The organism is Nocardia sp. NPDC002869, from assembly GCF_046764065.1.
GTDB lineage: Bacteria > Actinomycetota > Actinomycetes > Mycobacteriales > Mycobacteriaceae > Nocardia > Nocardia rhamnosiphila.
In genome coordinates, this window is record NZ_JBKOOL010000032.1 from 1 (window position 1) to 41983 (window position 41983).

The window sequence follows — 41983 nt, forward strand, 5'->3', positions numbered from 1 at the left end:
CGTTTCGGCCTCGAGACTCGCGCCTGCGGCGCATGCGCTTCGAGGCCGAAACGGCGAGACGGGCCTCAACCCTTTGCGGTGTCTCGTAAAACTCGACGCATGGGGTTGCGTCGGCATTCGACGGCCGGGTAGGCATGTGGACTCACTGTGGGGTCGGTCGCGGCCGGGCGGGAGCGCGCCCACAGAGGACACTTCCTCCGAAAGGGTCTGGTCGAGGGGGTCGGTCGACGACAATGCGCAGATGGGACGCGATGGCGCGGGGGCTCGCGAGCGCAAACGTCATGGTCGGCATTACACGCCCGCGACGCTTGCGGGGTTCCTGGCCGGCCGGGTGGCCGCGCGGATCGACTCGGCCGGGCCGGTGCGGGTGCTGGATCCGGCCTGTGGATCCGGGGAGCTGTTGTTCGCGATCAGGGACGCGTTGGCCGGACGGCTGCCGGGGGCGCCGGTGGAACTGGTGGGGTACGACCTGGATCCGGCGGGGTTGGCCTTGGCGCGGCGGCGGGCGGCGGGGTCGGGGATGGCGGCCGAATGGCGGCAATCCGATTTCCTGGCCGACTGCGCGGGACTGCCGGCCGAATCGTTCGACGCGGTGATCGCCAATCCGCCGTATGTCCGGACGCAGCAGTTGGGTGGAGCGGCGGCGCAGGCACTACGGGGGCAGTTCGGATTGCGGGGGCGCATCGATCTGACGCATCCGTTCGTCGCGGCGCTGCCCCGGCTGATGGCTCCGGGCGGGGTGCTGGGTCTGCTGTGCGCGAACCGGTTCCTGACCACCAAGGCGGGGGCGAATCTGCGGGCCCTGCTACTGGCGGATCTGACGCCGGTGGAGCTGTACGACCTGGGCGATACCAAGCTGTTCGAGGCGGCGGTACTGCCGGCTGTGACGATCGCCGTGCGTGGCGCGGTACGGGGGGAGTGCCGGTACGTCTCGGTCTACGAGGAGGAGGCCGGGAATGCGCCGGACCCGGAATCCGCGGATTCGGAACCAGCGGACCCGGCAACTTTGGGCCCGGCAACTTTGGGGTCGCTCGAGCGCGGTCCTGCCCGTCCGGCTCCGCAGCGACGGGGAGCGGTGCTGAGCCCGTCCGGTCGCGCGGTGGGTGCTCGGGACGTAAGGGATGGCCGCGGCTCGAACTCCGGTGCGAGGACCGCGAACGAAGAGCGGGAACTGTTCGCGGCCCTGAGCGGAACCACCGACACGATGGTGTGGCGGCAAGGCCGCCGGTTCGCGGTGACGGTGGGGGAGCTGGCCACCGAGTCCGGCGCGGCGGCGGCATCGGTGGGGTGGCGGATGTCGCGGGTGGGGCACGACGACTGGTTGCGCGGGGTCGCCGACCGGATGTGGCGCACCTTCGGAGACCTCGGGCGTATCCGGGTGGGGATCAAGACCAATGCGGACAAGGTTTTCATCGCGGCGCACTGGGGTGATCCGGCGGCCGAACCGGAGCTGCTGCGCGACCTCATCACCCATCACGATCTGCGACCGTGGCGGATCGATCGAGTCCGCCGGACCCGGGTGCTGTATCCGTACGACCTCACGCGGACACGCCGGGTGCCGGTGGACCTGGCGCGGTATCCGCGGACCGCGGCCTACCTGGAGCAGCATCGGGAGGCGCTGGCGGCGCGAGGTTATCTCACCGGGGCGGGCCGTGAATGGTTCGAGCACTGGGTGCCGCAGCGGCCGCATCTGTGGCGGACTCCCAAGGTGGTGTTCCCGGATATCAGCGACCGGGCCCGTTTCGCGCTGGACCGATCCGGTGCGGTGGTCAACGGTGACTGCTACTGGATTTCGCTGGCGGACCTGGGCGGGGACGCCGGCGCCGAGAATATGGCCTGCCTGATGATGGGTGTCGCGAACTCGTCGCTGGGACTGCGCTATTACGACGCGGTCTGCGGTAACCGGCTCTATGCGGGACGACGGCGCTGGATCACCCAGTACGTGTCCCGGTTGCCGCTCCCGGATCCGGGGACCCCGGCCGCGCTCGCGATCGTGCGCCGGGTGCGGGAACTGGCCGCGGAACCGGAGCCCGGCGTGGCGGGGCAGGCGGAATTGGACGAGCTGGTGAACCGGGCGTTCGCCTGGTGACCCGGGTCAGTTCGGGCTGTGCCAGGCGACCATGGGCAGCAGAGTGCGGCGGGCGAATTCGCGGCCGGCGGCCTCGTCCTGGATGGGGATCAGGCCGTCGGGGGTGAGTGCCAGCGACAGCGCCAGCCGAGCCATGATCTCGGCGACCAGGTCCGGGTCGAAATCGTTGCCGCTGTCGTGCAGTTCCCGCAGTTTCGCGGCCAGGTAGGTGCGGCCGACGGCCAGGATCGGGCCGGCTTCGGTGGTGAGCCGGGGCAGTACGAGATCGGGTTCGGTGCGCAGCAGCCGGATCAGCAGCGGGTTGCCGGCGATAGCGGAAATGAAGGCGACGAAGATCTCCACGAGCTGATCCTCGGACCCGGCCACCGTGCGCACCCGGTTGTCGATCTTGGTGACGAAACGCTGCGCCTCCCTGACGGTGACCGCTTCGACCAGGTCGTTCTTGGATTCGAAGCGGCGGTAGAGGGTCGCGGGACTGATACCGGCGCGGCGGGCGATCTCGCCCATGCTGGTGCGTTTGATCCCGAAATCCAGGAACGCCGAGAGCGCGCTGTCGAGCACTTTCCCGCTGTCGGCGGGTGGCTCGGCCAGGATGCGTTGCAGAATCGGCGGTACGGGCGACATGGTCCTCACACCTTATCCGACACCGGATGCACCGGGTGACCTGCACGTTGTTTTCGTGCCGGGTATCACTCCCGCGGCAGATCGAGTTCGGCCATCTCGTGTTCGATCGCGTTGGCCGCGAAATCGACTCCGCTGGAACGCAGTTCGTGGACTCTGCGCCGCAGCGCCTCGATACCTCCTGGTTGCGCGGCGATATCCGCCACGCTCACCCGCCCGGCCGACCGGCGCGTCTCGGACTGCTCGCACGCCACCCGTCATACCTCCTGCCGGGCACGTCGTCGTGCCCACCTGGACGGGTCGCCCGAAACGCCGACGCCTTGCAGGACAGCGGGTTTCGGGTCAACCCGTCTCCCCGGATACGTTGTTCCATGGTATCAGTCACCTACTGGACGCTTGTCCAATAACGTGTCCGGGGGCCGCGATCAGATCTCTTTCGCAGACCGGTGCTCGGACATATGGTGCAGGTACACCATGGCATTGAGCTCCACCCCGCGCTGCTGCTCCGCGGTGAGCTCGCGGCGGACCTTGCCCGGCACACCGGCCACCAGCGAACCCGGCGGAATCTGCGCGCCCTCGGGGATCAGCGCATTGGCCGCGATCAGGCTGCCCCGGCCGATCACCGCGCCGTTCAACACGGTCGCGCCCATCCCGATCAGGCAGTCGTCCTCGACCGTGCATCCGTGCAGGATCGCGTTGTGCCCGACCGAGACCCCGGCGCCCACGGTCGCCGGGAAGCCCGGGTCGGCGTGCAGTACGCAGCCGTCCTGGATATTGCTGCGTTCCCCGACGGTGATCAGTTCGGTGTCACCGCGGAGGACGGCGTTGTACCAAATGCTGACCTGGGCCCCGAGCTTCACCCGGCCGATCACGTTCGCAGTGGGGGCGATCCACGCGGTCTCGTCTATCTCGGGCCGGTGGCCACTGACTTCGATCCTCATATACGCAACCTAACCCGCCCGTTCCGGCGACCGGCGAGGCGGTGGAGACCGTGCGGCGCCGGCGGGGCGACCTCAGCTCTCGCCGGAGTCACGCAGAATCCATTCGGGCCCGGCACCGGCGGGCAGGTCACGCAACTTGTCCGGATTGCGGACGACATGGATGGCGGTGATCCGGCCATCGTCGACGGTGAAGGAGAACACCCCGTGGTGCTGACCGTCGAACACCAGCAGTCCGGGCATACCGTTGACCTCGACGGACCGGCCCCAGCCGCCCGCCGCGGCCGGGACGTTGTACCAGCCGAGCAGCATCTTGGCGATGATCTCGGCACCCGCGACCGGTTTACGAATGGCAGGTACCTTGCCGCCACCGTCGGCGGTGAGGGTCACCCGGTCGTCGAGCACGCCGAGCAGCGCGCTCATATCGCCGGAGCGCCAGGCCACCGCGAAGGCCGAGACCACCTTCTCCTGTTCGTCCGGGGATGCCGGGAAGCGCGGGGTCCCGTCCTCGACCCGTTTGCGGGCGCGCGAGGCGAGCTGCCGGACCGCCGCGGGGGTGCGGCCCACCACCTCGGCGACCTCCGGGCCCGACATCCCGAACACATCCTGCAGGACGAACGCGGTGCGTTCGGCCGGGGAAAGCGATTCCAGGACCACCAGCAGCGCCATGGTGACCCGCTCGTCCTGAGAGATCCGGTCGGCGGGATCCTCCCAGTCGGTCACGGTGGGTTCGGGTAGCCACTCACCCACGTACTGTTCGCGCCGCATCCGCGCCGAGCCGAGCTGATCGAGGGCCAGGCGGCCGGTGACCGTGGTCAGCCACGCCTGCAAATTATCGATCGGCGCCCCGCCGGACTCCTGCTGCCGCTGCAGCCGCAGCCACGCCTCCTGCACCACATCGTCGGCGTCGCTGAGACTGCCGAGGGTGCTGTAGGCGAGGCGACGCAGGTACGGGCGCAGTTCTTCGAAACGCCGGGCCAGCTCGGCGGGTTCTTCTCGGCGGTCGGTCACTGCGGTTCCCCGTTCGGTCGATGCCCGGCGGGCGGGCAATGGTCTCGCCGAGTCGACGACGGGCGCGCCCGATCTGTGACATCGGTGCGGCCCGGTCGCCGGCGGTGGTGTGCTGACGACCGTATCCGGCCGCACCGGCTGCTCTGCCGGTGCGCATACCGTTCGTGGGAATCGTGCGTGGGAATTCCGGTCCCGGTCGTCCCCGGCACGGGCGGCCGGCCGGTGCTGGATACGCTCACCCGGTGCGCAGAGGTGTTTCGACCGCGGCGGGTCTGCTGATCGGGTTCGCCATCGATCGGGCGGTCGGGGACCCGCGGCGCGGGCATCCGGTGGCGGGGTTCGGAATGGTGGCCGCGTCGGTGGAGACGGTCACCTATGCCGACCATCGCCGGGCGGGGGTGGTGCACGAACTGCTGCTGGTGGGGTCGGTGGTGGGCCTGGGCGCGGCGTTGCGCCGGGGCGGCGCCGTACCGGTGGCGGCGGCGACCTGGACGGTGCTCGGGGGTCGCAGCCTGGCCCGGACCGGACAGCTGATGGCCGACCGGCTCGACGCCGGGGATCTCGCCGCCGCCCGCGAACTGCTGCCCGCCCTGTGCGGCCGCGATCCGGCGGCGCTGGACGCGGACGGGCTGGCCCGGGCGGCCCTGGAATCGATCGCCGAGAACACCTCCGACGCCGCGGTCGCGCCGCTGCTGTGGGGCGCGGTGGCCGGTGTTCCCGGACTACTGGGGTATCGGGCGGTGAACACCCTCGACGCCATGATCGGCTATCGCAACCAGCGCTACCGGCGGTTCGGGTGGGCGGCCGCCCGCGTGGACGATCTGGCGAACCTGCTGCCCGCCCGGGCGACCGGGCTGCTCACCGCGCTGGTGGCGCCGCTGGTCGGCGGCCGGCCCGGCACGGTACTGCGGGCCTGGCGACGGGATGCCGGAAAGCATCCGAGCCCGAATGCCGGGGTGGTGGAAGCGGCGGCGGCCGGGGCGCTCGGGGTGCGCCTCGGTGGGCGGACCGAATACCCGCACGGGGTCGAGCAGCGGCCGGAGCTGGGTGCCGGTCCGGCGCCCACGGTCGGCGATCTGCGGCGCGCGGTGCGGTTGTCCGAACTGGTGCAGTACGCGGCGGTGGTGTCGGCGGCGGCGGTCGCGGTGTCGAGCGCGGGGCTGCGGGAGCGGATGCGCGCTCGTCGCACCCGGGCTGTGGCCGGGTAGTCCGCAACTGCGACCAGCGAGCGCGAGTTGCCGCGCGCCGGGCCGGGCGCGGCGTACGCCGCGACCGATACGTGCAGGTAGCCGTCCCGCCGCGACGGTCAGGGGCGGGGGCGGCCGTACCGGTCGGCCAGTCGGGCCTCGGTGGTGACGGGTTCGGGGTCCTTGCTCCGCGGCTCGTCGGGATCGGATGCGGTCTTCGCCGTGGGCCGCTGCTTACGGCGTTCGCGGATCTCGGCCCAGGCGAAATAGCCCAGACCCAGCGGCGCCATGAGGCCGAACGCCAGCCACTGCAACCCGTAGGAGAGGTAGGGCCCGGCGTCGAGCTGGGGCAGCGGTACCGGGGTGAACGCGCCCGGCTGGTCCTGCGACAGCTGTAGGTAGGAGCCACGCTCACCGACCGGGAGCGGGGTCAGCGGGAGCCCGAGGACCGTGGTCTCCTGCGGGACGTCGATGGAATAGACGTGCGGGATACCGTTCTGGACCGCGGGTACGCGTTGCGGGTCGATGTTCTCCGAGACGCGGATCCGGCCCTCGACACGCTGCATGCCGGATGGCGGCGGGTCGATCGGCGGTGGCTGCGAGCCGTCGACCGCCGCCACCAGACCGCGGTCCACGAGCAGGGTGCGGCCGTCGGTGAGGGTGAACGCGGACAGCACACCGAAACCGGGTGCGCCGTCGAGATGCCGCAGGCGGACCAGCACGGTCGAATCGGGTACGTAGGTGCCCTCGGCGAAGACCTTCCGCCATTCCGTGGCCGCGTCCGCCGCCGTGCCGTCGAGAATCTCGGTGGCCGCCACCGGATCGGCGTGCACCGAATCGGCGATCAGCTGGTTGCGCTGGGAGGTGGACTCGTTCTTGCCGAGCTGCCAGGGGGCCAGCACGGTGAAACACAGGTACGCGAACGCGACCACCACCGCGGCCAGGATCAGCCAGCCGGGACGCAGCAGGAAGGCCAGGCGGCGCATCATGCCGCACCGCCGGTCACCGGTGCTCCGGCGGCGAGCGCGGCGCGGACCCAGGCGAGCAGGCCCGGGACCGCGGCCTCGATCTGCTCGCGGACGAGCTCGAATCCGGCGGTGTCGCCGTAGTACGGATCCGGTACGTCGGCGCCGTCGGCGTGCGGATCGAAACTGCGCAGCAGCCGGCGGCGTTCGAGTGGGATCCCCCGGACGGCCAGGTTGCGGTCGTGCTCGGTGGTCATGGCGACGACGAGGTCGGCGTCGGCGTGGTCGGCACCGAACCCGGCGGCCCGGTGCCCGGTGGGGTAGCCGTGGCGGTGCAGGGTCGCGGTGGTGCGCGGGTCGGCGTCGGACCCGGTGTGCCAGTCGTGGGTGCCCGCACTGCTGACCCGTACCCGGTCGCCGAGCCCGGCCCGGGACAGATGCGCCAGCAGAATCTTCTCCGCCATCGGCGATCGGCAGATATTGCCGGTACAGACGAACGATATGTGCAGCTCACCCACGACAGCCATTCTGGCGGGTCGACTCGCCCGCGTGCCACGTAGGGTGCGTCTCATGCTCACCGAACATGTCGATTTCGCCGGGCTGCGTCATCACGGTGATGTGGAAGCCCAGCCGGGTCTGCTCGATTTCGCGGTGAACGTCCAGGGCACCGCGCCCCCGCGCTGGCTACGCGACCGGCTGGTCGCCGCCCTGGACTCGCTCGGCCGGTACCCGGCCGCCGCCGACGAGCGGCACGCCCGGGAAGTCGTGGCGGCCCGGCACGGGCTCGCGGCCGATCAGGTGCTGCCCCTGGCCGGTGGGGCGGAGGGGTTCGCGCTGCTGCCGCGGCTGTCACCCCTGCTGGCGGCGGTGGTGCACCCCTCGTTCACCGAGCCCGAACTCGCCCTGCGCGAGGCGGGTGTCCCGGTGCACCGGGTGCTGCTGGAACCGCCGTACGCCCTGGACCCCACCCTGGTCCCGGAAGAAGCGGACCTGGTCGTGCTCGGCAACCCCACCAACCCGACCTCCGTCCTGCACCCGGCCGCCGTAGTGCGCGCGCTGCTGCGCCCGGGGCGGGTCGTGGTGGTGGACGAGGCCTTCATGGACGCGGTGCCCGGGGAAACGGAGTCGCTGGCGGGGGAGGCGGGAGAGGGGCTGCTGGTCCTGCGCAGCCTCACCAAGACCTGGGCGCTGGCCGGGTTGCGGTGCGGCTACCTGCTCGGGGCACCCGAGCTGTTGCGGCAATTGGTCCGGGGCCGGGCGCACTGGCCGGTGGGCACGCTGCAGCTCGCCGCGATCGCCGCCACCGCCGCGCCGCGTGCCCTCGCGGAGAGCGCGGCGCGGGCGCTGGAGATCGGCGGGGATCGCGCGGCGATGATCGAGCGGCTGCTCGGCGCCGGGGTGGCTGTACAGACCCCGGCGGACGCGCCGTTCCTGCTGCTCGAAGTGGAACACGGGGAGATCCTGCGCGAATACCTGCGCCGGCACGGGATCGCGGTGCGGCGCGGCGATACCTTCCCGGGCCTGGGGCCGGAGCATATGCGGGTGGCCGTCCGGCCGCCGGCCGATGTCGAACGGCTGGTGGCGGCGCTGGGAAACGCGGGAGGTCTGGTCTAGCGTCCGGTGCCGGTGGGCGGGCCCACCGCGCCGGATCCGCGTGCGCGCGACATGATTGTCGCCGACTCACCCGAGAGCTCCCGAGAGAAAGGTGTGCCGTGGCCACCCTTGCCGAACTCGTTGCGACGCTGGAGACGGCCTATCCGCCGCGGTTGGCCGAACCGTGGGATTCGGTGGGTCTGGTCTGCGGGGATCCCGCGGAGGTCGTGCGGCGGGTGCTGTTCGCCGTCGATGTCACCGCCGCCGTGGTGGACGAGGCGGTGCAGTGGGGGGCCCAGGCGGTGGTGGCCCACCATCCGCTGCTGCTGCGAGGTGTCGACAGTGTCTCGGCCGACCGGCCCAAGGGTGCGCTGGTGCATCGGCTGATCCGTGCGGGCTGTGCCCTCTTCACCGCGCATACGAACGCCGATTCCGCCGACCCCGGTGTCTCCGATGCCTTGGCCGCGGCCCTCGGTCTGACGGTGACGGGCCCGCTGGACCCGAAACCGGTGGCGGCGGTGGACAAATGGACCGTCCAGGTGCCGCCGGAACAGGCCGACGCGGTGCTGGCGGCGCTGTTCGCCGCGGGGGCGGGCGGCTCCGGTGACTATCGGGAGGCCGCCTGGCGGGTCACGGGGACCGGTCAGTTCCGGCCGCTGGACGGCGCGAACCCGGCGGTCGGCGCGGTCGGCGAACTAGCCCGGGTGGCCGAGGACCGGCTCGAGGTGGTCGCCCCCGTCGGCGCCCGGGCCGCGGTGCTCGCGGCGTTGCGGTCGGCGCATCCCTACGAGGAGCCCGCCTACCACGTGACCGAACGGGCCGCGCTCACCGGACACCAGGGCCTGGGCCGGATCGGTACGCTCGCCGAACCGCTGACGCTGCGCGAGTTCACCGCCCGCGCCGCCGCCGCCCTGCCGGCGACGACCTGGGGGGTGCGGGCCGCCGGCGACCCCGACCGGATACTGCGCACCGTGGCCGTCTGCGGTGGGGCCGGTGACTCCCTGCTCGATACCGCCACCCGCCGCGGGGTGGACGCGTACCTCACCGCCGACCTGCGCCACCACCCCGCCGACGAGCATCTGCGCCGGTCGGGTCCCGCGCTGATCGACGCGGCCCACTGGGCGACCGAGTTCCCCTGGTGCGCGCAGGCCGCCGCGGTGGTGCGGGACGGCCTCCCGGGCCTGGAGACGCGGGTTTCCACCGTGCGCACCGATCCGTGGACGGTCGGTTGCGGCGGCTGACCGCGGCGCCCGGGAACGCGGCGGCGGGTTCTCGGACCCGTCCGCGACACCGCCGCCGCGCGGAGTACGGTGGACGTTCTTATCCGTCCACAGCGTGCAGGGAGTTCGTTCGCGTTGAATGTCGAACCATCGATCCAGGCCAAACTGCTGCGTCTCGCCGAGGTCGACACCGAACTGACCCGGATCGCGCACCGGCGCAGCGTCCTCCCCGAACAACAGGAGGTCGACCGGTTCGAGGCCGAACGCAACACGCACAAGGACGCGGCCGTGGCCGTGGAGATCGTGCTGGACGATCTCGACCGCGATATCCGCAAGCTCGAGGGTGAGATCGAGGCCGTCCGCAAACGCGAGGACCGCGACCGGGGCGTCCTGGAGGCGGGTTCGGTCGGGGCGAAACAGCTGTCCGAATTGCAGCACGAGCTGGCGAGCCTGGAACGGCGCCGATCGGTACTCGAGGACGATCTGCTCGAGGTGATGGAACGCCGCGAGGCCTCCGCCGCCGATCACGAGCACGCCGGCGCCCGGCTGGACCGCACCGAGACCGAACTCGCCACCGCCCGCGGCCGCCGCGACGAGGCAGTCGCCGATCTCGACGTGGCCCAGCGGCGTTGCGAAACCGATCGCGCGAAACTGCTCGGCGTGTTCCCGGAGGAGCTGCTGGCGATCTACGACCGGCAGCGTGCCGCGCACGGTACCGGCGCGGCATTGTTGCAGGCCCGGCGCTGCGGAGCCTGCCGGATCGAACTGGACCGCGGCGAGATCGCCCGGATCACCAAAACCGCACCCGATCAGGTGGTGCGCTGTCCGGAATGCGGCGCGGTGCTGGTGCGGACCAAAGAATCCGGATTGTGAGACCGCACCGGACAGCGGAGTCCGAGTAGCGGGAGCGGGAGGCCGAAATGAGCGTGCGCGAGGTCATCGTCGAGGCCGACGGGGGATCCCGGGGTAACCCGGGGCCGGCCGGTTACGGGGCGGTGGTGTTCGACGCGGACCGCGTGGGGGTGCTCGCCGAACGCCGGGAGGCCCTGGGCGTCACGACCAACAATGTCGCGGAGTACCGCGGTCTGATCGCCGGACTGGAAGCGGCCGCCGAACTCGGTGCCCGGGTGGTCGCGGTGCGGATGGACTCCAAACTGGTGGTCGAGCAGATGTCGGGTCGCTGGAAGGTCAAGCACGCGGCGCTGATTCCGCTCGCCGATCGCGCGCGCCGGCTGGCCGCGGACTTCGATCAGGTGAGCTACCGCTGGATCCCGCGCGCGGAGAACTCCCATGCCGACCGGCTGGCCAACGAGGCCATGGACGACGGCAAGCTGGTCGAGGAGGTACACGCGGCCGACCCGTCCTCTACCGCACGGCCCGCGCCACCCGCCGAGGTCGCCGATCCGGCCGCGGATTCGCAGAGCGCGTCGGCCCGCCTGGCCGGGCCCGGCCCGGGCTGGACCGGTGCGGCCGGTCGCCCGACCAGGCTGCTGCTCCTCCGGCACGGCCAGACCGAATTGTCGGTTCAGCGGCGCTATTCCGGTCGCGGCAATCCGCCGCTGACCGCCGTGGGCCGGGAACAGGCGGCCCGGGCGGCGAAAATGCTGGCCGCCAAGGGTGATGTCGCCGCGATCGTGACCTCCCCGCTGGGCCGGGCCCGGGAAACCGCCGAGGCGGCCGGCGCGGCGCTGGGTATCGAGGTACGGGTCGTCGACGGTCTCACCGAAACCGACTTCGGTGAGTGGGAAGGGCTGACCTTCCGGGAAGCCGCCGAACGCGATCCGGAGTTGCATGCCCGCTGGCTGGGCGATCCGTCGCTACCGGCCCCCGGCGGCGAAAGCTTCGACGCGGTCCGGGAACGGGTGGAGGCGGTGCGCCGCGATCTCGTCGCGCGGTATCCCGGGGCGAATGTCGTCGTGGTCAGCCATGTGACGCCGATCAAAACGCTGTTGCAGCTGGCGCTGGGAGTCGGCCCGTCGCTGCTCTACCGACTGCACCTGGACCTGGCATCACTGTCGCTCGCGGAGTTCTATCCGGATGGCGGTTCGTCGGTGCGGCTGGTCAACGAGACGAGCTATCTCTGAATCGCTCGGCGGATCGGCCCGGGTATCGGCCGATAATGTAGCGGCTCGTGCGCGCTTTGGTGCCTGGCTCAATCGGCCGGAGAGTCACAAGGTGGCCCCGCCCGCGAGGGTCAGTGGGCCGGTCTCCTTTCTTGCTCGTATTTGTTGCTGTAGTGGTAGCGCGCTTGCATCACGACCGCCGTGGTCTCGTCATCGTCGGTGACGATGGCATAGACAAGCCGATGTTCCGCGTCGATACGGCGGGACCAGACATTGGCGGCGAAGTACTTCAACCGTTCGGGTTTGCCGATTCCCCCATAAGGATCGCGCTTGATGTCGGTGATCAGATTCCCGATGCGTTTGAGCTGCTTGCGTTCTTTGAGCGCCCAGTACATGAAGTCTTCCCAGCCTTCATCGGTAAAGGCGATCCTCATTGCGGTATTTCTCCTTACAGGTCCAAGTCGAACTCGCTCAGATCCCGTGCGGAGTACTCGCCACGCTGCACGGCCTCGAGACTGCGCAAGAGGCGAATAGCGTTGGCGGGCGAAGCCATGAGGTACTGGGTTTCGACCATCGCGTCGTAATCGTCTTTCGACAGAATGACGACATTCCCGCCCTTGCTCACTACCTCGACGGCATCGTGATCGGCAGCAACCCGGCCGACGATATTGAACAGGTTCTTCCGCGCTTCCGTAGTGGTGATTGCTTCCATGGCGTAACTCCGTGGTAGGGGTACTGGATAGCGTACCACTTATGTACCGTTTTCTGTCAGAAGGCCCGTAGGTGGTGCTCAGAGCGGGGGTGGGTCCTTCTGTCCGGTGCCCGCACCTGGTTCTCACGCTCTCGCCGGCGGGAGACTCCGGCAGGTCGGGCCGGCGTCGCCGCGATGTGGTCGCCCTCCTCAACCGAGGGCACCCGCGGTGAGTGCGCCGGCCCGGTCCCGGAGGAACTGTGCGGTGAACTCGTCGAGCGGATAGAAGAACTCGACCGCCAGCTCCGAGAGCGTCACGTCCGCGGGGGCGCCGAAGGTGGCCATGGTGCCGAACAACGAGAGCTCACCGTGCGGCGTGCGCACCCGGATCGGGACCTGGAACGGGCCGGAATCGGTACCGTCCGTCGCCTCGAGATCGGAGTAGACCGGCGGATAGGCGCTGACCTCGTCGTAGAGGTCGCGTAACCGGGGATCTCCGGTGCTGCCGGCCTGCCGGGCCAGCCGTTCCAGCAACTGTTCGCGCACCTGGCGGGGGTTGGCGAGCCGGCCGGCGAGGCCTTCGGGATGCAGGACCAGCCGATAGACGTTCGGCCGGTCGGCCAGCAGGCGCAAGGGCACGCCGTCGGTGAGCACCGCCAGTGCCGAATTTGCGGTGACCACGTCCCACCAGCGGTCGACCGCTACCGCCGGATAGGGCTCGTGGGCGGCGAGCATATGTTCCAGGGCCGCCCGCGCCGAGGCGAGATGGGCGTCGTCGAGACTGCTCTCCTGGTAGGCGGGTGCGAATCCGGCGGCGACCAGCAGCGTATTGCGTTCCCGCAGCGGCACGTCCAGCGTCTGCGACAGCCGCAGCACCATCTCCCGGCTCGGCGCCGAGCGTCCGGTCTCCACACACGACAGATGCCGGGCCGAGGTACCCGCCGCCAGCGCCAGATCCAGCTGGCTCAGCCGCCGCCGCTGCCGCCATTCCCGCACCAGGGCGCCGACCCGCGACGGGCTCCCATCCGCATGTACCTCCATATCGTGAGCGTATCGGGGGCCGGGACGCGGTGGCCATGACCTCGGAGGTCATTGAACCGCTGACCGTCCGGCGGCACAGTCGGAGAGGCAAACGTCAGTGCTGATCCGAGAGGCAGACGATCATGACCACCGCGACCCTGTCCGCGCCCGCGACTTCCGACGACCTGCTGCGCCGCACCCTGCGCCTCGACGGCTGGGGCACCGGGGCCTTCGGTGTCCTGATGCTCGCCGGCGCCGTACCGCTGCGAGACCCCTTGGGCTTCCCGACCTCGTGGTCGGTCCCGTTCGGTGTCGCCATGCTCGGTGGCGCGCTGGTTCTGCTGCTCATCGCCGGTTATCCGGTTATCTCGCCGCGGCATGCGACGGGGGTGGTCGCGTTCAACTCGCTCTGTGTGCTGGGGCTGCTCGCCCTGCCGTTCTCCGGCCTGCTCGAGCTCACCGGCGCCGGCGTGGCGTTCGTACTGATCGGCGCGCTCATCGTCGCGGGGTTCGCGGCGCTGGAGTACGCCGGTCTGCGGCGGATCACCGGCTGACCGCGGATCAGGCCGGATAACAGTGGATTTCGGTGGCCTTCAGTGCCGCCCACAGCTCCGATCCCGGCCGGATACGCAGGTCCGCCACGGTGGCGGGGGTGATATCGGCCAGCGCCGGAATCGCCCCGTCGAGCCGGACCCGCACCGTGTGGGCGTGCTGTTCGAGACCGGCCACCGTCACCGGCCAGGTGTTGCGCGGACTGCCGGCGGGCCGCTGCGGGTGCAGGCCGACCGCGGACGGCGCGAAGGTGAGATGCACCGGGCCGGTGGCCGGTTCGGCGACGGTGAGCTCACCGCCGCCGGCGAGCCGGACCAGGGTCCCCGCCGCGGTTCCCCGGAACAGATTGAGTCCCACCAGGTCCGCGACATAGTCGGAGCGGGGCCGCCGGGCCACGTCGCCGGGCGGCCCCTGCTGGACCACCACCCCGCCCTCCACGATGACGAGCCGGTCCGCGAGCACCATGGCGTCGAGTGGGTCGTGGGTGACCAGCAGGGTATGGCCGGGAAAGTCGCCGAGATGGTGGGCCAGTTCGGAACGCACCCGCACCCGGGTCGCCGCGTCCAGTGCCGCCAGTGGCTCGTCCAGCAGCAGCAGCTCCGGTTCGACGGCCAGGGCACGGGCCAGCGCGACCCGCTGGGCCTGACCACCGGACAGGGCCCGGGGCCGGGCGCGCGTGTGCTCGGCCAGACCCACCCGGTGCAGCCAATGCGCGGCCCGTTCCCGGGCGACGGCCCGGCGCAGCCCGCGAGCGCGCAGTCCGAAGGCCACATTCTCCAGCGCGTCGAGGTGGGCGAAGAGCAGATAATCCTGGAACACCACCCCCACCGAACGGTGCTCGGGCGGTACGAACGCTCCCGGCGGCGCATCCCATATCCGGTCGCCGAGCCGGATCGACCCCGCCGTGAGCGGCGTGAGTCCCGCCAGGGCACGCAGGGCGGTGGTTTTCCCGGCGCCGTTGGGGCCGAGCAGAGCGACGACCTCGCCGGGATCGAGCCGCAGGTCGAGGTCCAGTGCGAAATCACCGCGGGTCACCCGCAGTTCGGCCGTCAGCGTCACAGCACGCCCCGCAGCCAGCGTTCCCGGAGCGCGGCGAGCACCACCACCGAGACCAGCAGCAGCACCAGACTGAGTACGATCGCCGCGGCCGGGTCGGTTTCCAGCGCCAGGTACACCGCCAGCGGCATGGTGGTGGTCTTGCCCGGGAAATTACCGGCGAACGTGATGGTGGCGCCGAATTCGCCCAGCGCCCGCGCCCAGCAGAGCACCGTCCCGGCCACGGCACCGGGCAGGATCGAGGGCAGCGTCACGCGGCGGAAGGTCAGCCAGCGGGAGGCGCCGAGCGTCGCCGCGGCCTCCTCGTAGCGTGGATCGGCCCCGCGCAGCGCGCCCTCCACCGAGATCACCAGGAACGGCATCGCCACGAACGCCTCCGCCACCACCACCGCCGCGGTGGTGAAGGGCAGCGCCACCCCGAACCAGTCGTAGAGGTACCGGCCGACGAGCCCGCGGCGGCCGAGTACCAGCAGCAGCGCCACCCCGCCGACCACCGGTGGCAGTACCAGGGGGACGGTGACCAGCGCTCGCACCAGTCCGCGGCCGGGCAGATCACCGCGGGCCAGCAGCCAGGCCAGCGGGATACCCACCACCAGGCACAGCACGGTGGCCAGGCTCGCGCACACCAGCGAGAGACGCAGCGCCTGTCCCACTTCCGCGGAGACCAACCGCTCGGGCAGATCCCGCCACGGTGCCCGGACCAGCAGCCCGGCCAGCGGAACGATCAGGAACACCAGCCCCAGCAGCGCGGGCGCGACCAGGACGATCGGCCGCCGGCCCCGGACCGCCCGGCGCCGGCGCAGTGCCGTCGCCCGGCGCCGCACCGGGCCGGCGCTCACGGGGTATCGAAACCGGCGGTGGTGAAGACCGTCCGCGCCTGCGGTGACAGGACGAATTCGACGAACGCCGCGGCGGCGGCCGGGTTGGGCGCCTGCGCCACCGGCGCGATCGGATAGTCGTTGATCGCCTTCTCCGACTCCGGGAACTCGATCCCGGTGACCTCGTCGCACGCGGCCCGGATATCGGTCCGGTACACCAGCGCGGCGTCGACCTCACCCAGCGTCACCTTGGTCAGGACGGCTTTCACATCGGGTTCGCGGGTATCGGGTCGCGGGGTGACACCGGCCGCGGCGAAAACCTTGTCGGCGGCCGCACCGCAGGGCACCTGTTCGGCACACAGCGCGATCCGCGGTTCGGGACGGCCGAAATCGGCGAGCCCGCTGATACTGCCCGGATTGCCGGGGGGCACCGCTATCTCGAGCCGGTTGCTGACGAAGGTGACCGGCCCGGCGGTGATATCGCCCGATTCGATCACCTGCTCCATATTGCGCGGCGCGGCGGAGGCGAACACATCGGCCGGTGCGCCCTGCCCGATCTGCTCGGCCAGCGCCGAACTGCCGCCGAAGCCGAACACCACATCGACCCCGGGATGGGCCTGTTCGAACTGTTCGCCCAGGGTGGTGAAGGTTTCGGTGAGCGAGGCCGCCGCGAAAACGGTGACGGTTCCGGTGATCCCGTCACTCGAACCGCCGGAGCCGTCCCCGGAGTCCTGGCCGGCGCAGCCCGCCAGCACGGTCATCAGTGCGGCCACCGGGGCCAGCCGGCGCACCACGCGCCCTACTGTCGTCGTCATCGTCAACTCTCCGGGATCTCGACCACCACATGCGTCGACTTGACCGACGCGACCGTCACACTGCCCACCTCGATACCGAGTTCGTCCACCGACTCCCGGCTCAGCAGGGAGACCAGCCGGAACGGCCCGGCCTGCATCTCCACCTGCGCCATCACGGTATCGGTGACCACCCGGGTCACGATGCCGCGCATCCGGTTGCGGGCCGAGGCCGCCACGGTCACCCCGGGTTCGGGCGCCTCGGCGTGCTGCCGCGCGAATTCGGCCAGATCCCGGCCCCGCACACCCTGGCGGCCGTTCTCCAGCCGGATCGAGGGGAGCCGCCCCTGATCTATCCAGCGCCGCACGGTGTCATCGCTGACCCCGAGCAGCCCGGCGGCTTCCTTGATCCGCAGATACGTCACGACCCGCAGTATATAGCCGGAGATGCGGGACAAAAGCGGGAAAAGCGGCGCACCTTTCAACTCTCCGGCAGCGGCAGGATCATCTCGTTCTCCAGGCGGGGGTCGTCCTCGGCGCACGGTCTGCTCGCCCCTGTGGGAGTGAACCCGGTGCGCAGATACAGCTGTTCGGCCGGCCGGTTCGCGTCCAGCACCCACAATCGCAGGCTCGGGTGACCGCCTTGTGCCGCCCATTCGACCACGGCGCGGACCAGCCGGTCCGATACTCCGGTCCGGCGTGCCCGCGGCGCGGTCCACATCGACACCAGTTCGGGACCGTCGGGGGCGACGATCACCCCCGCCGAACCCGCCGGTTGCGCGTCGGATCCGGCCACGAAGAACGGATCCCGCCGGGCGGTCCACTCCCGCCAGCGCGGTTCGTCCCAGGTGAGCGCCTCCGCATGGCTGGTGGAAAAGGTTCCGGGTGCCGATCCGGCCAGTGCGTCCAATCGGACCAGGCGTGCAACGCGCCAGTCCTCCGGTCCGATCCGTCGTCTCCGCATTCCTCGATGGTGCGGGGAACAGCGCTGTGCGGCAACGGATATACTGGGAACTTGCGTGTATGGTAGCGCCGCCGTGCGGCGATATACCGGTTTTCGGTGTGCCTGCCGGGTATCCGGAAATAGAGTGATCGCATTACCGGGAGCGAAGCTCGAGGGGGCGTATCCGATGCAGTCCACGGGCGTGATGATCGTGGCCCGGGACCGTCTCGAGGCGGCGGCCCGGTCCATCGGTCTGATCGGCTTCCGGCAGACACGCGGTGCGAGTGGTGGGGTGTACAACGCGAGCGACACCTTCCGTAACGTCGAGCGCGGCGTCATCACGATGCGGATCAACGGTCGGACCCGGTTGGTGTTCACCCGGCCGGTCGGGCATCGGAGACCCGATCCGGCGAAGTCCACCGGGCGGACCCGCCCCGGCAGCCGGGAGGAGGCCGCGTTCATGAGCATGACTCAGGAGAATGCGGAATACGGCACCGAACTGACCAGTGTCACGCTCCGGGATTCGCGATGGCCGGCCACCGAGGGATGGGTGAAGATGAGCATGAAGGACGCGGAGCGGGGCTTCGAGATCCACTACGTGTACAACCGCATTACCCGCAAGTCCGCGGATTTCAAGTTCAAGGATCGAACGGAGCCGAACAGATGAGCAGGGAAGACAACCGGCCCGGCGACACCCTCGCGGCGGGCACCCGCGTCAAGGTGATCAAGGACCCCGGGTGGGACGGCCCCTGGCGCGACGAATTCTACGGAACTGTCGACTACGCGCCGGCGCCCCCGGAACCGGTGACACTGTCGAGTGCCCGTCCCGGCGAACTGGTCTACTGGGTGAGCTTCGACGAATCCCAGTACGACGCCGACGGTGCCGGCCCCTATCGGAAGGCGCAGATCTGGGACCGCTACCTGGTGGTGGAGGGCCGGGCGTAGCCGCTGGTCCGGGGCACGGCCGGACGTGATCCGGGGCCGTCTCGTGTCGCGGAGGTCGCGACCGCAGGGATCGTAGGAGGATCAGCGGATGCGTAACGCCGACGAGCTACTGGATGCCGCCGCGGGAAAACTCCCCGCCATGCTGGACCGGTTCCGTCTGCTGGTGGACTGCGAATCCCCGTCGAACGATCCGCGGGGCCTGGAGCGCTGTGCCGCGTTGATCGGGCCGTGGCTGTCGGAGGCACTCGAACGCCCCGTGCGATCGGAACGCGTCGGTGAGAACGTGCACGTCCTGGCGGAAGCACCCGACCCCGGAGCGCTGATACTGGGACATTTCGACACCGTGTGGCCGGTGGGTACCACCGCCGACCGGCCGTTCGAGATCACCGACGGGATCGCCACCGGTCCCGGCACCTTCGATATGAAGGGCGGAATCGTGCAGGCGCTGGCCGCGATCGAGCTCCTCGCGGACGCGTCGCATGTGAGCGTCCTGCTGACCAGTGACGAGGAGGTCGGTTCGGTGTCCTCGCGGCAGTTGATCGAGGAGCAGGCACGGAAGGCCGGGGCGGTCCTGGTGTGTGAGCCCGGCGCGGACGGTGGTGCGGTGAAGATCGGGCGCAAGGGCCTGGCCGCCTATCGCGTCGCGGTCACCGGCCGGGCGGCCCACGCCGGACTGGAGCCGGAGCTGGGGGTGAACGCGGGCATCGAACTGGCACATCAGATCCTCGCGATCGCCGGCCTGGCTTCCGAGGACACCTCGGTGGTGCCGGCGGTCCTCTCCGGGGGCACCACGGTGAACACCGTCCCGGACTCCGCGGAGTGCTCGGTGGACGCGCGATCGTGGTCGGTGGCGGATCTGGAACAGGTGGACCGGGCGATGTTCGCGCTCGCCCCGCGGCTGCCGGGAGCGACGGTGACGGTCACCGGCGGTATCGCCAGGCTGCCGTTCGAGGAGTCCAGTGCCCGCGGGCTGTACCGCGAAGCCGAGGCGGCGGCACGGGAGCTCGGTATGGCCCCGTTGCGTGCTGTGCGGTCCGGCGGCGCCTCGGACGGCAACTTCACGGCCGCGATCGGTGTCCCCACGCTGGACGGGCTCGGCGCGATAGGTGGTCATCCGCACGCCCGCGACGAATATGTCGATGTGAATGCCATGCCGGAACGTGTCGCCCTGCTCGCCGCACTCCTGGAGCGGTTGCGGCACCGGTCGCCGTCCGCGTGACAGGTTCGGCAGCGCCCCGTCGGGCCGTATGGTGCCGGTCCGCGCGGCCGGATCGGAGGTATCACGGCGGAGGTGCCGGGGCCGACCGACCGGGCCGCTGTGCATCGGTACGGAAGAGGCCGGCGAGCGCGTCCGGATAGCAGACGTACGGCCCAGCGGGTGCGGGCCGGCGGGGCGAACTTCGCTGTCCTGTCCGTTTATTCACCTAGGTGTCGGTTTTCTGCACTCCCCAAATGGGTAGTGGGCCATCTATTCTCGTAACGCCCCACTCACCAGGCAGTTTGGAATGTGATGACCACTCCTCAGTCCCCGTACGATCCGACGACGGGCAAACCCTATCCCGCGCAGCCCCCGGCCGGCGCCCAACCGGCCTACGGCCCCGGTCAGCAGCCCTACGGGGCACCGAACCAGGCGCCGGTCTCGCCGGCCGATGCCAAGCTCTGGGCCGCACTGGCCCATTTCGGCGGTATCGTGCTGGGCTTCGTCGCCCCGCTCATCGTCTGGGTGATGTACAAGGACCGCGACGAGTTCGTGCGCCGGCACGCCGTGGACGCGTTGAACTTCCAGATCGTCTTGGCGATCGCCTACGTGGTGTCCGCGGTGCTGATGATCGTGCTGATCGGGTTGCTGTTGTTCCCGATCGTCTGGATCGCGGGCATCGTGTTCTCGGTGCTGGCCGGGATCGCGGCCAACAACGGCCGTGAGTACAAGTACCCGTTCAATCTCTCACTGGTGAAGTAGCAGGTGTGCCCGGGCCGGCGGTCGTAGCGCCGGCCCGGGCACATTCGCGCGGGACCGGATGGGCGCAGTTCTATCCCGTACCGGCGGTCAGGGACGCAGCACCGAGATCAAGAACTCGGTCTGGTCGTAGACGGTCTGTTCGAAGAGTTCGTCGAAGTACAGATCGAAATGACCTGCGGGATACCGCTTCACCACCGCGTGCTTGGTCTTCTCGGCGGCCCGCAGCGCGGGTTTCACGGGGGTGATCGAATCGTTGTCGCACAGTGCGTACAGCACCGGCATCTTCAATTCCTTCACATGCCGGGCGGGACGGTCGAACAGGATCGAGAAGGCCACGCGGGCCGCGATCTTGGGCCGGTAGTTCGCGCTCTCCTCGGCCAACCGGCCGAATCCGGCGGGTACATCCGAACCGGTCATCATCGCGGTGGCGCGTTTACGTCCGGCCAGCCGGATCTGTACCGGTTTGCGCAAGATCGTGCCGAACACCATGTCCGACGCCGCCAGAAAACCCACCTTCACGAAACTCAGCAGCCCCTTCGCCAGTGCCGAGGAGAATCCGCTGACGAACGGGACCTGCGCCACCACCGCCGCGATATAGGCGTCGTCCGGGGCGACGGCCAGGGCGTGCCCGCCGCCCAGCGAGGTGCCCCACAGCGCGATGCGGGTGGCATCGAAACCGCGCAGCGTCCGGGCGTAGGCCACCGCGGCGATCCAATCCTCGCGCTGCCGGGCGAGATTCACCACCTGACGGGGGTCGCCGTCGCTGCCCCCGAAATGCCGGTAGTCGAAGACCAGCACCCCCATTCCCGCCGCGGCGAACCGCCGCGCGAACCGATCCAGTCCCATTTCCCGGTTGGCCCCCAACCCGTGCCCCATCACGACGATGGGGCGTGGTTTGGGTGGGCCGGCCGGTAGGTACAACCAGCCGGCACATTTCTGACCTCCCGACGGGAAGCCGACCTCGACACGCTCCATGATCATCGACCGTACCGAGTCATCGGTCCGGATGAGTCATCCAGCCTTGGCAGGAGCGCGCGGCGACCGGGGGTGGGCGGATGGGTGCCACCGAGTATCCTGATGCGGCGGATGAGTCGGCCGGGCGGTCGCGGCGCCGGGAACGGACACCCCAGTGGTGTCACGCTCGGCGCCGAGGAAAGTCCGGACTCCACAGAGCAGGGCGGTTGCTAACGGCAACCCGGGGTGACCCGCGGGACAGTGCCACAGAAAACAGACCGCCCACGGCTCGCGAGGGCCGTGCGGTAAGGGTGAAACGGTGCGGTAAGAGCGCACCAGCGCCCCGGGTGACCGGGGCGGCTCGGTAAACCCCGCCCGGAGCAAGGTCGAAGATCGCACCTCGCGGTGCGGTTGCGCAGGTGTTCGAGGGCTGCTCGCCCGAGCCTGCGGGTGGACCGCTCGAGGTACCCGGCGACGGTGTGCCCAGATGGATGGCCGCCCCCCGGTGCGAACCGGGGACAGGATCCGGCTTACTGGCCGGCTCATCCGCACTCCGTCCACCTCGTCCCGGCAGCGCGTGCCGGATTCTCGCGGACGTTCCCGACGGTGGCAGCGGGGAACTGGACGAAGGGGGAACCGGGCGTACGATCTTTGTTTCACAGCGGGGGCCACCGAGTGCCCCGTGCCGTCACCAGGGAATCACGATGAGAGCCAGACAATTCGCCGCCGTCGCAGTCGGGGCCGCCGTGTGCGCACTGTCGGCCTGCGCCGCCGATGACGCACCGACCGGCCAGGCCCAGCCCATGACGGTTGTCGCCAGCGAGGAGACCTCGGCGGCGAGCGTGCCCCCCGCAACGAAAACACGTGGGCTGTACGACCCGGCCGAAACCGCGGTCGGTCAGTCCGGTTTGGCGGCGTTCATCGTGTCGGTGGAGGAGGTGAACTCGCAGCAGGGGCCGGTGACCGTGATCACCCTGCAGATCGAGAACATCACCGATGATGTGTGGAACGGCAAGAACTGGACGACGCCGACCGTGGTGTACGGCGCCGCGGGCACCCCGGCTCCCCACGTCAAGTCACCGTCGGAAGGGTTCGGTGACGGCGTGCAGGGCTTGATCCCGCCCGGCAGCCGCCAGACGGTGAAACATGCGTACAAAGTGACCAAGGCGCAGCTGAATCCGGCGGTGGTGACCGCGGGCAGCGTGCTGTGGCAGGGCGATTTCTCGAAGTTCCACCGCTGAGCTCGCCTCGGCGACCGCCGGGGCGGTGACTGCCGCAGGCACAGGGAGGAGATGAGTATGGCGATTCTGGTCACCGGTGCCACCGGGAACATCGGCCGCAAGGTCGTCGATCAGCTGCTGGTCCGGGGTGCGACCGATATCCGCGCGCTCACCGTCGACCCGGCGAAGGCCGCGCTGCCGGCCGGCGTCGAAGCGGTTCGCGGATACCTGCGCCGACCCGAAACGCTGCCCGCCGCGTTCGATGGGGTGGATCGCATGTATCTGGCGTCGATCCCGGACGGCGTGGACGAGGTGGTCGAAGTCGCCCGCGCGGCCGGGGTACGCCATATCGTCGATCTATCCGGCGAACCGGACAGCTGGTGGGGTGCGATCGCGACGGCGGTCGAAGCGAGCGGGATCGCCTGGACCCATCTGTGGCCCGGGGATTTCATGGAGAACACGGGGATGTGGGCGCAGCAGATCCAGGAGACCGGCGCGGTGCGCGAACCCGATCCCGGGGCCGGCAGTACGCCGATCGCGATGGACGATATCGCGGCGGTCGCGGCGGTCGCCCTGACCGCGGACGGCCATCGGGGCCGGGCGTACGCGCTGACCGGTCCGGAGAAACTGAGCCGGGCCGAACTGGTGCGGGAGATCGCCGCCGCGCTGGGCCGGACGATCGATTTCCTGCGCGTCACCCCCGCGGAGACCGTGCGGGCGCTGCGCCCGGCAATGGGCGACACCGCGCAATGGTATGTCGAGAATGTCCTCATCGGGCTGGACGGGCACACATTGCCGCCGAACCGGGTGGTCGAAGAAATAATCGGTCGCCCGGCGACGACCTTCACACAATGGGCCGCGCGATATGCGACCGAATTCTTCGGTGCGGACGCCGCCCGCGGGCGTTGATCGGAAAAACCACCGTTTCGCCCGGGCCGCCCGGATTCGTGCCACTCATCCTTTTCCCGTGAATTCCACGATGCGGCACGACTACGAATTCACCGGTCCGCGGATCGGCGTGCGGCTACCCGTTCGAGCACATGACGGCGACCATCTCGTAGACGGCCCGGGTTTCGGCGTCGGTCGCGTCGGTGCCGCCGGCCGCGAGCCGGTCGGACACCGCGGAGACCACCTCGTCCTCCGGTTCGCCGGCCCGGATCTCGGCGCAGGTTTCGGTGTAGATCCCGGTGATCGCCGCATCGTCGCTGCCTTCGGCCAGGCCGGGGAAGGCGCCGCGGAAGCCGATCACGAAGGAACCGGCCTTGACCTGGTCGATCTGGGCGGTATCAGGAGTCGCGGCGGCTGTCGTCGCCGATGCCGCGGGGGCCGGATCGGTGCCGTCGCTCCGGCAGGCGGCGACGGTGGGCAGGACCGCGACGAGGACGGCGGCGAGCAAGGGGAGAGGTCTGTACACGGCCGGATGGTAACTCCGCGAGATGGACACCGCCCCCCGCCCGGCGGGGGACGACGTTCATCCAGCGGCTACTCAGGCCGAGGGACCGATCACGAACATCTGCGCGAGGGAGGCAGCCTGCTGCGGACCGACGAGGGGGAGCAGATAGTCATAGATGAGAGTGGACATACGTGAGGAAACTCCAGCTCGGATGTAGTCGGATGCTTACGGTTCGCCACAGTATCAGTTGCCAGGTGGGCACGATCTTTTCCGGCGGGATTCGTGCAGAACTGGCATAAATGGTGATCGCCGTCATAAAGTATGCGGGGTCGGCAGGCTCGCCCGGTGCCCTGGAGTTCGCGGAACGAGCCGATTCATACCTATCGGAAGACAGGTCACAACACATATGCGGGTAGCACGTACCTTGGCAACCGGAGCTTTGATGGCCGGGGCCGCATCTGTTCTCGCTACCGTAGGCGCCGGCTCCGCCGGTGCCGTCGCGGTGACACCGCTGCCCGGTGGAGTGCAGGTGGACCTCAGCCCGGCGGATACCCGCTGGGTGGATCAGAACAATATCGGGCAGATGGTGGCGGGTGTTCCGCATCCGTCCGCTCCGTCGTTCGGTCAGGCGCTGGACGCGGCCGCGGCCGTTTCCTCCACCTACCCGAACGGCCGGGTGACTTTCACGGTATTCGGTCCGCTGCACGAACTGAGCGGCTCGATGCTGGCGTTGCAATAGTCCGTACGGATTTCCGTACTGTCGGGCCGGTACCGGGGCAACCCGGTACCGGCCCGGCTCGTTTCCGGCCGGGGCGCTGTGCCTCGCTCTCGAAACCTGCTCTGCCGCTCGGCTTTCGGAACCGGGACTCTCAGGCCGTGTCGATGGCGGCGGCCGCCGCGGGATACTGCGCCAGGTGGCGACCGGCCGCGGTGTCCTCGGCATCGGCCAGTGTCTCGAACAGGGCGGTGTCCTCGCCCGCGGCACGGGCTTCGGCGGCGCGGGCGCGCAGCGCATCGTAGGATTCGACCGCGTCCCGGTGATCGCCCAGCACGGTCTGCAGGTGTTTGGCGCGTTTGCCCAGGTCCGCGGCGGTATCGCCGAGGACCGCGGTGGCGGCTTCGCAGGAATACCGTAAACGCTTGGCACTCTTACGGATATCGTGCAGCAGTTCGACCCGATCGGCGGGTGCCACGGTCGGCTCGGACCGCACCAGGCCCCGCACCCGTTTCCGGTCCTTGCGCAGTACCGTCTCGAACATTTCGCCGGCCGGTACCTCGTCCACCGATTCGCGCAACGGCGGAGCGTCGCGCCATTTCTTCAGCTCCCGCCGCATGGCGCGGTAGCGGTCGCTGTCCAGTGCCGTCAGGACCTCGCCGTGCGCGGCGGCGTACCGGTCGCGTTCGGCGCGGACCAGACGGTCGCGGGTGGGGGCGAGGGCGGCCGACCCGGGATCGGCGTACCGGTCGAGCAGCGTGGTGAAACGTTCGGCGCGGACCTCCGCGTCGCGCGCCACTCCCAGCAGCCCGGCCAGCCAGGCGAGTTCGGTGCGCATCCGGCTGTCGGCGTCCGGCTCGAGCAACTTCTTGTAGGAGCGCAGCACACTGCGCAACCGGCGGGTCGCGACCCGCATCTGATGGACCGAATCGTCGGCGTCGGCCCGCACCTCCGGTTCGGCGGTGAGCAGGCGTTCGATATCGGCGCGTAGCGCGTCGGTAAGGGCGTCGGCCGCCGCGATCTGTTCGTCAGCCATGGGGTTCCACCGTCGCGAAGGTATCGGTCGCCTCGACCAGATGATGGGTGATGCCGGGTTCGGCGGCGGAATGCGCGGCGTCGTCGACGATGTGCAGGCGCGACCCCGGCCACGCGCGGTGCAGATCCCACGCGCTGACCGCGGGGCAGACGATATCGTGGCGGCCCTGCACGATGACCGCGGGAATATGGGTGATCGCGCCGATATCGCGTAGCAGCTGGGCCTCGTCGAGGAAGCCGCCGTGCCGGAAGTAGTGGTTCTCGATCCGGGCGAAGGCGAGGGCGAACCGGGTATCGGAGGTCTCGGCCATCCGCTCGGGGTCGGGGCGCAGCGTACTGGTGGCGCTCTCCCAGGCGGTCCACGCGTGGGCCGCCGCGGTGACGACCTCCGGATCCGCGGAAGTGAACAACCGGTGGTAGGCCTCCACCAGGTCGCCGCCGCGTTCGGCCGCCGGAACCGGGGCGAGGAATTTCGCCCACTCGTCCGGGTAGACGTAGCCGGCGCTGCCGTTGTAGTACCAGTCGATTTCCTTGCGGCGCAGCAGGAATATCCCCCGCAGCACCAGTTCGGTGACCCGCTGCGGATATCGCTGCGCGTAGGCGAGCGCCAGGGTCGAACCCCAGGAACCACCGAAGACCAGCCACCGCTCGATACCGAGTGCGGTGCGCAGCGCTTCGATATCGGCGATGAGATGGGCGGTGGTGTTGACCGAGAGATCGGCCCCGTCGGCGATATGCGGGGTCGAGTGGCCGCAGCCGCGCTGATCGAACAGCACGATCCGGTAGCGGTCCGGGTCGAAGAACCGGCGGTTGTGCGGGATGGTGCCGCCGCCCGGACCGCCGTGCAGGAACACCGCGGGTTTCCCGTCCGGGTTACCGCTGGTCTCCCAGTACACCTCCTGGCCGTCGCCGACCTCGAGCATGCCTCGTTCGTAGGGTTCGATCGGCGGGTACGGCGGGCGCATCAGAACGCCAGGCCGGAGGCCAGGTCGGGGAGTTCGAGCGCCTGCACGGCCTCGTCGTGCACATCGGGGCAGGCCTTGACGGTCACCCGGTCCACCACGGCCTTGTCGGCCAGGACCTGGGCGTTGATCCCGCCGTTGGTGAGCGCCCATTCGTGAACCATGGCGTTGAGGCCGATCCGGCCCAGCGTCGGGCCCTGGACGCGCCAGTTGGACAGCTCGGGGCGCATCATGTCGCACAGGTTCTGGGCCGCCTTGTCGGAGACCTCGAGCGGGGTGGCGGGGGCGGCGCTGCTCATGGTCGCCGAGGTGGTGGCGGAAGCGGACGAGGCGGCCGGAGAAGTGTCCTGCGAACCCGTCTGCACACCGCCGCACGCGGTGAGCAGTATTGCCCCGCACACTCCCGCCACCGTGAGGGCACCCCGTGTTGTCCAACCGCGTCGCCGCATCAGTACCTCAGAACTCGAGAGTCGAAACCGTCGACACCGAGTTTGCCATCCCGCGCCGGAGTGGGGAGCCGTCACGAGCCCGGGTCGGGGTCAGAAACTGTGTTCCGGACCCGGGAACGTGCCGCGGCGTACCTCCTCGGCATAGGCGGCGGCCGCCCCGCGCAGTTCGTCGCCGACGGCGGCGAACCGTTTCACGAACTTCGCGGTCTTTCCACTGGTGAACCCGGCCATGTCCTGCCAGACCAGCACCTGGGCGTCGCAGTCCGCGCCGGCGCCGATACCGACGGTCGGGATGGTGAGCTTGCCGGTGACCTGACCCGCCACCTCGGCCGGGACCATTTCCATCACCACCGAGAACGCGCCCGCGGCCTGAACCGCGATGGCGTCGGCGAGCAATCCCTCGGCGCCCTCGCCGCGGCCCTGGACGCGATAGCCGCCCAGGGTGTTGACGCTCTGCGGAGTGAAGCCGATATGCGCCATCACCGGGATACCGGCGGCGGCGAGCTTCCTGATCTGGTCGGCGACGCGTTCACCGCCCTCCAGTTTCACCGCGTGCGCGCCCCCCTCCTTCATGAACCGGGTGGCCGTGGCGAGGGCCTGCTCAGGGGAGCCCTCGTAGGTACCGAACGGCAGGTCGGCCACCACCAAGGCGTGCGGGGCGCCGCGCACCACGCCGCGGACCAGCGGGATCAGCTCGTCGGTGGTGATGGGCACGGTGGTCTCGTATCCGTACACCACATTGGCGGCCGAATCACCGATCAGCAGTACGGGGATGCCGGCCTCGTCGAAGAGCCGGGCGCTGGAGTAGTCGTAGGCGGTGAGCATCGCCCAGCGTTCACCGGTCGCCTTCATCTGTTGCAGATGCTGAACGCGGGTGGGCCGCCGGGCCGGTTTCGCCGCCGCGGCGGCACCGTAGGCGGGTGATTCCGATGTGGAATCGGGCATGCCTGATAATTCGGACATCATCGTCCCTTTCGTCTCCTCGAGGCCCTGACCGGGTCCCCGGGTCTGGTTGACGCCCTCCAGTGTGCACCCGCGGCCGAGCCCGACTTAAGCCCGCGACCAGGTGCGGTTGGTCACATCCCCGGGTCCGGGCCCGACCCGGCTAGCATGGCGGCAGTGCGGAGCGGGTGTGGAGTGCCGGCGGGTGTGCTGGCAGTGCTGGCTGTAGCGACAGTGCTGGTCGCGGGATGCGCGGACGAGGGCCGGGAGCAACCGGACCCGCCCGCGCCGGTCCCCGCCGAGCTGAGTCGTTTCTACGGCCAGACCCCGGCCTGGGAGCCGTGTGCCGGCTACACCGACCCGGGCGAAGCGCTGCCCCCGGCGGCGCAGTGCGCACGGATCGAGGTCCCCGTCGACTACGGCGACCCGGATGGCCCGACCGCGCAGCTCGCGGTGTCCCGGATGCGCGCGACCGGCGACAAGATCGGTTCGCTGCTGATCAACCCCGGCGGTCCGGGTATGTCCGGGCTGTCCACGGTGATGCTGGCCGGCGGGACCGAGCTGGCCGATCGGTTCGACCGGGTGGGGTTCGATCCGCGCGGGGTCGGCGCCTCCACGCCCGCGGTCGACTGCCTGACCCCGCAGGAAGCCGATGCCGAGCGGGCCGAACTCCCGGAGCCCAACACGCCGGAGGGGATCGCCGCGGCCGAGACCGAGAACCGGGAATACGCCGACCGCTGCGTGACCCGCACCGGTACGGAATTCCTCGCCCATGTCGGCACCCGCGAGGTGGTCCAGGATATGGACATCATGCGGGCGGTGCTGGGTGATCGGAAGCTGACCTATCTCGGTTATTCCTACGGCACCCGGCTGGGGACCGCGTACGCGGAGAAGTTCCCGGGCAATGTCCGTGCCATGGTCCTCGACGGCGCCATCGATCCCGCGCAGGACCCGGTCGCCGAATCGCTACGCCAGGCAGCGGGTTTCCAGAAGGCTTTCGACGCGTATGCCGCGGACTGCGTCCAATCACCGGACTGCCCGCTCGGTACCGATCCGGCGCAGGCGGTGCCGCGGTTCCGGGCCCTGGTGGATCCGCTGTGGAACGCGCCCGCCGCCACCACCGACCCCCGCGGCCTCGGCTACGACGATGCGATCACCGGTGTGCAGCAGACCCTGTACGGCGAGGATTTCTGGCCGGTGCTCACCATCGGGCTCACCGAGTTGTCCCAGGGCCGCGGCGATACGCTGCTACAGCTCGCCGATATGTACAACGGCCGCCGCGACGACGGCACCTACAGCAATCTCACCGACGCCTTCGACGCGATCCGCTGTGTGGACGACCCGCGGGTCACCGATCGCGCGGTCGCCGGCCGGCAGGACACCGAATATCGCCGGGCCGCCCCGTTCCTGGACGACGGCCGTGGCACCGGAGCGGCGCCGCTGGAACTGTGCGCGCAGTGGCCGGTGCCGAACACCAGCCGGCCGCACGATATCTCCGTCGAGGGGCTGCCCCGGCTGGTGGTGGTGTCCACCACCGGCGATCCGGCCACGCCATACCAGGCGGGCGTCGACCTGGCCCACCAGCTCGGTGCGGCACTGATCACTCACGAGGGCGACAGCCATACGGTGGTCTTCAACGGCGGCGCCACCTGCGTGGACGATGCGGTTGTGCGCTACCTGGTGGACCTCGAGCCCCCCGCCGAGGGCCTACGCTGTTGATCCGACACACAGCGCAGCGCGTCATGTAACACGGATTTAACGCCGGGTGCCTACTCTCGCGGTCATGGATCGCCAGAAGGAATTCGTGCTGCGGACGCTCGAAGAGCGGGACATCCGCTTCGTACGTCTCTGGTTCACCGACGTACTGGGCTATCTCAAGTCCGTCGCCATCGCGCCCGCCGAGCTCGAGGGAGCTTTCGAAGAGGGCATCGGATTCGACGGATCGGCGATCGAAGGGTTCGCCCGGATCTCCGAGGCCGATATGGTGGCCCGGCCCGATCCGTCGACCTTCCAGGTGCTGCCGTGGTCCTCCAGCAAAGGCCACCAGCATTCCGCCCGGATGTTCTGCGATATCACCATGCCCGACGGGTCGCCGTCGTGGGCCGATCCGCGCCATGTGCTGCGGCGTCAGCTCAACAAGGCGGGGGATGTCGGCTTCAGCTGCTATGTGCATCCGGAGATCGAGTTCTTCCTGCTGAAGAACCAGCCCGACGGCGTCGACCCGATCCCCGCCGACAGCGGCGGCTTCTTCGACCAGGCGGTCCACGATTCCGCGCCGAACTTCCGGCGCCACGCCATCGACGCGCTCGAATCCATGGGTATCTCGGTGGAGTTCAGCCATCACGAGGGCGCGCCCGGCCAGCAGGAGATCGACCTGCGCTACGCCGACGCCCTGTCCATGGCCGACAATGTGATGACCTTCCGCTATCTGATCAAGGAAGTGGCCATCGACGAGGGCGTGCGCGCCACGTTCATGCCCAAACCGTTCGCCCGGTACCCGGGCTCGGCCATGCACACGCATATGAGCCTGTTCGAGGGCGAGGCGAACGCGTTCTCCGATCCGGACGACCCGGACAACCTGTCCGCGACGGCGCGCGCCTTCATCGCGGGCATCCTCGAACACGCGCACGAGATCAGCGCCATCACCAACCAGTGGGTGAACTCCTACAAGCGGCTCATCCACGGCGGCGAGGCGCCGACCGCGGCCTCGTGGGGCCGGTCCAACCGGTCGGCGCTGGTCCGGGTGCCCATGTACACCCCGAACAAGTCGTCGTCGCGGCGCGTCGAGATCCGCAGCCCCGATTCCGCCTGCAACCCGTACCTGACCTTCGCGGTCCTGCTCGCGGCCGGCCTGCGCGGTGTCGAGAAGGGCTACACGCTGCCGCCGGAGGCCGAGGACGACGTCTGGTCGCTCACCGCCGCCGAACGGCGTGCCATGGGGTTCAAGGAACTGCCCGGCACACTGGACGAGGCACTGCACGCGATGGAGCGCTCGGAGCTGGTCGCCGAAACGCTCGGTGAGCACGTATTCGATTTCTTCCTGCGCAACAAGCGTCGGGAATGGTCGGATTACCGTGCCCAGGTGACGCCGTTCGAGCTGCGCGAATACCTCGGCCTCTGATCTCGCCCCTCATCCGCCCGGCGACCGAGGGGTCCGGCACATTTCGAGCCCGGTTGTCGGTACCTTGAGCTCATGGTCCGCCCACCGTCCGCCCGGTCCGCCGTCCCCGGCGTCGGCCGCCTGGGATTGCTCGACCCGTCGGCCGCCGATTCGCTGAAAACGCTCGGCTGGGACAATATCGAGAGCATTCCGGTGCTGTGGTCGCTGTCGCGGTCACCGGATGCCGACCTCGCGCTGAACACGCTGATCAGGTTGTCCGAGGCGCTCGGGAACGAGTGGGCCGAGCTGGATTCGGCGATCCGGGCCGAGACGACGCTGCGCGGCCGGCTGTTCGCGCTGCTGGGTTCCTCCACCGCGCTGGGCGATCATCTGGTGGCCGATCCGGGGGCCTGGGTGCTGTTGCGCCGGGAGGAGCTACCCGACCGTGACGAGCTGATCGCCGATCTGCTCGCGGTCGTCGGCGGCGTACCGGAGTCCGGGCCCAATGCCGCGCCGATGCTGTACCGGGCCACCGAATCCGGACCGGAAGTGGTCGCGGCGCTGCGCAAGCGGTACCGCGATCAACTCATGCTGCTGGCGGCCGTCGATCTGGCCGCCACCGTCGAGGACGAGCCGGTGATCCCCTACGAGCTGGTGGGCCGTCAGCTCACCGCGCTCGCCGACGCCGCGCTCACCGCCGCGCTGGCGGTGGCGGTGGCCCGGGTGTGCCGGGACGAGCCGTGCCCGGTGCGGCTGGCCGTGATCGCCATGGGCAAGAGCGGCGCGTGCGAACTCAACTACGTCAGCGATGTCGATATCGTCTTCGTCGCCGAACCCGCCGATGCCGTCGCCACCCGCCTGGCCGCCGAACTGATGACCGTGGGTTCCTCGGCCTTCTTCGAGGTCGACGCCGCGCTGCGGCCCGAGGGCAAGGCCGGCGCCCTGGTGCGCACGCTCGATTCCCATCTGGCCTACTACCAGCGCTGGGCGCGGACCTGGGAGTTCCAGGCGCTGCTCAAGGCCCGGCCGATGACCGGCGATCTGGAACTCGGCGAACAGTACCGGTCGGCCACCGACGCGCTGGTGTGGACGGCCTCCGAGCGGCCGGACTTCGTCCCGGATGTGCAGGCGATGCGGCGCCGGGTGGAGGATCTGGTGCCCGCCGACCTGCGCGAGCGCGAACTCAAACTCGGCAGCGGCAGCCTGCGCGATGTGGAGTTCGCGGTGCAGCTGCTGCAACTCGTGCACGGCCGGGTCGATCCGAAACTCCACGTCCAGGGCACCGTGGAAGCCCTCGCGGCGCTCGCCGCGCGCGGATACGTGGGCCGCGAGGATGCCGCGAATCTCACGGCCTCCTACGAATTCCTGCGTCTGCTCGAACATCGGCTGCAGTTGCAGCGGCTCAAACGCACCCATACGCTGCCCGCCGCCGACGACGAGGAAGGTATGCGCTGGCTGGCCCGCGCCGCGCATATCCGCCCCGACGGTAGACGTGATGCCGCGGGAGTGTTGCAGGCCGAGCTGCGGCGGCAGACGGGCCGGATCCGCCGGTTGCACACCAAACTCTTCTACCGGCCGCTGCTGGAATCGGTGGCCCGGCTGGACTCCGACGCGCTGCGCCTGAGCCCGGACGCCGCCGTCCGGCAGCTCGCCGCGCTCGGGTACGCCTCGCCCGAGCACGCGCTCAGCCATCTGCGCGCATTGACCAGCGGTGTCTCGCGAAAGGGCCGGATCCAGGCGGTACTGCTGCCGACCCTGCTGGAGTGGCTCGGTGAGACTCCCGACCCCGATGCCGGGCTGCTCGCCTATCGGCGGGTGTCGGAAGGGCTGGTGGATCAGGACTGGTATCTGCGGGTGCTGCGCGACGAGGGCGCGGTCGGGCAGCGGCTGATGATGGTGCTGGGTTCCTCGGCGTATCTGCCGGATCTGCTGATCAACGCCCCCGAGACCATCCGCATGTACGCCGACGGTCCGCACGGACCGCTACTGCTGCGCACCCAGCCGGTCGAGGTGGCCAATGGCATCCTCACCGCCGCCGACCGCTACACCGACCCCAGGCGGGCCGTGGCCACCGCCCGTTCCCTGCGCCGGCACGAACTCGCCCGGGTGGCGTCGGCGGATCTGCTGGGTCTGCTGGACGTGCCACAGGTCTGTGCCGCCCTGTCCGCGGTGTGGGTGGCGGTGCTCGAGGCATCGTTGCGCGCGGTGATCCGGGCGAGTGTCGCCGAACGGGGCGCACCCGCGCCCGCCGATTTCGCGGTGATCGGGATGGGCCGGCTGGGCGGCCGGGAACTCGGCTACGGCTCCGATGCCGATGTGCTGTTCGTCTGCGATCCACGGCCCGGCGCGGACGAGCACGTCGCCGTGAAATGGGCCAACGGTATCGCCGAGCAGCTGCAGAAACTGCTCGGCGCCCCCAGCACCGATCCGCCGCTGCAGGTCGATGCGGGCCTGCGGCCGGAGGGACGCAGCGGCGCGCTCGTGCGCACCCTCGCCGCCTACGACGCCTACTACCGTCAGTGGGCGCAGCCGTGGGAGGTGCAGGCGCTGCTGCGCGCCCACCAGGTCGCCGGCGATCAGCGACTGGGCCTGCGTTTCCTGCATACGATCGACGGGGTGCGCTATCCGGCGGGCGGGGTCTCCGCCGATGCGGTCCGCGAGATCCGCCGTATCAAGGCCCGAGTCGATTCCGAACGGCTGCCCCGCGGCGCCGACCCGGCCACCCACACCAAACTGGGTCGCGGTGGCCTCGCCGATATCGAATGGACCGTCCAACTGCTGCAATTGCGGCACGCGCACGAGATCCCGGCCCTGCACAACACCTCGACGCTGGAATCGCTCGATGTGATCGAACAAGCGGAGCTGCTGAGCCCGATGGACACCGACCTGCTGCGTCAGTCGTGGCTCACCGCGACCGCGGCCCGCAACGCGCTGGTCCTGGTGCGCGGTAAACCTTCCGACCAGTTGCCCGGCCCGGGCACCATGCTGTCGGCGGTGGCCCGGGTGGCGGGCTGGCCCACCGACGACGGCGGTGAGTTCCTCGACAACTACCTGCGGATCACCCGCCGGGCCCGAGCTGTGGTGGAGCGGGTCTTCGGCGTCTGATCGACGTCCGGAGCGGTCAGGGCCCGGAACCGGGTGACGAGTTCCTCCAGCGCTCGGCGGTCCGCCGGATCGGCCGGGCGGTAACCGCCCTGCGCGGTGATCGTCACCCGGGTGCCCTTGCGGATCCCGAGGTCGGACCAGCACCAGGGGAGCACCGGCAGATTCACCGAGCGGTCGTTGGCGGCGACGGTGACCCGCGAGGTACCGCCCGGTAGGCAGAACGCCAGTTCCTCGGCGGCCACGGCCGTCAACGGGCCGGGCGAACGGAACTCCTCGATGTACACCGGGCCTCCTCGGGACGGATGGAGTTCAGTGTAGGACCGGACCGGGTGCTATCGGCCGCCCCGACGACTCCTATACCGCAGAGTGAACGAGCCGACTGTACTTCAGCGCTGTACGCCGTTGCCCGCCTTGTGATTCGATATTCCTCGGCGCGGTCGCGGCGGTATCGCGATCGGGCGGCACCGGCCCGCGGGTCCGGGCAGGAACGGGGAGGCGGAAATGGCCAGGACACAGTGGTCACGGCTGGTCGTCGCGGTGGCGGCGGCGGTATTGACGGTTTCGGCGCTGTCGGCGTGCTCGCAGGCCAATTCGACACAGCGCGATGTCGAGAACCCGTGGCAGATCACGGGGGCCACGACCAGCACGGGGCCCAGCGGTCCCCGGGAGGGCGTACCCGACACCGACCGGCAGGCCGAAAACGGTGACGGCGGCGAGATGGACCGGCTCGCGCTCAACGCGGTCGCCGATATCGAGGAATTCTGGACGGAGAACTATCCGGCCACCTTCCCGGGCGAATTCCGCCCGGTATCGGAACTCATCTCCTGGGATGCCACTGCCCCCGAACGCGACTCGGTCGAGTTCTGCACGGTCAGCACCCATGAACTGGTGAATGCCGCCTATTGCGGAACGGACGAGACCATCGGCTGGGACCGCGGCGTACTGTTGCCGGAACTGGTCGACCAGTTCGGCGACATGGCCGTGGTGATGGTGCTCGCCCACGAATACGGGCACGCCCTGCAGATACCCGCCGGGATCGCGACCGAGAACTCCCCGGGGCTGGTCACCGAACAGCAGGCCGATTGCCTGGCCGGCGTCTTCCTGCGGCATGTGGCCGAGGGCGATTCCCGGCATTTCACGCTCAACACCACCGAGGGTCTCAACGGTGTTCTGGGCGCCACCGTCGCGGTCCGCGACCGGGATCCCGACGACCCGGACAATGTGCACGGCAGCGCCTTCGAGCGGGTCACGGCGGTCCAGATGGGCTATACGGACGGCGCCGAGGCGTGTGCGCAGATCGACGAGCAGGAGATCGAGGAGCGCCGGTCCGGCCTCCCGGTGACCTTCGAGGAACCCGGAGAGGAGTACCTGCAGCTGGAGGTCACCGAGGATTCCCTCGCGGATATGGCCGCCGCGCTCGCCGATATCCTGCCGGTCACCGGTTCACCCGAATACGACTACGACGGCGTGCCGGCCCACTGCTCCGATACCACCCCCACCGCGCCCGTCGCGTACTGCCCGGTCACCGATGTGATCGGCACGGATGTCGAGGCGCTCGCCGAGCGCGCAGGCGAAACGGGCGGCGAAGAGGAACCGCTGTCGGCCATTGTCGCCGGCGACTACAACGCCTTCGTGGTGTTCGTCTCCCGCTACACTCTCGCCTACCAGAACGACAAACAGCTCTCCCTGGTCGGCGCCGAGACGGCGGGGCTGCGTACCGCCTGTCTGTCGGGTGTGGTCACCACGGCGCTGAGCAGGGAAAACAGCAATCCGCGCCTCTCCGCGGGCGATCTGGACGAGGCGGTCTCGGGCCTGCTCGCCGACGGCATGGCCGCCGGCGATGTCAACGGCGATGTGGTCCCCGAGGGCTATCTACGGCTGGACGCGTTCCGGTTGGGCGTGCTCGAAGGCGAGAGCGCCTGCCTCGCGGAGTACGAGTAGACGCACCGGCGCTCACTCTCCGGTGACCCGCGCGTCCAGCCAGGCGACCACATCGGCGAGTACCTGATCGCGTTCGGGCTCGTTGAAGATCTCGTGGTAGAGCCCGTCGTAGCGGCGGACGGTGAGATCGGTGGTGCCCGCGCGCTGTTCGATCCGATCCGTACTCGCCGGGGCGGCGATGGCGTCACCGGTTCCGTGCAGCGCGAGCGTCGGAACCCGCAACTCCGGCAGGCGGTCGAGCACGGCGCCGGCGGCCGTGAGGATCTCGGTCGCCGTGCGGGCGGGCAGTTTCCCGCGGAACACCAGCGCGTCGCTGTCGTAGGCCGCCACGACCGCCGGGTCACGGCTGATCTGGGACGAATCGAGTTTCAGCACACCCAGATTCGGTGCCAACCGGGTGAGCACCGGGGCCAGCAGCCGCTGCGCCGGATTTCCGGCGTCGATGAGCAACGGCGGCGCCGAGACCACCACCCCGGCCACATCCAGTGGCGCCCTGGTCGCCAGGTACAGGGTGATCAGGGCACCCATGGAATGCCCGATCACGAACGCCGGTACGCCGGGGTGTTCCGTGCGCGCCAGATCGAGGAGAGCCGCCACATTGTCGGCGGCGTTGCCGATCGACCCGATATTGGCGCGCGAGCCCGCGTCGGCGGATTCCCCGTGCCCCACATGGTCGAACGCGTACACCGCGAACCCGGCGGTCGCCAGGGTCCGTGCGACGTACTCGTAGCGACCCGAATGCTCGGCCACACCGTGCACGAGGACGATCACCCCGCGCACCGCCCTCGCGGGCACCCAGGAACGCCGGCTCAGCCGGTGCCCGGCGTGCTCGAACTCCCCACGCTCCACTCGTATTTCCTGGTCGCTGGTCACAAGGCCTCCTTCGAAGTCGGTACGTGCGAACGGCGGAGGCCGTAGCGAAGGCGGAGGTACCACCTCATCGGGTCCTCCCTCGGAGTTGGTTCATATGGTCGGCGGAGGCCGTAGCGAAGGCGGAGGTTAATCCCCTCAGCCGGCCTGTTCCGGCTCGGCGAGCGCGGTGAGCAGGCGCCGGTTGAAGTCGATGAGGCGAGCGTAGTTCACCCGGGACAGCCGCTCGTCGTTTCCGTGTATCCGTTCCAGATCCGCGGCCGTGATCCGGATCGGGGCGAAATTGCAGCGGGTGGCGGCCAGATCGTCGTAGTGGCGGGAGTCGGTGGCGCCGGGGACGAGGCCGGTGGTCACCGCGGCGCCGGGCACCACCTGTTCGGTGAGGCGCGGATCCCCGCCCCGCCAGGTGTAGAGCCGGCTGTGCCCGAAGCGCTCGAGTCCGAGTTCGGCGTGCACCCGGGGAAACGACCGCTCCAGGTGCTCGGCGAGGCGCCGGAACTCCGCATCGGCTGCCGGGCCGGAGCCGACGAGGCCCGGCTCGGGCTCCTCCCGGGACACCGCAGCGCAGCGCAGCGCTGCGGCCAGGCGCTCCGCCGTCGCGTCGTCGACCGCGGTGCGCCGGCCGCAGGATCGGCCTCCAGCTCGGTGGACATCCCTGCATTCTCCTCGCCCGCGCAACCCCCGGCCCGGACCGTCCGGCGGTGCGGTGCCGGTCCCCGGGCGCCGCCGCCTGCGGCCGGAGTCCGTCCCGTCGCCGGAGCGTCGCGGCCGGGCATTATTCTGGGAGCCATGGCAGCAGGCAAGCCCGACAAAGAGGCGAAGGCCGCGGCGAAAGCGGCGCGCAAAGCACAGTCGAAGGAACGTCGTCAGCAGATCTGGCAGGCGTTCCAGATGCAGCGCAAAGAGGACAAGCTGCTGCTGCCGCTGATGATCGGCGCGGTGGTCGTCACCACACTGGTGCTGTTCGGTATCGGCTTCCTCTTCGGTGTGCAGTGGTTCCTGCTGCCCTTGGGCCTGCTGCTCGGTCTGCTGTTCGCCTTCATCATCTTCGGCCGCCGTGTGCAGAAATCCGTCTACGGAAAAGCCGAGGGCCAGGCCGGTGCCGCCGCGTGGGTGCTGGACAACCTGCAGGGCAAATGGCGGGTCAGCAACGGTATCGCCGCCACCACCCAGCTCGACGCCGTGCACCGGGTGATCGGTCTGCCCGGGGTGGTCTTCGTGGGGGAGGGAGCGCCGCAACGGCTGCGGTCGCTGCTGGCCCAGGAGAAGAAGCGCACCGCCCGGCTCATCGGTGACACCCCGATCTACGACGTGGTGATCGGCAACGAGGAGGGGCAGGTCCCGCTGAAGGAACTCCAGCGTTACCTGACCAAACTCCCGCGCAATATCGACACCAAGCGGATGGATCAGATCGAGGGCCGGCTCAGTGCCCTCAGCTCGCGCAGTGGGGGTCCGGCCATGCCCAAGGGGCCGATGCCGACCAATGCCAAGATGCGGGGTATGCAGCGCACCATCCGCCGCCGCTGACCCGGTGCGGCCGGTGGCTCAGCGGCGCAACAGCCAGAGCACCCGGTTGTAGGCGAGCAGGTGGTAGGCCGGCAGGATCGCGGCGGACACCAGCGCGAGCCGCGGTAGCCCGGCGAAACAGCGCGGCCGCGCCGCCGAACAGCACGGCGAACTCGACCAGCAGTCGTATCGCGCCGGGGACCGCGACCGGAGCCGCCCCGGAGCGGCTCGGATCGTCCGGTACCGCGATAACACCCCAGGCCGTCGCCGCGATCACGGGGAGCAGTACCACCAGCAGCCACCGTCCCGGCCCCCCGTCAGCCGCCGGCCGAGCACCCCGGCCGAAACCAGGGCGGTGAGTTCGAGCAGGAATCGAAGTCCGAGCGGTACCGGATTCAGTGGCACGGCGTGAGCGTAACCGGGCGCCACCGGTGGTAAGTGGTCAGCGAGAACGCACCACCGCGGTGCCGGTCGCGCGATCGTGCATCCCGCGTCCGTCCGCGTCGGTGAACAGCGCGGGGATCACGAACACCAGCAGCACCTGACGGCCGAGTGCCCGCAGGAACCCTACCGGCGCCTCGGCATCGACCCGAGTCACTCGGATGCGCAGGAAATACTGCCCGGGGGTGAATCCGAACAGCGTCACCGCCGCCACCCCGATCACGAACCAGAGCCCCAGGTTCACCGACGAGGCCGGCATACCCTGCGCGATCAACGCCGAGATACCGACCGCGATGAGCCAGTCCACCAGCATCGCGACCACGCGGCGGAACATCCCCGGTAGCGACCCGGCGCCCTCCCGCGGCAGACCCAGGCCCGACCCGGCGTAATCGTCGCTGCCGGTACCGGGGGCGACGGGAGGTCCGGAGAGCCAGGAACCGGTGATACGTGCCATGCAACCCAGAATAGGCGTACCTCCGCATACGCTCCGGCCTGCGCTCTGTGCGTACCTCCGCATACGCTCCGGCCTGCGGTCTGTGCGTACCTCCGCATACGCTCCGGCCTGCGCTCTGTGCGTACCTCCGCCTGCGCTTCCGGCCTGCGCTGTGTGCGTACCTGCGCCTGCGCTTCCGGCCTGCGCTGTGTGCGTACCTGCGCCTGCGATCCGGCCTGCGCTGTGTGCGTACCTCCGTCTGCGATCCGGCCTGCGCTGTGTGCGTACCTAAGCCTGCCCTCTCTGCGTACCATCGCCTGCGTCTCCGGCCATGCGCTCTCGAGCACCTCCGCGTCCGCTTCGGTCGTGCGCTGTTCGTATACCTGTGCATCCACTCGCCGGCCGCGGATTGTGGATAGGCTTCGCCTCGACCGCGCTGTCGGCGATGTGCGGCGCCCGAGTGCCGGGCGGCCTCCGTTACATGGGGTTCTCGCAGGATGCCGGGCATAAAGGGCCGCCCCGGACCGAGGCCCCCGGACGGAACCCGCAGTTCGTGGCGTGGCCGAGGACACGCCGCCGACCCGACGTGTAACACTGGCGAAACACACTCTTGACTGGCGGGAAACACCCTGTCCATAGCGTCGGGTCGCGACGCCCCGCACTCGATACTGGCTGGGAATCTATCCGTAAGGAGAACCAAGTGACGTTCAGCACGGCCGACGAGGTCATCAAGTACATCGCGGATTCGGAGGTCGAATATGTCGACATCCGCTTCAGCGATCTGCCCGGTGTGCAGCAGCACTTCTCCATCCCGGCGAAGGCCTTCACGACCGATCTCGCCGAAGAGGGCCTGGCCTTCGACGGTTCTTCGGTACGCGGTTTCCAGTCCATCGACGAGTCCGACATGCTGCTGCTGCCCGACTACAGCACCGCGCAGCTCGACCCGTTCCGTGCGGCGAAGACGCTCAATATGAACTTCTTCGTGCACGACCCCTTCACCCGTGAGGCGTACTCGCGCGACCCGCGCAATATCGCCCGCAAAGCGGAGGAGTACCTGCGCTCGACCGGTATCGCCGATACCGCGTTCTTCGGCGCCGAGGCCGAGTTCTACATCTTCGACTCGGTGCGCTACGACTCGCAGATGAACGGCGCCTTCTACCAGGTCGAGTCCATCTCCGGGTCCTGGAACACCGGCGCGGCCACCAACCCCGACGGCAGCCCGAACCGCGGCTACAAGGTCCGTAACAAGGGCGGGTACTTCCCGGTCGCCCCCTACGACCACTATGTCGACCTGCGCGACAAGATCTCCACCAACCTGCAGAACGCCGGGTTCGAACTGGAGCGCGGCCACCATGAGGTCGGCACCGCAGGCCAGGCCGAGATCAACTACAAGTTCAACACCCTGCTGGCCGCGGCCGACGATCTGCAGCTGTTCAAGTACATCGTCAAGAACACCGCGTGGGCCGAGGGCAAGACCGTCACCTTCATGCCGAAGCCGTTGTTCGGTGACAACGGCTCGGGTATGCACGCGCACCAGTCGCTGTGGAAGGACGGCAAGCCGCTGTTCCACGACGAGGCCGGCTACGGCGGCCTGTCCGACCTGGCCCGCCACTACATCGGCGGCATCCTGCACCACGCGCCGTCGCTGCTGGCGTTCACCAACCCCACCGTGAACTCCTACCACCGCCTGGTCCCGGGCTACGAGGCCCCGATCAACCTGGTGTACTCGCAGCGCAACCGCTCCGCCGCGGTCCGCATCCCGGTCACCGGCAACAACCCGAAGGCCAAGCGCATCGAGTTCCGCGCGCCGGACTCCTCGGGCAACCCGTACCTGGCCTTCGCCGCCATGCTGATGGCCGGCCTGGACGGCATCAAGAAGAAGATCGAGCCGCTGGCCCCCGTCGACAAGGATCTCTACGAGCTCCCGCCGGAGGAGGCCAAGAACATCCCGCAGGCCCCCACCAGCCTGGCGTCGGTGATCGACCGCCTCGAGGCGGACCACGAGTACCTCACCGAGGGCAATGTCTTCACCGAGGACCTGATCGACACCTGGATCAGCATCAAGCGTGAGCAGGAGATCGCCCCGGTGAACCTGCGGCCGCACCCGTACGAATTCGAGCTCTACTTCGACGTGTAAACCGCTATAGCGGTCTGATCTGCGGCGGAGAAGCTGCTAAGCGCCTTCCGTCGGCAATGCGTCCGCAGTAGTTCCAGGCGAGTCCATCCGTTCCGTGATCGCTTCACCGATTGCGGTTCGGGTGGACTCGTCTGTGTCGGGCCAGAGATGGCTACAGGTGTCGAGAGTGCTCTTGGATGCGGCGGAAGGCACGTACACCGTCGTGGATACCAGCACAGAGGACTAGTGTTCCGCGCCTGGAATTCGTTGTAAATATGAGGCGAGTCGTTCGAGGATCTCATCAGAGGTCTTGGTCCACACGAACGGTGTGGGGTTCT

The 41983-nt window shown here is 69.5% G+C and carries 46 protein-coding genes and 1 other RNA gene; 21 read left to right on the forward strand and 26 right to left on the reverse strand.

Translation table 11 applies throughout. From position 1 onward, the window contains the following. Positions 1-241: 241 nt before the first annotated feature. The gene (locus ACLML9_RS08830; RefSeq protein ID WP_411945042.1) at positions 242-2089 is read left to right on the forward strand and encodes an Eco57I restriction-modification methylase domain-containing protein; all 1848 of its coding nucleotides are present in this window, start codon (positions 242-244) and stop codon (positions 2087-2089) included. Between the two features lie 6 nt (positions 2090-2095). Here the strand turns inward: ACLML9_RS08830 and ACLML9_RS08835 are convergent, their stop codons facing one another. The 4 genes from ACLML9_RS08835 to sigJ all read right to left on the reverse strand — a co-directional run bounded on the left by ACLML9_RS08835 (position 2096) and on the right by sigJ (position 4659). Continuing rightward, the gene (locus tag ACLML9_RS08835) at positions 2096-2713 is read right to left on the reverse strand and encodes a TetR/AcrR family transcriptional regulator (RefSeq protein WP_063127754.1); all 618 of its coding nucleotides are present in this window, start codon (positions 2711-2713) and stop codon (positions 2096-2098) included. A gap of 65 nt (positions 2714-2778) precedes the next feature. Next, positions 2779-2964: a hypothetical protein gene (locus ACLML9_RS08840; RefSeq protein WP_265806706.1), complete on the reverse strand. Its 186-nt coding sequence runs from the start codon at positions 2962-2964 to the stop codon at positions 2779-2781. Between the two features lie 171 nt (positions 2965-3135). Next, positions 3136-3651: a gamma carbonic anhydrase family protein gene (locus tag ACLML9_RS08845; RefSeq protein ID WP_030524033.1), complete on the reverse strand. Its 516-nt coding sequence runs from the start codon at positions 3649-3651 to the stop codon at positions 3136-3138. Positions 3652-3723: 72 nt separating this feature from the next. Then, positions 3724-4659 carry an RNA polymerase sigma factor SigJ gene (gene sigJ, locus ACLML9_RS08850; RefSeq protein ID WP_411945043.1) on the reverse strand — a complete coding sequence of 312 codons (936 nt, stop codon included), beginning with the start codon at positions 4657-4659 and terminating at the stop codon, positions 3724-3726. 242 nt (positions 4660-4901) lie between these two features. Here sigJ and ACLML9_RS08855 point away from each other — a divergent pair, with 242 nt between their 5' ends. Continuing rightward, positions 4902-5867, forward strand: coding sequence for a cobalamin biosynthesis protein (locus ACLML9_RS08855; RefSeq protein WP_411945044.1), 966 nt, complete (start codon positions 4902-4904; stop codon positions 5865-5867). A gap of 98 nt (positions 5868-5965) precedes the next feature. Here the strand turns inward: ACLML9_RS08855 and ACLML9_RS08860 are convergent, their stop codons facing one another. Together ACLML9_RS08860 and ACLML9_RS08865 are read right to left on the reverse strand one after the other, a co-directional pair. Next, positions 5966-6832, reverse strand: a complete 867-nt coding sequence (locus ACLML9_RS08860) for an SURF1 family protein (protein WP_411945080.1) — start codon at positions 6830-6832, stop codon at positions 5966-5968. After that, positions 6832-7338 carry a low molecular weight protein-tyrosine-phosphatase gene (locus tag ACLML9_RS08865; protein WP_411945045.1) on the reverse strand — a complete coding sequence of 169 codons (507 nt, stop codon included), beginning with the start codon at positions 7336-7338 and terminating at the stop codon, positions 6832-6834. The genes ACLML9_RS08860 and ACLML9_RS08865 overlap by 1 nt, the downstream gene beginning before the upstream one ends. Before the next feature lie 43 nt (positions 7339-7381). On the opposite strand from ACLML9_RS08865, the gene cobC reads away from it, so the two are divergent. From cobC to ACLML9_RS08885, 4 genes are all read left to right on the forward strand, one after another. Then, on the forward strand, positions 7382-8425 hold the full coding sequence (gene cobC, locus ACLML9_RS08870) for an Rv2231c family pyridoxal phosphate-dependent protein CobC (protein WP_411945046.1): 1044 nt from the start codon (positions 7382-7384) through the stop codon (positions 8423-8425). A 98-nt stretch (positions 8426-8523) separates the two neighbouring features. Then, positions 8524-9645: a Nif3-like dinuclear metal center hexameric protein gene (locus ACLML9_RS08875; protein WP_411945047.1), complete on the forward strand. Its 1122-nt coding sequence runs from the start codon at positions 8524-8526 to the stop codon at positions 9643-9645. A 114-nt stretch (positions 9646-9759) separates the two neighbouring features. Then, a complete protein-coding gene (locus ACLML9_RS08880; protein WP_411945048.1) occupies positions 9760-10497 on the forward strand; it encodes a zinc ribbon domain-containing protein in 738 nt (245 codons plus the stop codon). 47 nt (positions 10498-10544) lie between these two features. Beyond that, a complete protein-coding gene (locus ACLML9_RS08885; RefSeq protein WP_411945049.1) occupies positions 10545-11708 on the forward strand; it encodes a bifunctional RNase H/acid phosphatase in 1164 nt (387 codons plus the stop codon). Between the two features lie 110 nt (positions 11709-11818). Here ACLML9_RS08885 and ACLML9_RS08890 read toward each other — a convergent pair whose 3' ends face one another. The 3 genes from ACLML9_RS08890 to ACLML9_RS08900 all read right to left on the reverse strand — a co-directional run bounded on the left by ACLML9_RS08890 (position 11819) and on the right by ACLML9_RS08900 (position 13419). Next, positions 11819-12121 (reverse strand): Txe/YoeB family addiction module toxin, encoded by a 303-nt coding sequence (locus ACLML9_RS08890; RefSeq protein ID WP_411945050.1) that lies wholly within the window; start codon positions 12119-12121, stop codon positions 11819-11821. Between the two features lie 14 nt (positions 12122-12135). Then, complete coding sequence (locus ACLML9_RS08895) at positions 12136-12399, reverse strand: type II toxin-antitoxin system Phd/YefM family antitoxin (protein ID WP_411945051.1); 264 nt, start codon at positions 12397-12399, stop codon at positions 12136-12138. A 189-nt stretch (positions 12400-12588) separates the two neighbouring features. Next, positions 12589-13419 carry a helix-turn-helix domain-containing protein gene (locus ACLML9_RS08900; protein WP_411945052.1) on the reverse strand — a complete coding sequence of 277 codons (831 nt, stop codon included), beginning with the start codon at positions 13417-13419 and terminating at the stop codon, positions 12589-12591. A gap of 122 nt (positions 13420-13541) precedes the next feature. Between ACLML9_RS08900 and ACLML9_RS08905 the strand changes: the two genes are divergently transcribed. After that, positions 13542-13952, forward strand: a complete 411-nt coding sequence (locus ACLML9_RS08905; RefSeq protein WP_411945053.1) for a hypothetical protein — start codon at positions 13542-13544, stop codon at positions 13950-13952. A 7-nt stretch (positions 13953-13959) separates the two neighbouring features. Here the strand turns inward: ACLML9_RS08905 and ACLML9_RS08910 are convergent, their stop codons facing one another. From ACLML9_RS08910 to ACLML9_RS08930, 5 genes are read right to left on the reverse strand one after another with little or no spacing between them, the layout of a single operon-like run. Continuing rightward, complete coding sequence (locus ACLML9_RS08910; RefSeq protein WP_411945054.1) at positions 13960-15009, reverse strand: ABC transporter ATP-binding protein; 1050 nt, start codon at positions 15007-15009, stop codon at positions 13960-13962. Next, positions 15006-15809 carry a molybdate ABC transporter permease subunit gene (gene modB, locus ACLML9_RS08915; protein ID WP_411945081.1) on the reverse strand — a complete coding sequence of 268 codons (804 nt, stop codon included), beginning with the start codon at positions 15807-15809 and terminating at the stop codon, positions 15006-15008. Before modB ends, ACLML9_RS08910 begins: the two co-directional genes overlap by 4 nt. Positions 15810-15841: 32 nt before the next feature. Continuing rightward, positions 15842-16639, reverse strand: a complete 798-nt coding sequence (modA, locus tag ACLML9_RS08920; RefSeq protein WP_411945055.1) for a molybdate ABC transporter substrate-binding protein — start codon at positions 16637-16639, stop codon at positions 15842-15844. A gap of 2 nt (positions 16640-16641) precedes the next feature. Further along, entirely contained in the window at positions 16642-17040 is a 399-nt protein-coding gene (locus ACLML9_RS08925) for a TOBE domain-containing protein (RefSeq protein ID WP_030524019.1), read from the reverse strand. A gap of 56 nt (positions 17041-17096) precedes the next feature. Then, positions 17097-17579, reverse strand: coding sequence for an N-acetyltransferase family protein (locus ACLML9_RS08930; RefSeq protein WP_411945056.1), 483 nt, complete (start codon positions 17577-17579; stop codon positions 17097-17099). Between the two features lie 166 nt (positions 17580-17745). Between ACLML9_RS08930 and ACLML9_RS08935 the strand changes: the two genes are divergently transcribed. The 4 genes from ACLML9_RS08935 to ACLML9_RS08950 all read left to right on the forward strand — a co-directional run bounded on the left by ACLML9_RS08935 (position 17746) and on the right by ACLML9_RS08950 (position 20463). Continuing rightward, positions 17746-18225: a hypothetical protein gene (locus ACLML9_RS08935; RefSeq protein ID WP_411945057.1), complete on the forward strand. Its 480-nt coding sequence runs from the start codon at positions 17746-17748 to the stop codon at positions 18223-18225. Further along, positions 18222-18503 (forward strand): hypothetical protein, encoded by a 282-nt coding sequence (locus ACLML9_RS08940; RefSeq protein ID WP_411945058.1) that lies wholly within the window; start codon positions 18222-18224, stop codon positions 18501-18503. Before ACLML9_RS08935 ends, ACLML9_RS08940 begins: the two co-directional genes overlap by 4 nt. Positions 18504-18591: 88 nt before the next feature. Then, positions 18592-19722 (forward strand): M20 family metallopeptidase, encoded by a 1131-nt coding sequence (locus ACLML9_RS08945; protein ID WP_411945059.1) that lies wholly within the window; start codon positions 18592-18594, stop codon positions 19720-19722. A 291-nt stretch (positions 19723-20013) separates the two neighbouring features. Continuing rightward, a complete protein-coding gene (locus ACLML9_RS08950; protein WP_030524015.1) occupies positions 20014-20463 on the forward strand; it encodes a DUF4870 domain-containing protein in 450 nt (149 codons plus the stop codon). A gap of 87 nt (positions 20464-20550) precedes the next feature. Here the strand turns inward: ACLML9_RS08950 and ACLML9_RS08955 are convergent, their stop codons facing one another. After that, positions 20551-21438, reverse strand: coding sequence for an alpha/beta hydrolase (locus ACLML9_RS08955; RefSeq protein ID WP_411945060.1), 888 nt, complete (start codon positions 21436-21438; stop codon positions 20551-20553). Positions 21439-21550: 112 nt separating this feature from the next. Between ACLML9_RS08955 and rnpB the strand changes: the two genes are divergently transcribed. The 3 genes from rnpB to ACLML9_RS08970 all read left to right on the forward strand — a co-directional run bounded on the left by rnpB (position 21551) and on the right by ACLML9_RS08970 (position 23546). Next, an RNA gene (rnpB, locus tag ACLML9_RS08960) (RNase P RNA component class A) lies at positions 21551-21966 on the forward strand. Between the two features lie 155 nt (positions 21967-22121). Continuing rightward, positions 22122-22658 (forward strand): hypothetical protein, encoded by a 537-nt coding sequence (locus ACLML9_RS08965; protein WP_411945061.1) that lies wholly within the window; start codon positions 22122-22124, stop codon positions 22656-22658. A gap of 57 nt (positions 22659-22715) precedes the next feature. Beyond that, the gene (locus ACLML9_RS08970) at positions 22716-23546 is read left to right on the forward strand and encodes an NAD(P)H-binding protein (RefSeq protein WP_411945062.1); all 831 of its coding nucleotides are present in this window, start codon (positions 22716-22718) and stop codon (positions 23544-23546) included. Between the two features lie 115 nt (positions 23547-23661). Here ACLML9_RS08970 and ACLML9_RS08975 read toward each other — a convergent pair whose 3' ends face one another. Further along, positions 23662-24051, reverse strand: a complete 390-nt coding sequence (locus ACLML9_RS08975; protein ID WP_411945063.1) for a hypothetical protein — start codon at positions 24049-24051, stop codon at positions 23662-23664. Positions 24052-24472: 421 nt separating this feature from the next. Between ACLML9_RS08975 and ACLML9_RS08980 the strand changes: the two genes are divergently transcribed. Beyond that, positions 24473-24769: a hypothetical protein gene (locus ACLML9_RS08980; protein WP_411945064.1), complete on the forward strand. Its 297-nt coding sequence runs from the start codon at positions 24473-24475 to the stop codon at positions 24767-24769. A 130-nt stretch (positions 24770-24899) separates the two neighbouring features. Here ACLML9_RS08980 and ACLML9_RS08985 read toward each other — a convergent pair whose 3' ends face one another. From ACLML9_RS08985 to panB, 4 genes are all read right to left on the reverse strand, one after another. Beyond that, complete coding sequence (locus tag ACLML9_RS08985) at positions 24900-25781, reverse strand: CHAD domain-containing protein (protein ID WP_411945065.1); 882 nt, start codon at positions 25779-25781, stop codon at positions 24900-24902. Then, positions 25774-26745, reverse strand: coding sequence for a prolyl aminopeptidase (gene pip, locus ACLML9_RS08990; protein ID WP_411945066.1), 972 nt, complete (start codon positions 26743-26745; stop codon positions 25774-25776). Before pip ends, ACLML9_RS08985 begins: the two co-directional genes overlap by 8 nt. After that, the gene (locus tag ACLML9_RS08995) at positions 26745-27143 is read right to left on the reverse strand and encodes a hypothetical protein (RefSeq protein WP_411945067.1); all 399 of its coding nucleotides are present in this window, start codon (positions 27141-27143) and stop codon (positions 26745-26747) included. Before ACLML9_RS08995 ends, pip begins: the two co-directional genes overlap by 1 nt. Positions 27144-27281: 138 nt before the next feature. Further along, positions 27282-28136: a 3-methyl-2-oxobutanoate hydroxymethyltransferase gene (gene panB / locus ACLML9_RS09000; protein ID WP_411945068.1), complete on the reverse strand. Its 855-nt coding sequence runs from the start codon at positions 28134-28136 to the stop codon at positions 27282-27284. Positions 28137-28301: 165 nt separating this feature from the next. On the opposite strand from panB, the gene ACLML9_RS09005 reads away from it, so the two are divergent. From ACLML9_RS09005 to ACLML9_RS09015, 3 genes are all read left to right on the forward strand, one after another. Further along, a complete protein-coding gene (locus ACLML9_RS09005) occupies positions 28302-29852 on the forward strand; it encodes an alpha/beta hydrolase (protein ID WP_411945069.1) in 1551 nt (516 codons plus the stop codon). A 64-nt stretch (positions 29853-29916) separates the two neighbouring features. Then, positions 29917-31254, forward strand: a complete 1338-nt coding sequence (gene glnA, locus ACLML9_RS09010; RefSeq protein ID WP_411945070.1) for a type I glutamate--ammonia ligase — start codon at positions 29917-29919, stop codon at positions 31252-31254. Between the two features lie 72 nt (positions 31255-31326). Next, positions 31327-34338, forward strand: coding sequence for a bifunctional [glutamine synthetase] adenylyltransferase/[glutamine synthetase]-adenylyl-L-tyrosine phosphorylase (locus ACLML9_RS09015; RefSeq protein ID WP_411945071.1), 3012 nt, complete (start codon positions 31327-31329; stop codon positions 34336-34338). Here the strand turns inward: ACLML9_RS09015 and ACLML9_RS09020 are convergent. Continuing rightward, a complete protein-coding gene (locus tag ACLML9_RS09020) occupies positions 34281-34622 on the reverse strand; it encodes an HPr family phosphocarrier protein (RefSeq protein ID WP_411945072.1) in 342 nt (113 codons plus the stop codon). The two genes, ACLML9_RS09015 and ACLML9_RS09020, sit on opposite strands and share 58 nt — an antisense overlap. Positions 34623-34839: 217 nt before the next feature. Here ACLML9_RS09020 and ACLML9_RS09025 point away from each other — a divergent pair, with 217 nt between their 5' ends. Next, positions 34840-36279 carry a metallopeptidase gene (locus tag ACLML9_RS09025; protein ID WP_411945073.1) on the forward strand — a complete coding sequence of 480 codons (1440 nt, stop codon included), beginning with the start codon at positions 34840-34842 and terminating at the stop codon, positions 36277-36279. 12 nt (positions 36280-36291) lie between these two features. On the opposite strand, the gene ACLML9_RS09030 is transcribed toward ACLML9_RS09025, so the two are convergent. Next, positions 36292-37152: a lysophospholipase gene (locus ACLML9_RS09030; protein WP_411945074.1), complete on the reverse strand. Its 861-nt coding sequence runs from the start codon at positions 37150-37152 to the stop codon at positions 36292-36294. Between the two features lie 135 nt (positions 37153-37287). Further along, on the reverse strand, positions 37288-37707 hold the full coding sequence (locus ACLML9_RS09035) for a hypothetical protein (protein ID WP_411945075.1): 420 nt from the start codon (positions 37705-37707) through the stop codon (positions 37288-37290). A 231-nt stretch (positions 37708-37938) separates the two neighbouring features. Between ACLML9_RS09035 and ACLML9_RS09040 the strand changes: the two genes are divergently transcribed. Beyond that, the gene (locus ACLML9_RS09040; protein ID WP_411945076.1) at positions 37939-38676 is read left to right on the forward strand and encodes a DUF4191 domain-containing protein; all 738 of its coding nucleotides are present in this window, start codon (positions 37939-37941) and stop codon (positions 38674-38676) included. On the opposite strand, the gene ACLML9_RS09045 is transcribed toward ACLML9_RS09040, so the two are convergent. Genes ACLML9_RS09045 through ACLML9_RS09055 form a run of 3 tightly spaced genes read right to left on the reverse strand, consistent with a single transcriptional unit; the run spans position 38582 to position 39550 of the window. Then, positions 38582-38947, reverse strand: a complete 366-nt coding sequence (locus ACLML9_RS09045) for a DUF2568 domain-containing protein (RefSeq protein WP_411945077.1) — start codon at positions 38945-38947, stop codon at positions 38582-38584. The genes ACLML9_RS09040 and ACLML9_RS09045 overlap by 95 nt on opposite strands. Further along, positions 38929-39060, reverse strand: coding sequence for a hypothetical protein (locus tag ACLML9_RS09050; RefSeq protein ID WP_411945078.1), 132 nt, complete (start codon positions 39058-39060; stop codon positions 38929-38931). Before ACLML9_RS09050 ends, ACLML9_RS09045 begins: the two co-directional genes overlap by 19 nt. Positions 39061-39097: 37 nt before the next feature. Beyond that, positions 39098-39550, reverse strand: a complete 453-nt coding sequence (locus ACLML9_RS09055; RefSeq protein ID WP_030523996.1) for an RDD family protein — start codon at positions 39548-39550, stop codon at positions 39098-39100. A gap of 679 nt (positions 39551-40229) precedes the next feature. Between ACLML9_RS09055 and glnA (ACLML9_RS09060) the strand changes: the two genes are divergently transcribed. Continuing rightward, positions 40230-41666: a type I glutamate--ammonia ligase gene (gene glnA, locus ACLML9_RS09060; RefSeq protein ID WP_411945079.1), complete on the forward strand. Its 1437-nt coding sequence runs from the start codon at positions 40230-40232 to the stop codon at positions 41664-41666. The last annotated feature ends 317 nt before the right edge of the window (positions 41667-41983 follow it).

Excerpts from the sequence above, each read along its gene's own strand:
- ACLML9_RS08955 (WP_411945060.1), bottom strand. The coding sequence starts at position 21,438 with ATGGAGCGTGTCGAGGTCGGCTTCCCGTCGGGAGGTCAGAAATGTGCC.
- ACLML9_RS08930 (WP_411945056.1), bottom strand. The coding sequence starts at position 17,579 with ATGCGGAGACGACGGATCGGACCGGAGGACTGGCGCGTTGCACGCCTG.
- ACLML9_RS08900 (WP_411945052.1), bottom strand. The coding sequence starts at position 13,419 with ATGGAGGTACATGCGGATGGGAGCCCGTCGCGGGTCGGCGCCCTGGTG.
- cobC (WP_411945046.1), top strand. The coding sequence starts at position 7,382 with ATGCTCACCGAACATGTCGATTTCGCCGGGCTGCGTCATCACGGTGAT.
- ACLML9_RS08950 (WP_030524015.1), top strand. The coding sequence starts at position 20,014 with ATGACCACTCCTCAGTCCCCGTACGATCCGACGACGGGCAAACCCTAT.
- ACLML9_RS08895 (WP_411945051.1), bottom strand. The coding sequence starts at position 12,399 with ATGGAAGCAATCACCACTACGGAAGCGCGGAAGAACCTGTTCAATATC.
- glnA (WP_411945070.1), top strand. The coding sequence starts at position 29,917 with ATGGATCGCCAGAAGGAATTCGTGCTGCGGACGCTCGAAGAGCGGGAC.
- ACLML9_RS08865 (WP_411945045.1), bottom strand. The coding sequence starts at position 7,338 with ATGGCTGTCGTGGGTGAGCTGCACATATCGTTCGTCTGTACCGGCAAT.
- ACLML9_RS08985 (WP_411945065.1), bottom strand. The coding sequence starts at position 25,781 with ATGGCTGACGAACAGATCGCGGCGGCCGACGCCCTTACCGACGCGCTA.
- ACLML9_RS08830 (WP_411945042.1), top strand. The coding sequence starts at position 242 with ATGGGACGCGATGGCGCGGGGGCTCGCGAGCGCAAACGTCATGGTCGG.
- ACLML9_RS08860 (WP_411945080.1), bottom strand. The coding sequence starts at position 6,832 with ATGCGCCGCCTGGCCTTCCTGCTGCGTCCCGGCTGGCTGATCCTGGCC.
- ACLML9_RS09015 (WP_411945071.1), top strand. The coding sequence starts at position 31,327 with ATGGTCCGCCCACCGTCCGCCCGGTCCGCCGTCCCCGGCGTCGGCCGC.
- ACLML9_RS08970 (WP_411945062.1), top strand. The coding sequence starts at position 22,716 with ATGGCGATTCTGGTCACCGGTGCCACCGGGAACATCGGCCGCAAGGTC.
- ACLML9_RS08835 (WP_063127754.1), bottom strand. The coding sequence starts at position 2,713 with ATGTCGCCCGTACCGCCGATTCTGCAACGCATCCTGGCCGAGCCACCC.
- modA (WP_411945055.1), bottom strand. The coding sequence starts at position 16,639 with ATGACGACGACAGTAGGGCGCGTGGTGCGCCGGCTGGCCCCGGTGGCC.
- ACLML9_RS09005 (WP_411945069.1), top strand. The coding sequence starts at position 28,302 with ATGGCGGCAGTGCGGAGCGGGTGTGGAGTGCCGGCGGGTGTGCTGGCA.
- ACLML9_RS08940 (WP_411945058.1), top strand. The coding sequence starts at position 18,222 with ATGAGCAGGGAAGACAACCGGCCCGGCGACACCCTCGCGGCGGGCACC.
- pip (WP_411945066.1), bottom strand. The coding sequence starts at position 26,745 with ATGCGCCCGCCGTACCCGCCGATCGAACCCTACGAACGAGGCATGCTC.
- ACLML9_RS09040 (WP_411945076.1), top strand. The coding sequence starts at position 37,939 with ATGGCAGCAGGCAAGCCCGACAAAGAGGCGAAGGCCGCGGCGAAAGCG.
- ACLML9_RS08845 (WP_030524033.1), bottom strand. The coding sequence starts at position 3,651 with ATGAGGATCGAAGTCAGTGGCCACCGGCCCGAGATAGACGAGACCGCG.
- ACLML9_RS08905 (WP_411945053.1), top strand. The coding sequence starts at position 13,542 with ATGACCACCGCGACCCTGTCCGCGCCCGCGACTTCCGACGACCTGCTG.
- ACLML9_RS09025 (WP_411945073.1), top strand. The coding sequence starts at position 34,840 with ATGGCCAGGACACAGTGGTCACGGCTGGTCGTCGCGGTGGCGGCGGCG.
- ACLML9_RS08890 (WP_411945050.1), bottom strand. The coding sequence starts at position 12,121 with ATGAGGATCGCCTTTACCGATGAAGGCTGGGAAGACTTCATGTACTGG.
- ACLML9_RS08980 (WP_411945064.1), top strand. The coding sequence starts at position 24,473 with ATGGCCGGGGCCGCATCTGTTCTCGCTACCGTAGGCGCCGGCTCCGCC.
- ACLML9_RS08965 (WP_411945061.1), top strand. The coding sequence starts at position 22,122 with ATGAGAGCCAGACAATTCGCCGCCGTCGCAGTCGGGGCCGCCGTGTGC.
- ACLML9_RS08885 (WP_411945049.1), top strand. The coding sequence starts at position 10,545 with ATGAGCGTGCGCGAGGTCATCGTCGAGGCCGACGGGGGATCCCGGGGT.
- panB (WP_411945068.1), bottom strand. The coding sequence starts at position 28,136 with ATGCCCGATTCCACATCGGAATCACCCGCCTACGGTGCCGCCGCGGCG.
- ACLML9_RS08945 (WP_411945059.1), top strand. The coding sequence starts at position 18,592 with ATGCGTAACGCCGACGAGCTACTGGATGCCGCCGCGGGAAAACTCCCC.
- ACLML9_RS08935 (WP_411945057.1), top strand. The coding sequence starts at position 17,746 with ATGCAGTCCACGGGCGTGATGATCGTGGCCCGGGACCGTCTCGAGGCG.
- ACLML9_RS09055 (WP_030523996.1), bottom strand. The coding sequence starts at position 39,550 with ATGGCACGTATCACCGGTTCCTGGCTCTCCGGACCTCCCGTCGCCCCC.